At 64.7% G+C, this 57,671-nt stretch carries 35 protein-coding genes and 1 other RNA gene (1 of these 36 running past the window's edge); 21 read left to right on the top strand and 15 right to left on the bottom strand.

All coding sequences use genetic code 11. The features are described from left to right. The 4 genes in view from IG178_RS14355 to IG178_RS14340 are tightly spaced (at most 60 nt apart) and all read right to left on the bottom strand, a layout consistent with a single transcriptional unit that may run on beyond the window. Positions 1–381, bottom strand: partial view of a lysylphosphatidylglycerol synthase transmembrane domain-containing protein gene (locus IG178_RS14355; RefSeq protein ID WP_193213255.1) — the start only. It extends 624 nt beyond the left edge of the window; only the first 381 of its 1,005 coding nucleotides appear in the window; the start codon lies at positions 379–381; the stop codon falls past the left edge of the window. A 37-nt stretch (positions 382–418) separates the two neighbouring features. Beyond that, entirely contained in the window at positions 419–679 is a 261-nt protein-coding gene (locus tag IG178_RS14350; RefSeq protein WP_193213254.1) for an acyl carrier protein, read from the bottom strand. A 13-nt stretch (positions 680–692) separates the two neighbouring features. Then, positions 693–1,418 carry an SDR family oxidoreductase gene (locus IG178_RS14345; protein ID WP_193213253.1) on the bottom strand — a complete coding sequence of 242 codons (726 nt, stop codon included), beginning with the start codon at positions 1,416–1,418 and terminating at the stop codon, positions 693–695. 60 nt (positions 1,419–1,478) lie between these two features. Then, positions 1,479–1,946 carry a gluconokinase gene (locus IG178_RS14340; protein WP_193213252.1) on the bottom strand — a complete coding sequence of 156 codons (468 nt, stop codon included), beginning with the start codon at positions 1,944–1,946 and terminating at the stop codon, positions 1,479–1,481. A 174-nt stretch (positions 1,947–2,120) separates the two neighbouring features. Between IG178_RS14340 and IG178_RS14335 the strand changes: the two genes are divergently transcribed. Continuing rightward, positions 2,121–2,798, top strand: coding sequence for an FCD domain-containing protein (locus IG178_RS14335; protein ID WP_193213251.1), 678 nt, complete (start codon positions 2,121–2,123; stop codon positions 2,796–2,798). Positions 2,799–2,818: 20 nt separating this feature from the next. Here IG178_RS14335 and IG178_RS14330 read toward each other — a convergent pair whose 3' ends face one another. From IG178_RS14330 to IG178_RS14320, 3 genes are all read right to left on the bottom strand, one after another. Further along, positions 2,819–4,255, bottom strand: a complete 1,437-nt coding sequence (locus IG178_RS14330) for a FecR domain-containing protein (protein WP_193213250.1) — start codon at positions 4,253–4,255, stop codon at positions 2,819–2,821. Continuing rightward, positions 4,252–4,782 (bottom strand): sigma-70 family RNA polymerase sigma factor, encoded by a 531-nt coding sequence (locus tag IG178_RS14325; protein ID WP_193213249.1) that lies wholly within the window; start codon positions 4,780–4,782, stop codon positions 4,252–4,254. Before IG178_RS14325 ends, IG178_RS14330 begins: the two co-directional genes overlap by 4 nt. Before the next feature lie 72 nt (positions 4,783–4,854). Further along, the gene (locus IG178_RS14320) at positions 4,855–5,466 is read right to left on the bottom strand and encodes a hypothetical protein (protein WP_193213248.1); all 612 of its coding nucleotides are present in this window, start codon (positions 5,464–5,466) and stop codon (positions 4,855–4,857) included. Positions 5,467–5,593: 127 nt separating this feature from the next. On the opposite strand from IG178_RS14320, the gene IG178_RS14315 reads away from it, so the two are divergent. The 8 genes from IG178_RS14315 (at position 5,594) to IG178_RS14280 (ending at position 31,005) form a co-directional block, all read left to right on the top strand. After that, entirely contained in the window at positions 5,594–6,880 is a 1,287-nt protein-coding gene (locus tag IG178_RS14315) for a PGAP1-like alpha/beta domain-containing protein (RefSeq protein ID WP_193213247.1), read from the top strand. A 147-nt stretch (positions 6,881–7,027) separates the two neighbouring features. Then, positions 7,028–8,350, top strand: a complete 1,323-nt coding sequence (locus IG178_RS14310; RefSeq protein ID WP_193213246.1) for an alpha/beta hydrolase — start codon at positions 7,028–7,030, stop codon at positions 8,348–8,350. A gap of 180 nt (positions 8,351–8,530) precedes the next feature. Continuing rightward, positions 8,531–9,205 carry an ECF-type sigma factor gene (locus IG178_RS14305; protein WP_343225976.1) on the top strand — a complete coding sequence of 225 codons (675 nt, stop codon included), beginning with the start codon at positions 8,531–8,533 and terminating at the stop codon, positions 9,203–9,205. 72 nt (positions 9,206–9,277) lie between these two features. Further along, positions 9,278–12,202 (top strand): WD40 repeat domain-containing serine/threonine protein kinase, encoded by a 2,925-nt coding sequence (locus IG178_RS14300; protein WP_193213244.1) that lies wholly within the window; start codon positions 9,278–9,280, stop codon positions 12,200–12,202. 179 nt (positions 12,203–12,381) lie between these two features. Further along, positions 12,382–20,331 carry an immunoglobulin-like domain-containing protein gene (locus IG178_RS14295; protein ID WP_193213243.1) on the top strand — a complete coding sequence of 2,650 codons (7,950 nt, stop codon included), beginning with the start codon at positions 12,382–12,384 and terminating at the stop codon, positions 20,329–20,331. A gap of 233 nt (positions 20,332–20,564) precedes the next feature. Next, positions 20,565–21,125, top strand: coding sequence for a PEP-CTERM sorting domain-containing protein (locus tag IG178_RS14290; RefSeq protein ID WP_193213242.1), 561 nt, complete (start codon positions 20,565–20,567; stop codon positions 21,123–21,125). Between the two features lie 97 nt (positions 21,126–21,222). Next, positions 21,223–23,883: a right-handed parallel beta-helix repeat-containing protein gene (locus tag IG178_RS14285; protein WP_193213241.1), complete on the top strand. Its 2,661-nt coding sequence runs from the start codon at positions 21,223–21,225 to the stop codon at positions 23,881–23,883. 54 nt (positions 23,884–23,937) lie between these two features. Continuing rightward, the gene (locus tag IG178_RS14280) at positions 23,938–31,005 is read left to right on the top strand and encodes a beta strand repeat-containing protein (RefSeq protein ID WP_193213240.1); all 7,068 of its coding nucleotides are present in this window, start codon (positions 23,938–23,940) and stop codon (positions 31,003–31,005) included. A gap of 123 nt (positions 31,006–31,128) precedes the next feature. On the opposite strand, the gene IG178_RS14275 is transcribed toward IG178_RS14280, so the two are convergent. Beyond that, positions 31,129–32,382 (bottom strand): hypothetical protein, encoded by a 1,254-nt coding sequence (locus IG178_RS14275; RefSeq protein WP_193213239.1) that lies wholly within the window; start codon positions 32,380–32,382, stop codon positions 31,129–31,131. A gap of 212 nt (positions 32,383–32,594) precedes the next feature. On the opposite strand from IG178_RS14275, the gene IG178_RS14270 reads away from it, so the two are divergent. The 4 genes from IG178_RS14270 to IG178_RS14255 all read left to right on the top strand — a co-directional run bounded on the left by IG178_RS14270 (position 32,595) and on the right by IG178_RS14255 (position 43,853). Continuing rightward, the gene (locus tag IG178_RS14270; protein ID WP_193213238.1) at positions 32,595–33,350 is read left to right on the top strand and encodes an RNA polymerase sigma factor; all 756 of its coding nucleotides are present in this window, start codon (positions 32,595–32,597) and stop codon (positions 33,348–33,350) included. A gap of 61 nt (positions 33,351–33,411) precedes the next feature. Then, positions 33,412–38,799 carry a serine/threonine-protein kinase gene (locus tag IG178_RS14265; protein ID WP_193213237.1) on the top strand — a complete coding sequence of 1,796 codons (5,388 nt, stop codon included), beginning with the start codon at positions 33,412–33,414 and terminating at the stop codon, positions 38,797–38,799. A 193-nt stretch (positions 38,800–38,992) separates the two neighbouring features. Continuing rightward, on the top strand, positions 38,993–39,817 hold the full coding sequence (locus IG178_RS14260; RefSeq protein ID WP_193213236.1) for a response regulator transcription factor: 825 nt from the start codon (positions 38,993–38,995) through the stop codon (positions 39,815–39,817). 364 nt (positions 39,818–40,181) lie between these two features. After that, on the top strand, positions 40,182–43,853 hold the full coding sequence (locus IG178_RS14255) for an HYR domain-containing protein (protein WP_193213235.1): 3,672 nt from the start codon (positions 40,182–40,184) through the stop codon (positions 43,851–43,853). A gap of 226 nt (positions 43,854–44,079) precedes the next feature. Here IG178_RS14255 and ssrA read toward each other — a convergent pair. Then, positions 44,080–44,437: a transfer-messenger RNA gene (gene ssrA / locus IG178_RS14250) on the bottom strand. Positions 44,438–44,482: 45 nt separating this feature from the next. On the opposite strand from ssrA, the gene IG178_RS14245 reads away from it, so the two are divergent. Continuing rightward, a complete protein-coding gene (locus tag IG178_RS14245; RefSeq protein ID WP_193213234.1) occupies positions 44,483–45,046 on the top strand; it encodes a protein-tyrosine phosphatase family protein in 564 nt (187 codons plus the stop codon). A 41-nt stretch (positions 45,047–45,087) separates the two neighbouring features. Here the strand turns inward: IG178_RS14245 and IG178_RS14240 are convergent, their stop codons facing one another. Beyond that, positions 45,088–45,597: a hypothetical protein gene (locus tag IG178_RS14240; protein WP_193213233.1), complete on the bottom strand. Its 510-nt coding sequence runs from the start codon at positions 45,595–45,597 to the stop codon at positions 45,088–45,090. 142 nt (positions 45,598–45,739) lie between these two features. Between IG178_RS14240 and IG178_RS14235 the strand changes: the two genes are divergently transcribed. Together IG178_RS14235 and IG178_RS14230 are read left to right on the top strand one after the other, a co-directional pair. After that, complete coding sequence (locus IG178_RS14235) at positions 45,740–46,669, top strand: ABC transporter ATP-binding protein (protein ID WP_193213232.1); 930 nt, start codon at positions 45,740–45,742, stop codon at positions 46,667–46,669. Beyond that, complete coding sequence (locus IG178_RS14230) at positions 46,666–47,685, top strand: ABC transporter permease (RefSeq protein WP_193213231.1); 1,020 nt, start codon at positions 46,666–46,668, stop codon at positions 47,683–47,685. Before IG178_RS14235 ends, IG178_RS14230 begins: the two co-directional genes overlap by 4 nt. Before the next feature lie 68 nt (positions 47,686–47,753). On the opposite strand, the gene truB is transcribed toward IG178_RS14230, so the two are convergent. Both truB and IG178_RS14220 read right to left on the bottom strand, forming a co-directional pair. After that, positions 47,754–48,488, bottom strand: a complete 735-nt coding sequence (gene truB, locus IG178_RS14225; protein WP_193213230.1) for a tRNA pseudouridine(55) synthase TruB — start codon at positions 48,486–48,488, stop codon at positions 47,754–47,756. Positions 48,489–48,503: 15 nt separating this feature from the next. Then, positions 48,504–49,481 (bottom strand): DHH family phosphoesterase, encoded by a 978-nt coding sequence (locus IG178_RS14220; RefSeq protein ID WP_193213229.1) that lies wholly within the window; start codon positions 49,479–49,481, stop codon positions 48,504–48,506. Between the two features lie 144 nt (positions 49,482–49,625). Here IG178_RS14220 and IG178_RS14215 point away from each other — a divergent pair, with 144 nt between their 5' ends. Beyond that, positions 49,626–50,207, top strand: a complete 582-nt coding sequence (locus tag IG178_RS14215) for a L,D-transpeptidase (protein ID WP_193213228.1) — start codon at positions 49,626–49,628, stop codon at positions 50,205–50,207. Positions 50,208–50,212: 5 nt separating this feature from the next. On the opposite strand, the gene IG178_RS14210 is transcribed toward IG178_RS14215, so the two are convergent. Then, positions 50,213–51,421, bottom strand: coding sequence for a TCR/Tet family MFS transporter (locus IG178_RS14210; protein ID WP_193213227.1), 1,209 nt, complete (start codon positions 51,419–51,421; stop codon positions 50,213–50,215). 101 nt (positions 51,422–51,522) lie between these two features. On the opposite strand from IG178_RS14210, the gene IG178_RS14205 reads away from it, so the two are divergent. After that, a complete protein-coding gene (locus tag IG178_RS14205) occupies positions 51,523–52,134 on the top strand; it encodes a matrixin family metalloprotease (RefSeq protein ID WP_193213226.1) in 612 nt (203 codons plus the stop codon). A gap of 6 nt (positions 52,135–52,140) precedes the next feature. On the opposite strand, the gene IG178_RS14200 is transcribed toward IG178_RS14205, so the two are convergent. Continuing rightward, positions 52,141–53,775 (bottom strand): PQQ-dependent sugar dehydrogenase, encoded by a 1,635-nt coding sequence (locus IG178_RS14200; protein ID WP_193213225.1) that lies wholly within the window; start codon positions 53,773–53,775, stop codon positions 52,141–52,143. Positions 53,776–53,862: 87 nt separating this feature from the next. Next, positions 53,863–54,645, bottom strand: a complete 783-nt coding sequence (locus IG178_RS14195) for a 3-keto-disaccharide hydrolase (protein ID WP_226895445.1) — start codon at positions 54,643–54,645, stop codon at positions 53,863–53,865. Between the two features lie 79 nt (positions 54,646–54,724). Here IG178_RS14195 and IG178_RS14190 point away from each other — a divergent pair, with 79 nt between their 5' ends. The 3 genes from IG178_RS14190 to aroC all read left to right on the top strand — a co-directional run. Continuing rightward, positions 54,725–55,408 (top strand): zinc-dependent peptidase, encoded by a 684-nt coding sequence (locus IG178_RS14190; RefSeq protein ID WP_193213224.1) that lies wholly within the window; start codon positions 54,725–54,727, stop codon positions 55,406–55,408. 51 nt (positions 55,409–55,459) lie between these two features. Next, positions 55,460–56,701: a glycosyltransferase gene (locus tag IG178_RS14185; protein WP_193213223.1), complete on the top strand. Its 1,242-nt coding sequence runs from the start codon at positions 55,460–55,462 to the stop codon at positions 56,699–56,701. Between the two features lie 43 nt (positions 56,702–56,744). Continuing rightward, positions 56,745–57,671, top strand: a 927-nt coding sequence (aroC, locus tag IG178_RS14180; protein ID WP_193213222.1) for a chorismate synthase, incomplete at its 3' end; no start/stop codon positions are given.

Below are 57,671 nucleotides of genomic sequence, written 5' to 3'. Positions count from 1 at the left end.
CCCGACCAAATGATCCACCAGCACCGACATCGTCACCGCCAGCTTGCGGTCCCGGTGATCACGGATCAGCAGGAAGATCTTGGCCGCGTCGCCCGTCACGCTGCTCACGCCCATGAGGTTGAAAAGGCAACCGATCAAGGTCACCTGTACCGTCCGCCCGAGGCTGACCGGGATTCCTTGTGCCAACAGCAGGAACCACCAGCGCAGGGCGGAAAGGAAAACCGCAAGCCCTCCAAGGACCACGGCCGCCACCGCCCATCCCCATGCAGGATGATCCGGCCATGCCGCCCCGGCTTCATGAATGTCCTGCCCCGAAAACGCCCACCAAAGGCAGACGACGGTGAACACCAGCTTGGCCAGGAAGAGCAGCCACTTCTTCATCGTGCGCCCTGTGGTGCGGATCCCGGAAGTTTGCGGATCAAGCGTCCTTCTCGATCGCTTCGGCGATGGTGTTGACGTTCTGCAGCACGCCCTTGGCTTTTTCCGCGTCCGCGATCTTCAGGCCGAAGTGCTTCTCGATGGCCACCACCAGCTGCAAGGCATCGACGGAATCCAGGCCGAGCCCGCCGGCACCGAAAATCGCCGTTTCGTCGCCGATCTCCGACGCCTCGAAGTCGAGCATCAGTTCCTCGACCATAACTTCCTTGATTGATTGCCGGAGCTCCGCGCCTTGTGCCATGATTGTAAGCTTGTTAGAAAATGCCGCCGTCGATTTTCAGGGCGGAACCTGTGACGTAGCCCGCATCCTGGCAAGCGAGAAACCGCACCGCAACCGCCACTTCCGCCGGCGACCCGAAGCGCCGCATGGGGATCCCCGCTTTCGCGCGCTTGGCCGCCTCGTCGTCCATGTGGGACAGCGCCTCGGTCTGGATGTAGCCGGGAAGGAGCGCATTGACCGTGATCCCGGCGCGCGCGACCTCCTTGGCCAGGGTCTGCGTCAAGGCCACCACGCCCGCCTTCGCCGCGGCATAGTTGGTCTGGCCCAGCGGCGGCAGGATCGCGCTCAGCGAGGCGATGTTGATGATCCTGCCGAAGCGCCGCGTCATCATCGGCCGGATCACCGCCCGGCTGCCGAGGAAGACGGCATCCAGGTTGGTTGAAATCACCGACGACCAGGCCTCGTCGGGCATTGCCGCCAGCAGGTGGTCGCGGTGGAGTCCGGCATTGTTCACCAGCACGTCGATGCCACCGTCGGTTTCGACGATGGTGGCCACGGCGGTCTCCCAGCTTTCCCTCGACGTCACCTCGAGATCGACCAAGACACAGCGGCCGGGGAACTCTGCCGCCAGGGCCTCGGCATTGCCACGGTTCGCCCGGACCCCGAGCCAGACCTTGGCATCCTCCTCGTGGTCGAGAAAATACCGCCCGATACCCAGTCCAAGCCCGCCGTTCCCGCCGGTGATGAGAATGCTACGCACGGACCGAGCCTCGCGACCCGGAGACCCGAGCGCAACCCCCGATGGCGACTTCACCTGCCATCATCCCAGTTTGGCGACTATTGCCGCAGCGACCACCACCGGTTCCGCGGAATTCACGACCTCCGTCACGTCATCCCCGGATTCCAGGATCGCGAACTGCGAATCGAGCAAGCTCGCCGGCATGAAGTGGTCGCGCCCCGCCATCCTTCGGACGATCTCGTCGCGGTCCACGGTCAGCACGAAAAAGGACAGGGGCCCGGCCAATTCGCGGAGCCGGTCGCGATAGACCTTCTTGAGCGCCGAGCAGGCCAGCACCTGGTCGCCCCCGGCCGCGAGATGACGACCGATCGCCTCCAACCACCCCGCCCGATCGTCGTCGTCCAGCGGGATCCCGGCGCTCATTTTGGCAATGTTCGACGGCGGATGGAAGTCGTCCGCATCGGCGAATTCACAGCCAAGACGCTCCGCGACCAGCTTGCCGATCGTGCTCTTGCCGCTGCCGCTGACCCCTGCGATGACGAGCTTCATTCCGGATTCGATGCCATTGGTTTGCAGGTTCCCTGCCCGGAATCCCGCCCCCGGACAGCCGGCTCGACCCGCCGGAGGATGCCCCGATCATGCAGCCCCGCCCGTCCGCGTCATGCGGGAATCGCGTCAGGTTTCCACTGGATGAATCTTCTGACAACGTTCTAGCTTGCCGGCGTGCAACGACGCAGCGTCCAGATCGCCGGTGAACTCGAGCAGGAAATCCTCGACGGCAAGCTTCCGCCCGGAGAGCGGCTGCCCTCCGAGGAGAAGCTCTGCGAACGCTTCGGCGTCAGCCGGACGGTCATCCGCGAGGCCATCCAGCAGCTCCGCGGCCGCAGACTGCTGCGGACCATCAAGGGCTCCGGCACCTACATTTCGGACCCGAGCCTCGAATCCCTGGGCAGCGCCGTCGAGAGCTACTCGGTCCTCGCTGAGGAAAGCGACTTCCTCGAACTCATCGACTTCCGCATCCTGATCGAAACCGAGTGCGCCCGCCTGGCGGCGAAAAATGCCGGGGAACAGGTCATCCGCGACCTGCGCCGGATCCTCGACGCGATGGAGAAATCGCCGGTGTCGAAGGACAAATTCAGCAAGGCCGACATCGCCTTCCACCTCACCATCGCCCGCGGCTCGGGCAACGGCATCTACGCCATCCTGTTGGGGGCGCTCGAGAAGCGCTGCATCGCCTTTGCCCAGGCCAACCGTGGCGACGGCGACTGGGTCACCCCGGTGATTTCCGGCCACCGCGAGATCCTCGACGCCATCGAGGCCAGCCTTCCCGACAAGGCCGCGGACGCGATGAGGAAGCACCTGCTTTCGTCGCGCCGCCACTTCGTGGACCTCGATCGCTGAGACGTCCCGCGCCCGCGGCTTCACCGCTCCGACGGCAGCTTTTCCGCGTAGTTCACGAACTGGACGTCCAAACGGTTCAGCGCAAGATCGCCGCCGTCGTTGTTTTCGACGGTCAGGCAGGCCGCCTCAACGTCGCTGCCGGTCGACACCTCCGCCACGGACTCGGCCTGGGCGCTGGGACCCGCATGAAGGGTGATCTTCCCGGCCAAGGTGTCATAGCGGAGGGTCAGCTCATTGGTCTCGAGCGCCGAAAAGCGGGTCGGTTCGGACTCGCGGTTGCTCGCGTGGTCGCAGAGCCGCCAGCGGTGACCGTCCTTGGCCCTGGCCACCACCGAACAGATCGGCCGGCCATCGTGGTCCCACAGCGTGATGCTCTCCGTTCCGCCGGTGCGCTTCACCTTGTCGAAGAGGATCCGGGGCGGCGCGGTCGCGAAGGACATCAGCACCACCACCCGGCGCTTGTGGTTGAGGTCTTCCTCGATCTTGAAATTCGTCGTCAGGTTACGGAAGCCTCCGGAGGTATCCAGCTCGCCGGCACCAGCGGTGGTCGGATTCTTCTCACCCAGAACCCGCCAGGGTTCACCGATGTCGGGCTTCTTCCCTGAAATCCGGGTTCCCTTCGGCTCGCTGAAATCGTCGGAGAAGACCATCACCTCCGTCGGCATGCTTTGGTGGAAGTCCCGGAGGTCCGCCTCGACGACCTCCGTCAACTGATCGTTCATCCACACCGCCCCCTCGCCCGCCACCAGCTCCATCGGCGGATGGCCGTCGGCGCGGTCGATCTCGACGCTCCCCGAAGCCACATGCACCTCGCAGGAGCCGCGGTCGATGGCACGGATCCCGAACTCGGTTCCGATGTGCCGCACCGTCGCCCCGGCGACGCGGACCTTGAAGTCCGGGGCACCCGGCGCCACCCGGAAGAAGACCTTCCCCTCCTTCAACAGGACATCCCCGTCCTTGTTCAATTCAAGCCTCGCGGGACCGCTGACGAAAGCCTCGGTCTGCGGGTTCAAGCGGGCGAGGGTCACCCCGTTCCTGACCTCCAACTGCTGCCCCTGCTTCCAGACCTTTTCCTCGGGAGCCATCCCGTCGATCAGGAACCGGCAATCCGCCGAACGCGAAAGCACCACCGGCGGCAGCGGGGTCGAGATCATCCGCAGCACGCCGATGCCGAGCAGCAGGATGGCCGCCGCCGCGCCCAGCGACCACATCATCCCCCGTCCCCGCAGCCGTCTCGCCGTCCAGGAATCCCCGGCCGGCTCCACGTGCGAGGCCAGCAAGTCCGGGTGCTTGTAATTGTCGACCAGCAGCTGGTCCGTGGTGGTCAGGTGCAGGTAATCGCGGCGCGCCTCCGCGTCGTCGAGCAGCACCGCCTGCAACCGGTCGAAGTCCTCCTTGCTGATGGATCCGTCCACCATGTCGTGGATCAGCTCCTGGATTTCCTCGCGCGGGATCATGTTCTTTCCGGTTCGAGTTGGCTTTCAATGCAACGGCGGAGCGAGGCGCGGAGCTGGTGAAGGCGCGCCTTGAGCGTGCCGGCGCTGCGCTGGGTGCGTTCCGCCAGGACGTCAAGCGTGGCGTTCGACCAGTAGCGGTGACGCAACAGTTCCTCATCCTTCGCGGTCAGCTTGGTCAGGCAATTCGAAAGTGCCACACGACGTTCGGAAAGTTCTTCGCCCGCCTCGTGGAACTCGGAGGCCAGCAAATCCAGCAACTTCTCGTCGAAGGCAACCTGCCGCGAGCGCCGCTTGGCCCGCAGGAAATTCTTCACCTCGAGCTGGGCCACCTGGAACGACCAGTTCTTGAAGCTGGTGCCGCGCTGGAATTTCTCCCGCTTCTTCCACAGCACCATGTTCACCGACTGCCGGATGTCCATCGCGGCATGCATGTCCCCGGTCAGCGCGCGGATGAAGTAAAAGAGATCGACCTGAACGCGGGTCAATTCCGTCACGAACTCGTCGATATTGTCACCGTCATCCCCCATTCACGAAGACATACAGCCACCACCCGGTTTTCGTTTAGTGCCAAAGGCGGATTTTTCGCCCCGCCCCGCCCCCTACTCTTTCAGGCGAATCATCAGCTTCCCGCTCTCGACCGACATCTCCTCCACCCCGGCGATCCGCCCGCCCTTGCCCCCGCCGAGCACCTCGCCCAGCAATTCCTTGCCCTTCAGCTGGCCGAGCCAGTCGTTCGGCAGCGACACGCCCCACACCGTGAGGTCATCCAGAACCAGGCTGGGAACCCCTTCCGCGGTGTTGACCAGGAACCTGGCCCGGGCCTTGAGCTTCTTGCCGCCGACCACCGGCAGATCGGGGTCCAGGTCGGTTTCGAGGCGCGCGTGCACCGCACCGGTCGCCAGCTCGAATTTCAGCGAGTTGCCCAGCGTCGTGTGCTCGTTGAGCAAGCCGTTGAGCTCGCGCTCGGTCAACACGATCTCCCGCTTGCCCTTCTCATACTTCGGGTCGGCCGGGACCGCCTCGCCGCCTTGGATGGCCTCCACCTTCTCCTCGACCACGGCCTTCTCCTCGGCGCTGAGCTCGACCGGCTTGATCGGGCGATTGGTCCACCAGTAGACCCCGATGCCGACCACCAGCACCGCGATGATGCCGATCAACACGGGAACCAGACAGGACTTCTTGCGCGGCACGGGTGGCGGAACGTCGGACATAGCGAGCGAATCTAGGCCCCGGACCCGCTCCCGCGCAAACCAATTGCCCGGGCGGCGGCGAAGCTGGTAAAGCGCACAGGGCCGTGATAGCGCTTCGGCTCCGAATACCCCGATTCCGGAACCCCCGATGAAGCACCAACGCCTCCTCACCACCGCATTGGCAGCCACTTCGTTCCTCGCGTCCGGCTGCGCCAACTTCAGGCGACTTGCCGACGACCTCGACTTCCTCGACCGCACCTACACCGCGGCGGCATTGGTTGGCAACGTCCGCGACCACGGCGATGTAATGGGCTTCGTGATGGAGTGGGACGGAAAGAAAGTCACGTCGGGCGACTATGAAATCCTGCCCTCGCACGGCGTCTTCGGCTTCTTCGTCGAGCATCCGGAAAACCAGTACATGATGGCCTACGCGGACCGGAACCACAACCGGCGCTACGACCCGTCGGAACCCGCATGGATCCATTCCGACGACAAGGGCCGACCGGTTCCCCTCCACTTCGACGCGGACAGCCGGCGGACCCGGGTGACCGGCAATTTGTCGTCCTCGACCATCCTGCCTCCCGAACTCGTTGCCGCCGCCCGCGAGTTCGTCGCCGGCCGCAGCCCGGACGACGTCGCCACCGGGTGGTCGATCCCGGTCGACCTCGGCACCGTCGCCGATCTCGACGACCCCAGGTTCAGCTCCGAGCGCGGCGCCCGCGGCTATTGGGAGCCGGCCTCCTATCCGATGGAGACCGGCATGGGCATCTACTTCCTCGAGCCCTACGACCCGCAACGCATTCCCGTGCTCTTCGTCTACGGGGCGGCAGGTTCCCCCCAGGACTGGCGGACCATCTTCTCGAAGCTTGACCGCAAGAAGTATCAGGCCTGGTTCGTCCACTATCCGACCGGCCGGTCCCTCGCCCAACTCGGCTCCGGCCTCAACGATGCGGTCGAGCTTCTCCGCACCTTCTACGGATTCCCCGAGATCCATGTGGTCGCCCACTCGATGGGCGGCCTGGTCAGCCGGGACTTCATCCTCAAGAACCTCGACGACGGCCACCGTTACATCGGGCGCTACGTCACCATCTCCACCCCGTGGGGCGGCCAGGAATTCGCCGCGTCCGGCGTCAAGCGCGCGCCGTCGGTGATCCCGTCGTGGCGGGACCTGGTCCCGGGAAGCGACTTCCAAGACGAGGTCTTCCGCCACAAGCTGCGGGGCCGGGTCGACCACCTGCTGCTCTACGGCCACCACTCCAAGCGTTCCATGACCTTGCCGAAGGAAAACGACGGCACGGTGAGCGTGAAAAGTGAAACCGACCCCCGCGCGGTCAAGGATGCGGTAGAAGTGGTCGGCTTCGACGAGGACCACGTCTCGATCCTGTCCAACGACGAGGTGATCGCCCGCACCTTCCGGCATCTGGACGGAAACTAGGCGGATCAAGGCGCGATCTGCACTGACCCGCCATCCGCTTCCAGGCGGGTGAAAATCTTGCGGAAGGCCCGCGAGTACGAATCATCGGCGACGTTCGGCTGAAGCAGAGCTTCCAGGACGGCCGGATTTCTCCAAGGGAAACGCCTCATGATTCAGGTCAACTCGTCGACTCTCCGCGCCCTGCTCGCCGCCGGTCTCGCCGCGCTCTTCGCTTCATGTGGTTCCGACCCGGGCGTCCTCCATCTCATGCAGGCACCTGCCGCCTTCACCGACACCGGACTACCGATCGCGGACCGTGCCTTGGCCCAGCGGGTCGGCAGAAGCGGGATCGAGCCGGTCTTCTTCGCCACCGACCGCGCACCCGCCGGCCCCGGCGCACCGGCCATGCGGCCCTACGACAGCAACCGCGGCGGGGCGCTGCGGGTGGGCACGGGAACGATCGTCCCCGGCCGTGACGACCTGACCTGGGCCGACGCCCGCAAAATCGCGCTCCTCAAGCATTCCAGCGAAAACTTCCCGATCAAGGTCGAGTCGGTGAACGAATACGGCATCCTGCCGGGTTCGGTCACCGCGTTCTCCAATCTCGGCGAGTCCGAGCGCCAGGCAGCGGACTCCGCGTCCAGGCGGTATCTTCGGGAGATCAACAACAAGCTGGCGAGGTCACAAACGAACGACATCAACCTCTACATCCACGGCTACAACACCTCCTTCGAGAACCCGATCCTCACCGCCGCCGAGCTCTGGCACTACATGGGGAACGACGGCGTCTTCATCGCCTACTCGTGGCCCGCCACCCCGAAAGCCCTCGCCTATTTCTCCGACGCGGAAACCGCCGATGTCTCGGCGCGGAACTTGCGCTATTTCCTCCGCTATTTGAGCGAAAACACGCGGGCGCGGAAGATCAACGTCCTCGCCTACAGCGCCGGCACCCGGGTCTTCGCCCGCACCCTCGGCGACCTCGCCCTGTCGGACCACGGGCGCAGGACCCGGATCGGCACCGCGGTGCTCCTCGCCAGCGACGTCGACCGCGGGATCCTCGCCGGCCATTTGAGCGACGGCCTGCTCGACGTGGTCGACCGGCTGACGATCTATCAAAGCGATGGAGACATGGCACTGAAGTTCTCCCGTTTCCTGACGAACTCGTTCCGCACCGGCCAACCGCTCGACGCCGGGCGGCTGACGCCCGGCACGTTGGAATTCCTGCGCCGGAATCCCAAGCTGACCCTGGTGGACGTGAGCAAGGTCGATTCCGCCCGCAAGGGCAATGGCCACGGCTACCTGCGCAGCAGCCCGTGGGTCAGCAGCGATCTCCTGATGAGCTTCGCCTATCAACTCGGCCCCGCGGAACGGGGCCTGGTGCGGCGGGACGGCGACTTCCCGGTGTGGGAGTTTCCTCTCGACTACACCACGCGGCTCCGGTCCGCCCTCATCCGCCAGCGTCCGGATCTTGCCGAGGGCCTGCAACGGTAGTTTCGGTAGATCTCCTCGGTATGGTTGTTCCTCTTGCCACCTCGGGTGGGACCGCGAAGTACGGCTCAGGCATCGCGCACCATCTTCGTTCACGAGTCATCGAATGCGATGGCAGTAGGCCAGCGAGACGGTGCCGAACGACTTCCGCTCTGACTTGATCCCTCCGCAACCGGGGGCTGGATGGGTATCTCACTGCGACCCATTTGTCCGTTCCATCGGCGCGCGGGTCGGATCGGGCATCAGGGGACGGGCGCGAGAAACTTGCCGGACGGCCGCGTGATCTCTAGCCTCCGCACGAGCATGCCGGAAACGCGATCAACCGAGGACGGGGAACGGGATCGGTCGACCGACTCCCTGATGCCCCAGCTTTACGATGATCTCTGCCGTTTGGCGCGCGCGAGGATGCGCAACGAGGCTCCGGGGCAGACGATCTCGGGCACGGCCCTGGTGCACGAGGCCTACCTGCGGCTGAACGCCGAGGGCGACGGTCCGCGCTGGAAGAACGAGCGGCAGTTCTTCAGTGCCGCCGCGGAAATGATCCGCCGCATTCTCATCGACCGCATCCGCGCCAAGCGGCGGCTCAAGCGGGGACAGGATCCGGAAAGGGTCGAGCTCGACGAGGAGATCCTGCCCAGCGGTCACGACGACGAGGAAATCCTGTCGGTCCACGAGGTCCTCGATGAGTTGGCCGCCGAGGACCCGGAGTCGGCCGAGCTGGTGCGCCTGCGTTTCTTCGTCGGACTGACGGTCCAGGAACTGTCCGAAGTGACCGGCATCCCGGTGCGCAGCCTGAACCGTCAGTGGGCCTATGCACGGGCCTGGCTGGCGCGCCGATTGTCCGAGCCGGGAAGATGAGCAGGAATGGTGGCACATTTCCCGGACGCCTGACGCGCTACGATCGACAACCTTATCCGCAAACCCTCCACCATGCCTCCCTTCCGGGAAAAGGAACTCTTCCTCCAGGCCCTCGACATCGACGATCCCGCCGGCCGGGAAGCGTTCCTGGCGGAGTCATGCGAAGATGACCCTCAACTCAGGGAGAGTGTCGGCAAGCTGCTCGCCGCCCTGGAGGAGTCACCGGATCGATTCGAACCGGAGAACTACCCAACGCTGGGAAGCGAACGCTCCTCCGTGAGGACGCTGGTTTCGGGTGATGCACGCTTTCTCGATCAACTCGCCGACGCGGGCGGGTCACTCGGAAACTACGAGCTGCTGGAGGAACTGGGCCGTGGGGCGATGGGCATCGTCTTCCGCGCCCGCCAGGCCGGCCTCGATCGCGAGGTCGCGCTGAAGATTATCCTCAATGCCGGCCTCGCCTCCCCGGACGAGCGCCAGCGCTTCCGCCATGAGGCGGCGGCCGCGGCCCGGCTTCATCACCCGAACATCGTACCGATCCACGAAATCGGGACCGCGGACGAGCATGACTACTACAGCATGGCGCTCGTCACGGGCGGCACCCTGGGCAGCCTGCTCAAGGACGGCGGACGGATCACTCCGCGCGATGCCGTTGGATTGATCCTGCCAGTCGTGGATGCGGTGGAAAGTGCACACGAACACGGCATCATCCACCGCGACCTGAAGCCCGACAACATCCTGCTCACGCCGGAGCGCGAGCCCATGGTCGCGGACTTCGGCCTGGCACGGCTGGTGGAAGCGGAGGACGGCCTGACGCTGAGCGGCCAGATCCTCGGCACCCCCCGCTACATGGCCCCGGAAGTCGCCGTCAGCGCGGCAGCGGCCTCCACCCGCAGCGACATCTATGCCCTGGGCGCGATCCTTTACGAGATGCTCGTCGGCGATCCCTTGTTCGAGGGCGGCTCGGTCCTGACGACCCTCCGCATGGTTCATGAGCAGGCACCGGTTCGCCCGCGAGTGAAGGTGCCGGAGGTCGAACTCGACCTCGAAACCATCGTCCTCAAGTGCCTGGAGAAGTCCCCCGCCGACCGCTACGCCACGGCCCGGGCGCTCGCGGAAGATCTTGAGGCGTTTCTCGACCACCGGCCGATCGCCGCGAGGCCGCCCGGCCCGGTCGAACGGATCGCGAAATGGACGCGCCGCCGTCCGGTCCATGCCACCTTGGCCGGGCTCGCCACAATCGTCGTCTTGTCCCTCGGGATCGGCGGCCCGATGGTCGCGGTCCGGCAGGGCAAACTCCGCGGTGCCGCGGAGTCCGCATCCCGCGAGGCGGAGTCCGCGCGCCAAAGCGCCGAGCTCGCGGCAGCCGAGGCCCGCCACCAGGCCGAGACCAACCGCCGGCTCGCCTACAGCGCCAACCAGCGCTACATCCAGCTGTCCCACGAGTTGCAGGGCGATTCCTCGCTGGCCTCGGAAACCATGATCGGCAACTGGATCCCTGAAGCAGGGGCCCGTGATTTCCGTGGCTGGGAATGGTACTATAACTATAGCAGGATCCACAGCGACGAGAAGACCTTCCACATCGAGGGGGCGGTGGCCCACATCGACTTCGATTTCAGCGGGGAATGGGTCGCGGTCAGCGGGACCCGGGGAACCGAGATCCGCAACACCCTGAGCGGGGCACTGGTCCGTCATTTGCCGACGCCTGGGGGACACCGGAAGTGCTTCTGGAGCACCGATGGGCAAAAACTCCTCACCCTGAGCACGGGAGGAGACCTCGAGCTTTGGGATCCACGGAATGGAGACCGCCATTCGGCGCCCGGACTTCCCGGCGGGATCGTTGATGCCGACTGGAAACATGATACCCTGGTCACCCTCGACACCAATGGCATCCGAATCTGGCGTTTTGACCTCCGTGGCAGCGCGGAAGCGATCGGGGTTGTGGCAACGGGTGAAGCATCGTGGCGTCGAATCGCCCTCAATCCGGGCGGCACCTTCGTTGCCACCACGGATGCCACCGCGACACTCCGCCTCTGGAACCTCTCGGCGCTCGACCAGCCTCCGCTCAAGTTCGATGGCGCGGCCTCGCCGCTGGCCGCCATCGACTGGAAACCGGACGGCCACTGGATCGCCGCTTCGACCGAGCAGGGAGCGATCCGGATTTGGGAGGTCCCCGGCGGCCAGAGGGTGGCGAAGATCCAGTTCAAGGGCGGGGCTCCCGTCCGCGATCTCGCTTGGAATCCGGCGGGCGACCAGATTGCCCTGCTGCAACCTTTGGGGGATCAGGTGGACGTCTTCGACCTTGTCGCCTCCAAGGGGAAGGCGCTCCGCGGATTCGGCAGCGGGCAACGGCCGCTGACCCTTGCCTGGAGCCCGGATGCCCACACCATCGCCATCGGAGCCGATTCCGGTCTGGTGGCGTTGGTCCGTCACGGCCTTCCCGCCGCGACCGTCGAGTTGTTCCATCACAGCGAACCCATCGTGTCCCTGCGCTGGAGCGAGGACGGTGAATCCATCTCCTGCCTCGCGGGCGACCACCGATCGTTTCGAATCGACACCACCACCCGGAAGGTTTCGGAGCCACCCGGCGCGGACCGATCCGATTCGCCGGCCCCGCCTGCCGTAAAACCGGATTCCGAGATTCGAGTCGACTCGCCTGACGGCCAGCACTTCGCCACCGGCGATGGCGACGGCAGCATCACCCTGTGGAAAGCTGGGGAGAAGCTCCCCATCCGACGGATCAAGGCTCACCGAGATCCGGTCCTCGCCCTCACCTGGCACCCGCGCGGCGATCGTTTTGCCAGTGCCGGCACCGATGGATCGGTCCGGATCTGGGATCCCGAAACCGGCGAACCGCTTCTGACCCTGAGCGGCCACAAAGGTCCTGTGCACGACATCGCGTGGGACGCCGACGGCCGCCGCCTCGCCTCCTGCGGGGAGGATGGGACGGTCTGGATCTGGGACGCCCGCGCCGGCTACCTGCTTGCCACCGAGTGATCCGCCCCCCGGGGATTTGGGCTCCAGTGCCGGAAAAATGACCGGCCGGGAACTTTTTTGGCCCGAACCGGATTCGTCCGGCGCGTGATCCAGCAGCCACTGATCTCCAGGAAATCGCATCTCGCATCCTTGGTATCCGCATTGCAAATTGCCCGCCCCCTCCACTCCTGAATCACGCCATGAAGAGACAAAGCCTCCTCCGGTCATTCATTGCGACCACCGCCGGATTTCTATCAGCGCTGCAGACTCATGCCGCCACCGTCACGTGGGACGCCGAGTTGAACACCGGCGAATGGAACACGATCGACACGTCCTCGGGCACCAAGAGCAACTGGTCGACCCATGGCATCCCGGGGGCCTCCGACGAGGCCCGGTTCGACGACGCGAGCCTGCTGAACACGATCCGCGCCATCGATCTCCAGACGAGCCAAGTCGTATCCAGCCTCAGCTTCAACTCCGCAGGCTCCGGCTACACACTCGACACGGCTACGCTCCGGCGCGCGCTGACGCTGAACTCCGGGGCCATCACGGTCACGGATGGTGACCACACGATCGAAAGCAACCTCACGCTCGGCAGCGCCGGGGTCTGGTCAGTCGGCACCGGCGACAGCCTCACGATCGGAGGAGGGCTTTCGGGAGCGTTCGATGTGACCAAGACCGGCGAAGGCACGCTTGTCCTGAGCGGTGCCTCGAAGAGCCACTCGGGCCTCTTGTCCATCGCCGGGGGAACCCTGCGGATCGGGGCCAGTGATCGCTTGCAATCGGCTTCACAACTGGCGCTCGAAGGCACCCTCGACCTCAACGGGTGGCAACACTCCATGAGCAACCTCTCGGGAACGGGAACCGTGAACCTGAATGACGGCGTGCTCCGGATTCTCGACTTTGTCGACATCGATTCCGTCTTTGACGGCCAGATCGATGTCGGCGGGAGCGGAAGCTCGATGATCCGTTTGGCCGCCGGCGCCGTCTTCACCCACCGGAACGTCGGCAGCGGAGCGGACAACGACATCGCCGGCATGCAGGCGGAGACCGAGAATCTGAACTTCGTCACCTTTGGAGATGCGCATGCCGTGATCGAGGTGCCCATCAGCACGGCCCAGGGGAACGGCGGCTTGATCGTGGACGGCACCGGCACGGTCAGCCTGCTCAGTGATGCGAGTGGATACCGTGGTGCCACCGTCGTTAACCGCGGCAACCTGATCATCACATCGGTGACCGATGCCGTGGCGGACAACACCAGCAGCATCGGCAACGGGGCCCATGACAACCGCCTTGTGCTGAGTGGTCGCTCGTTTGGGACCACGACACTCGCCTTGCTCGAGTTTGCGGGCACCACCGCCAGCGGCTCCACCAACCGCCCCGTGCAGGTGGGCAGCGTCGGGGCCGAGATCAAGGTGACGCAGGCCTCCGAAACCTTGTCACTCACCGGGGTCATCTCCGACGAAACCAGTGCCGGCAAACTGACCAAGTCGGGCCCGGGAACCCTCAGCCTCAGCGCCGCCAACACCTACAGCGGCCGCACCACCATCACCGAGGGCACACTCCTGGCAAGCAACGTGACCGGATCGGCCACCGGAACCAGCCCGGTTACGGTGTCCGGCAGTGGCATTCTGGCTGGAAACGGCTCGATCGGCGGGACGGTGACCTTGGCCAGCGGCGGCACCCTCACCGGAAGCCCCTCCATCAGCAGTGCGGTGACCGCCGAGACGGGCTCGGTGATTGCCCCGGGAACTTCCGTCGACACCCTCACGCTCGGGTCCGACCTCACCCTTGCCGGCACTTATGCCTGCGAGATCGACGGAGCCACCAGCGACCAGATCGTGGTCGGGGGAGCGTTGAACCTCTCCGGCGCGACGATCGATTTCAACGAACTGAGCCCGCCGACGGGATCGGCCTACACCCTCATCAGCGCTACCAGCGTCTCGGGCACCTTTGCCACCGGCCTCAATCTTCCTGCGACCTATCTGATGTCCTACACCGCCACCAGCGTCGAACTCGTGCCCAATCCGGACCTCGATGGCGACGGCGTTCCCAACGAGATCGACCGCGATCCCAACAGCATTCCCGATCCGTCCATCGTCGACGCCTACGGCCGGCTCCTGCGGGTGGCGCGATTTGACGCGGATGGCGATGGCGACTTCGACATGAGCGACTACGACCTCCTCGACGGTGCGGCCCGCGATGTCGATGGCGACGGGGACAACGACCTCTACGATATCGTCTCCCTCCTCCACGGCTCACGCGGCGTCGATCAGGCCGCCGACCCGGCCTACCTTCAGGACCTTCGCCTGTTCAAGGCGCACACGTTCGGTGAGGACGACATTCCGCTGTCCACCCCGCCCCTGGTGACCAGCAGCCTGTCTTCCTACGACAACTGCAACGCACTGTGTGCCGCCATCTACGGCACGCAGCTCGCCTCGATCGACAAGACGCTGACCACCACCACGCTCACCCAACAGGAGCAGATCGACCAGCTCCACGAGGTCGTTGCTGCGAGCGGTTCCCCAATCAGTTGGATCGGGCTGAGGTGGGTCCCGGGCGATGAGCAGTTCATGTGGGAAAACGGCCAGGTCTTCACGCCGGACACCGACTCCGTGAGCGCGTGGGCGGACTCGCCGATTCCCGACAGCGGCTACTTCGTCGGCGGGCAGGACGACTACTACGTGGCCGCCTTCGACACCGTGGCCGAGGCGGGTGCCGGCACCGGCACGGCAGCCGACTACCGCTGGCTCAATGCCGACGGCCTCGTTGGCGAGATCGGGAACCTCGGCACCGGAGCCACCCCGATTGGTTTCGTCGCCCAACTGCCCGCGAACACCGTGACGCCCGCGGCCACGGCCACCACCGAGAGCGTGACCCTCACCCTGGACTCGTCCCTCGACGGGCAGGAGGTCCTCCCGGGCGATACGATCGACTGGACGATCTCCTTCACGGTCTCGTCCGGTGACAACTCCGGTCTCGCCCTGCTGGTCACCGACCTCGCCCATGACGCCGACAACCCGGCCACCTTTGAGATTCCCTCCGGCGATGCCGCTCCGGCGGCGATGCAGAACTTCAACGCGCCGCTCGGGTTCACCGGTCCCGCCGGATACGGTGGCCAGTCTTCCGGCACCTTCGGCGAGCGCCACCTCGTCCAGATCGGCGGTGCCCAAAACACCCTCGGCGGCGCCTCCAGCGACACCACCCAAGGCCAGGCCACCGCGGTCGTCACCGGCATCGGCCAGGGCGGCACCACGGTGCTCGCCACCGGCAGCTTCCCCGCGCCGGACGCGCCGGGCAACTATTCCTTCAACCTCGCCAACACCCTCGCCAGCTTGCTCAAGACGGTCGGCGGCGCGGGTGACGGAGCCGAGATCGTCCCTGCCACCGTCGCGCTGGCCCAGGGCAGCTTCTCCATCGAGGTTTTCAACGTCGATTTCCGCGACTGCGACGCCGACGGCATCGATGACCGGGAACAGCTGGAGGAGGATCGGGTCCTCTCCGTCTTCGGATGGGAAGCCGACAGCGTTTACCATGATCGCATCGAGGGCACCCCCGAGGTCGATGGCATCACGGTCGCCGCCCCGGCGGCACCGTCCTACAGTGACGTTACTCTCCGCCTCCAGCCCAGCATGGAAGGCTGGGTGAGAGCCTGGGATCCGGCCCACTACCTGTTGGTGTATGTCAACGGCACCTTCATCGGCCGGGTCATGGAGAATCCGGGGGAAAACACTTTGGTGATTCCGCAGGCCACCTGGGAGGCGCTGCGCGCAGGGGCGGAAACCATCGACATCACCGTGGAGTTCAGCGCGGCGATGACTCCTCCGAACGGCCTTCTCGCTTACTCCACCGGGGGTATGTGGCTCAGCTACATGCTCGACCGCGACGTCAACGACAACGGCTGGCTCGACGATTGCATTCCTGATGGCGATCCGAATGGGCCGGACACCGACGGCGACGGTGTTTCCGACGAAATCGACCGCAGCCCCAACACCATCGCCGACCCCTCGCTGGTGGACATCTTCGGTCAACTGCTGCGGGTGGCGCGCTTCGATGCCGACGAGGACGGAGACGTGGACGTGAATGACTTCGACCTCCTCGATGCCGCGGCTCGCGATGTCGATGGCGACGGCGACATCGACCTGCATGATATGGCCTCCATCCTGCACGGCGCACGCGGTCCCGGAATCGCCGCCGATCCCGCCTTCCTGCAGGAGTTGCAACTCTTCAAGGCGCACACCTTCGGACCGGAGGACCTGGACATCAAACCTTGGTACAAGGCCATGCCGATCGATTACACCCACTGGTACAGCGGTCCCGAATTGGGAGACTGGGGAACCAATGGCGCTGACCCTTACCCGCGCTACAATGGCACCTATGCGGATCCCCGGCATTTCATCTACGCCAGTGAACTCGCCTGGCGCATCTACGGAACGCACCTCGCCTCGATCGACACGCTCGAGACACAAGGCGTCCCCCAGCTCCGGCAAATCCGGCAGCTCCAGGAGGTGACGGCCGCGAGTGGTTCCAATTTGAGCTGGATCGGGCTGATGTGGTGGCGCTCGGACACCGCGTTCAAATGGCAGAATGGCCAGTTTTTCAAAGGTTCCGAAGGCTCCCTGAGCGGTTGGGATCCCGGCGGGCAAATTCCGGGAAGTGGCTTCTTCACCCCGGGACAGGATGACTACTTCGTATTCATCTTCAACAGTTCCGCCATCGGAGGCGGACCGCCAGGCACGGCAAACGACTACCATTGGCTGAATGGCGGTGTCATCGGTAGTCTTGGACCACAAGTGGTGGAGGGCTTCGTCGCCCAACTTCCCACGAATACCGTGCCCGCCGCGCCGACGGCCACCACCGAGACGGTCACCCTGACCCTCGACTCATCCCACGACGGACAGAGTGTGGCCCCCGGGCAGGTGATCGACTGGACGATCTCCTTTGACGTTTCCACGGGCGACAACTCCGGCCTTGCCCTGCTGGTCACCGACCTCGCGCAGGACCCGGGCAACCCGGACACCCTCGATCTGCCCGCAGGCAACGCCGCACCGGCCTCGATGGCAAACTTCGCCGGCCCCCTTGGTTTCACCGGCCCTGGCGGTTTCAGCGGCCAGCAGTCCGGGAACCCCGGCGCGCTGAACCTCGTCCAGATCGGCGGCGCCCAGAACACCCTCGGCAGCGCCCCCGCGGATGCCACGCAGGGCCAAGGCACCACGGTCGTGACCGGCATCGGCCAAGGCGGCGGCACCATCCTCGCCTCCGGCACTTTCACCGCACCAACCACGCCCGGCACCTACACCTTCAACCTCGCCAACACCCTCGCCAGCGTGCTCAAGACCGTCGGTGGTGCGGGCGAAGGCTCGGAGATCGTCCCGGCCAACCTCACTCTGGCCCAAAGCTCGATCTCCATTGACGTGAACTACCCGCCGGTGATCAGCCTGCTCGGCAACAACCCGGCCACCCACGAGGCCGCCACGCCCTATACCGACGCCGGTGCCACCGCTAGCGATGTCGAGGACGGCAACCTCACCAGCTCCATCGTGGCGGTCAATGGGGTCAATCCCAACGCGCTCGGCAGCTACTCGGTGACCTACAACGTGACCGATTCGCTCGGCACCGCGGCATCCGAGGTCACGCGCACCGTGAACGTGGTCGATACCACCCCACCGGTGATCACGCGGCTGGGCAACAACCCGGTAACCATCGAGGTGGATGACCTCTACACGGACGCCGGTGCCACCGCAGCGGACAGCCTTGAGGGAGATCTATCGGGCTCGGTGGTGATGAGCGGCAGTATCGACAACCAGACGCCTGGAACCTACGTGCTGACCTACCATGTATCGGACAGCTCGGGCAACGCCGCCACGCCCGTGACCCGCACGGTGATTGTGGACGAGAATGATCCGCCCGCGTTTGCCGCGGCAACGGTTTCCCTCACGGTCAATGAAAGGACCACGGGCATCGTGTACCAAGCGGTCGCCAACGACACGGACGACACCGTGCTGGCCTACAGCCTGGGCACCTCGGGCGACGAGTCGTTTTTCAGCATCCATCCGGTCACCGGGCAGATCAGCTTGAACACGGTCCTCCGCTTCGAGACTCCGCAGGATGCGAATGGAAACAACGTGTATGTGGTCCAGGTCATCGCCTCCGACTCCGAGGGCCTCAATGACTCGCAGGTCGTACAGATCACCATCAACAACAGCAACATCGGCCCGGTGATCGCCGGCACCTTGGTCGATCCCATCCCGGAGAACACGGGCCTCGACGTCTACAACTTCACCGTGGCGGATGCCGATACCCCACCCGCCTCCCTCATCATGTCGGTCGATGACAGCCGCTTCGACATCTCCCCGAACGGCTCGGGCGGCTACCGCGTGCACCGCAAGACCGCGCACAAGTTCAACTACGAAGGGAATCCCAACTACGCCTTCAACCTGATGGTCTCCGACGGCGTGGAGTCTGACACGGTCCCCATCGCCTTCACCCTGACCAACGAGAACGACAGCCCGCCCGTGACCATCTTCACCAGCGCGGGTCCGGTGACCGAAAACGACCCCGGCGCGGTCGTCGGCACGATCGCCATCACCGATGCGGATGGTCCCACCACGTTCTACTTCGACATCGACCTGCGCCTCGAGCTGGCGCCTGACGGGGTCACCGTGAAGCTCAAGGACGGCGTCTCGCTCGACTATGAGGTGGCGGCCTCGTTCGAGACGGGCATGATCGTCTCGGACGAGCCCTTCGATTCCGGATCTGGCAACTGGACCGAGGTGCGGCTCCCCATCACCGTGCTCGACGTCAACGACGTCGCCCCGAGCAACATCCAACTCTCAGCCAGCCAGGTCGCCGAGAACGACCCCGGCGCCGTGGTAGGAAATCTCAGCGCGTCTGATGCGGACGGACCAAGCTTGAGCTTCTCGGTTTCGGACGCCCGCTTTGAAGTCGATGGCACCACCCTCAAGCTGGTCGATGGACTCTCTCTCGACTGCGAGGCCACGCCATCGATCCCGATCACGGTCACCGCCAGCGACGGCACGTTCCAAACCCCGAAGGCCTTCACCATCACCGTGCTCAATGTCGATGAAGGCGGTCCCGCAAACCTCGCCCTCAGCAACCCCAGCATCCCGGAGAACACCACCGGCGTGATCGGCACGCTCAGCGCCACGGACATCGACGGCGACACCATAACCTTCACGGAGAATGACAGCCGCTTCGCGATTTCGGGCACCACGCTTTCCCTCACAACTGCCATCAACCACGAGAGCCTCGCTGACGGCATCATCTCGGTGGACATCACCGCTACCGCCAGCGGAGTATCGGTCACCGAGACCTTCGTCATCACCATCGAGAACGTCAACGAGGCGCCGATCCTCACCATGACCCTCGGCGATATCACCGACCTGACCGGATCCTACACCAACCTGCCAACACTGGAAAATGTTCGCCAAGCCACCGTATTCTTCCCCGACAATCCGCTTTATCCGATCTCGTTGGTCCCCAGCGACGTGGACGGCGATTCGCTGACCTACGTGCTGGGCGGCGCGGACGCCGCGGCCTTCACCGTGGACCCCGCGACCGGCGCGCTGAACTTCGTTTCACCCGCCGACTTCGAGTCGCCGAACGACGCGAATGCCGACCGCACCTACAACGTCACCGTCACGGTCACCGACGGCCAACTGAACAGCAACACGATCACGCTGGGACTGGATCTGATCGACACTGCCGACGAACCATTCGACCTATGGATCGATACGTTCTACCCCGATGAAACCAATCCCGCCATCATCGGGCCTGACGCGATCTCAGCCGGCGGCCTGAGCAACGCGCTTTGCTTCGCGTTCAACCTCAGTCCGCTGGATCCGTCGCCGGCTCCGCTCGCCGTGGTCTCGATCGACAACACCACCTTGGCCTTTGAGTTCGCCCATCGCCGGGACGCCAACTACTTCCTCCCCTCCATCGGATATTCGACGGACCTCGGCGAATTCACACCCGCCGACATCCCGACGACGACCACCACCATTGCTCCTGGCATCGAGATCGTGGTGTCCACCGACGGCGTCGCCGCGGGCATCGACCAGGTATCCTTGCGGGTCGACAGCACCCTTTTCCCACGCTTCTTTGCCCGGCTCGGCGTGCGGATTCCGTAGGCACGGGCGTTGCCCCGTAGATCCCGCTCAAGGTCCTATTCCCATGGCAGATGTCGACGCCGGCATACCCCTCTCCGCCGAGTAACTCGGCCTTCCGCACGGTTGGCTATTTGCTGCGCGCAACCTCCGGTTTTCCGGCCGCCCGAAACTTTTTTTGGCACACTTCCGGGAAGACCGACGCGTGATCGGCCGGACCCACTCGATTCCAGAACCAACCACCGATACCACAAACGATGAAAGCACTTACCTGTCTCTTCGCCCTTGGCATGCTCACCGTTTCCGCATCGGCGGCACAAATCGTCTACGTGTGGGAGGGCTCGCTCAGCGGCTCGCTGGGTGGCAGCAGCTTCACCAGCGAGTCCTTCGTCCTCACCGTGACGGCCGACACCGTGAACATCGCGCCCTATTCCGATGGTGTCTTCGTGCCCAATGACACGGCAACCATCGATCTGCTGGGGCAGACGCTAACGATCACCACGCCCACGACCACCAATCTAAACGATACCTTCGACGGGGTGACTTTCGGCAACGATCTCGTGCAGTTCGACATTCTGCTGATGTTCAACGGCGCGCTGGACGGCTACGACCTCGCCTCGCCGTTCGGGCCGCTGGTCGTGGCTCCGCCGGACACCTTCGTGTCTCAAGCCGGGAATCCGCTGGCAACAAGCGGAGGCGCGCTGCTGATTTCGGACAGTGCCGGAACCACGCTGACCTTCTCCGCGATCCCCGAACCGACCACGCTGGCCCTGCTGGGCCTGGGCGGGCTTACCCTTGGCCGGCGACGCTCACGTTGAGACGCGCTCGGAAAAAACTGATGCGATCGGATCGGGCGGAGATCGCCGATTCATCGCACGAACCGACTCCACCTCCATGAACCCATCCAATCGAGATATGGCCCTGTCCCATTCCCTCCCTCGCCGCACCGCGTGGGTCCCCGCGCTGGCAGTTCTCCTCGGGTTTCAGTTTCTTGCCACCCCGGTTTGCGAAGGCGCTCTCTACCGCTGGACGGCGGACGAAAACAGCAATCTGTGGAACGCCCAGTCGAGTGGAGGCTCCTCCACCTCCTCCAACTGGACCGGCTCCGTCATTCCCGGAGCCGGCGACGGGGTCGTATTCACCGACTCCTACCTGAGTCATCCGATCCGCACGATCCACCTGAACGGAAACCGGGCGGTGGACAGTGCCGGCTTTCAAGATGGAGATTCGTTCACCCTTGGCACCACGGTTGGTGGCGAGACCCTGACGATTGGTCAGGGGACCGAGCTTTTCGGATACGGCATATTTTCCGCCTCATCCGACTCGAGCGCCCGATCGAATGTCATCAACTGCAACGTCGCGATGAACGACAACTCCGGCGACAACACCTTCGGGGTCTACATCGCCACCGGCACCGACGTCACAGTTCATGGCGTCGTGAGCGGCAGCAACGTGCTTCGCAAGGAGCATAGCGGAACGCTGATCCTCACGAATGCGAACACCTACGGCGGAGGAACCACCATCACGGGGTTCGGGACACTCCGGGTGTCCAATACCTCCGGTTCCGCGACCGGGACCGGCCCGGTCACTGTCAATTCGCCAGCCACCCTCGCCGGTGGCGGCCGCGTCGGCGGGGCGATCACCGTCGATGCCGGCGGCTTCATCGCTCCCGGAGCCTCCATCGGCACGCTCACGGCCCTTTCCGGCGTAACGCTCAACGGCACCTACGCCTGCGAGCTCGACGGAGCCTCCGCCGACCAACTGGCGGTGACCGGAACGCTGGATGTCCGGAATGGCACCCTGGACCTGAGGGAGCTCGGCCTCCCGACAGGCACCAGCTTCACCATCGCCACGGCCACGCAGGTGCAGGGACCCTTCGCCTCGGTGACCGGCCTGCGCGCGGGCTTCTGGATCACCTACAACAGTGACTCCATCGTCATCGAGCGGACGACGGTCCTGCATGTGGACGGGGACGCGGCTCCCGGAGGAACCGGGGCGGGTTGGGGAAACGCGCTCGACTCACTGGACCTCGCCCTGTCCGGTGCCGTCCCTGGTGATGAGATCTGGGTGAAGGAGGGCATCTACGTCCCCGGCCATCTCCCCATCAGCCCGGATTCGACCTTCAACGTGCCCGATGGCGTCTCGCTTCTCGGTGGCTTCGACGGCACCGAAGCGGCGTCCAGCCAGCGCGACCCGATGGCCAACCTGACGGTGCTGAGCGGCGACCTGCAGAGCAACGACACCGGCAAGGTCAACGGCATCACGACCACTCCCGCCAACATCGCGGGTACCAACGCTTACAACGTGGTGTCGGTTTCCTTCGCGGCACCGGTCATCGACGGCTTCACCATCACCGGCGGCAGCGCCCTGGTCGCCCCGATCGTCGGCCAGGGTCTCGACTCGCGCGGCGGCGGGATCATCGTCGATACCGACTTCGCACGCATCCCGACTCTTTCGAACTGCCGCATCATCGGCAACACCGCGGTCCAGGGCGGCGGCATCTTCGTCCACAGCAACGGCGGTTGCGACATCGAAAGCTGCGATTTCCGCGCCAACAGCTCCACCGGCCGTGGCGGTGCCGGCTACTTCTGGTGGAGCAACGTCACCACCACGAACTGCAACTTCTCGGGCAACTATGCGGGGGACGACGGAGGGGCGATTTACGACGACCCGCAGGACAAAGGTTCGACGTTGTTTGTGAACTGCACCATCACCGGCAACCGAGCCGTCGATGCCGGCGGGGGCATCAGTGCCAACACCACGGGCTCCAGCTCCTCCCGGATGACCAACACGCTCATCTGGAACAACGCCGCCGCCAGAGGAGTCTCACTCACCAACGTGATCTGGTATGAGTTCTCCAACTGCCTTTTGGAGGGCTTTGCACTGACACCTGAAGGTCCCGGCAACCTCGATGGCCTCGGTGGTGCCAACAACCCCGGGTTCTTCTATCCCCTCGACCCGGCGCTCGCGCCCTCCATCGAAGGCGAATTCCGCCCGGCGCACGACACGGCGGTGCTCAATGCCGGGGACAACACCGCGATCGCCGGCATCTCCCAGGACGTCTCCGGCGAGGCCCGCATCCTCGGCGGAACCGTGGACATCGGCGCCTACGAGGGACCGCTGCACACCCTCTACGAATTCTGGATGAGCGGCTTCTTCCCCGGCGAAACCGACCCCGCGATCATCGGGCCTGCCGCTGACCCGAGCGGCAATGGCATGAACAACGCCCTGTCCTTCGTCACCAACACCAGCCCGCTTTCCACCGAACCGTTGCAGCCGGTCACGATGGAGATTGTCGAGCCCTCCGGCGAATGCCGCTTCCTCGTGCCGGAGGTGAACCAGGGCTGGGAACAGTTCGGCACCTACCTCGAGTATTCCTTCGACCTGGACTTCTGGTGGCGGATGCACCTGAGCAGCGCCGACGGCAGCGGGGAACCCACCCCCGGTCACCCGGGCATCCTCTTCTACCGCGTCGAAGGCACCTATCCCGACTCCGATCTGGAGCGAGTCTTCCTGGATGTCGACAAGGCCAGCCATCCCAAGATCTTCGTCCGGGTCGGCGTCTTCCCGCCTTGAGTGAAGTACGTTGAATCACCAGATCTCCCATCCACAACCCAAGGATCTCCAGTTATGCGAATCACCGCCTCCCACCGGCCCCAATCCGCCACTCAGTCCCGTCGCCGGGCTCCCTGGGGGCTTCTCGGCCTGCTTCTTGCGGCACCGTCGGCCCATGCCGCCACCATCACCTGGGACGCCGAACTCAACAACGGCCTATGGGATGGCTCGCAGATTGTTCCCAGCATCAGAACCAACTGGTCGAACCAGACTGTTCCGGGAACCGCGGACGTGGCCCGCTTCGACGATGCCAGCCTCATCCAAACGATTCGCGCCATCGATCTCCAGGGCAACCAGACCGTGTCCTCCCTGGCGTTCAAATCGGCGACATCCGGCTACACCCTCGACACGGCTGTCTCCAAGTATCAGCTGACGCTCAACTCTGGCGCCATCGGCATCGAGGACGGGAATCACACCATCCACAGCGATGTCGTTCTCGGTGCGAACGGAGTGTGGTCGGTCAACAGCGGTGACAGCCTCGCGGTGAATGGGGTGGTGTCCGGCAGCGCGAACCTGTCCAAAACCGGCGGCGGCACGCTCGGGCTCGGCGGAACAAACATCTACACGGGAGTGACCAGCATCTCCGGTGGAACGCTGCGACTCGATGCGGACAACGTCATTCCAGACACCTCGGTGCTCGTGGTCGGGGGGACGCTCAACATGAATGGCCATGCAGATTCCGTGCTCGGCCTTTCGGGAACAGGATCGGTCAATCTGAACGGCGGCGACCTCACCATTCTCGACTCCTGCGCCTTCGGTGGCCGCGTTTTCGTGACCGGACCGGGAGACTCCAGCATCATCGTGCCCGGCGGCGTCACCTACACCCACGAGATCGATGGTGCACCCGTCACCAGCGACATCGCGAGCCTGACCCCGAGCACGGTCAGCCTCACTTTCGATGTCGATGGCACCGCCAATATCGAGGTGCCGATCAACACAGGCCAAGGCACTGGCAACCTCATCAAGACCGGCACGGGCACGCTCAGCCTCCTCAGTGATGCCAGCGGCTACCAGGGCTCCACCGTTGTGGAAAATGGCATGCTGGTCATCTCGTCGGTCACCCATGCCGTGTCGGGAAACACCAGCAGCATCGGCAACGGAGCGACCACGAACCTTCTCCAGATCGGAGATTCCTCGACCTCCGCCACTCTGGAATTCACCGGCTCCACCGCCAACGGGTCGACCAACCGCGCCATCCAATTAGGCGACAGCGGCGCCACCATCAAGGTCACCCAAGCGGCCGAGACACTCGCCCTGTCGGGGGTGATCTCCGATCATCAAACTTCCGGCGCGCTCACCAAGACAGGTCCGGGCACCCTCGCACTTTCCGGAGCCAGCACCTACAGCGGCGGCACGACGGTCAGTGACGGGACGCTCGCGGTGACCAATGCCTCCGGATCGGGAACGGGCAGCGGTCAAGTGGTGGTTGCCACCGGGGGGACATTAACTGGCCCCGGTTCCATCGATGGAGAGCTGGTGGTGACCGCCACTGGTAAGATTTCACCCGGGACCTCCACCGGCACGCTGACCGTCAATAACGCCTCGGAGGTGCATGGCATCTATGACTGCGAGATCGACGGTGCAACCGCCGATCGCATCACCGCCAGCGGTGCCCTCGACCTCAGCGGATGCATCATCGAGTTCGACGCCGTCAATCCTCCAACCGAGCCCGTTTACGTTCTCGCGTCCGGGTCGAGCATCTCCAATCCGCATGGAAGTGCCACTGCGATCCCCTCAGGCTATGTTCTGACGTATGTCGGCAACGAGCTCCTCCTCATGCAGCCGCTGCCGGTCTATGGTGGCTCCAGCTACCCATTGTCACCCGATTCCGACACTCAGCAGACGGACCTCTGGGATCTCTCGGCGATCATTCCGGGATCGACCTCCTGGACGCTCCTGTCGAACTCCAACACAGGCCTGGTCACGCCCTTGATCGATCCGGCCACCGGAAAGGTGACGCTCAACTTCACCTCCACTCTGACGAATGCTTCCGCCACGCTGGTCTTCCGAGGCTCCAATGCCGCGGGGCAATACGGCGACTGGACGATCACGATCACGACCCGCAGCCCGATCTACGTCGACCTCGCCGCCACCGGCGGCAACGACGGCTCCAGTTGGACCAACGCCTACACCGATCTGCAATCGGCGCTGTCGACGGCGGTCACCGGCGACCACATCTGGGTGTCCCGTGGCCGCTACCTGCCCGGTGCCACACGGGACTCCACCTTCCAACTGGTCAATGACGTCAAGACCTACGGCGGCTTCTCCGGGGTCGAGTTCCATGCCAGCCAGCGGGATCCGGTGGCGAATCCAACCATCCTCAGCGGTGACGTGGACAACAACGACACCGGCACCGACGGCATCGCCCGCACCCCGGCCCAGATCGCGGGCGGCAATGCCTACCATGTGGTCACGGCGGGAGCCGGATTGCTGCTCAACACCGTGCTGGACGGATTCATCGTCACCGCCGGCCAGGCGGATGGCATTGGCGGCCCCTCGCAGGTATCCGGCGGCGGCTTCTATGCTGTTTCGAGCCGCGTCCTCGTGGCCAACTGCCGCTTCATGGGAAATCAGGCCCTCAATCAAGGTGGGGCGATCTATTTGGGAGGCGCGGCGAACGGCCCCGTCATGATCAATTGCACGGTCTCCGGCAATACCGCCACCGAAGGAGGGGGCATTGCCGTGATTGGCGCCTACACGAGCTTCGTGAACTGCGCCATCTATGGCAACCTGGCCACCATCAGCGGAGGCGGCGTGTTGCTTTCCTCCGGCGGCATCTGCGGGCTCTACTCCTGCACGGTCTCCGGCAACCACGGCCAGTCATCCGGCGGAGGGATCACCAACAACAGCTCCACCCTCGATACGATCAACACCATCGTCTGGGGCAATCAGGGCGCCCCTCCAACCGCGCTCGCCGAATTCGGCAGCACCACTCACAATGCATCCTCCTCGCTCCTCGAAGGGATCACGCTCGGCGGCACCAACTTCGACGGCGCGACCAACCCCGGCTTTGTCAGTCCGGTCAACCCGGCCACGCTGCCGACCTCGGAGGGAGATTTGCGCCTCACGACCGGCTCACCCCTGATCGGTCTGGGTGACGTCAATGAACTCAGAGGCGATGACGCGGATCTCGACCAGGATCGTTACACCGCTGAAACACACCCCCGAGACCTCCTCCTCCTGCCGCGCGTGATGGGCGGCGTGCTCGAACCCGGGGCCTACGAGACCCGCCCCGTGCTCTACGTGGATGCCAACGTGAGCGGCGGCACCGGCGACGGCTCCAGCTGGGCCAACGCCTTTCCCTTCCTGCAGGACGCGCTCGATGCGGCCACCGCCGCAGCCGGCGCGGAGATCCGCGTGGCGGGCGGCACCTACCATCCCGATGACGGCGCCTCCGTCACCGCCAACGATCCGGCCGCCGTTTTCCGCATGGCCAATGATGTCGCCCTCTACGGCGGCTACGCCGGTGGCGGCATGCCCGCGCCGGACCTGCGCGACCCCGACACTTGGCCCAGCATCCTCAGCGGCGACCTCGCCGATGACGATGGCGCGCTCCCCGTCGGCACCAATTCCTCCCACGTCGTCGCGGCGGAGACCGTGGACAAGACTGCCATCCTCGACGGCTTCACCGTCACCGGCGGCGTGAACTACCTCGGCAGCGCCCTGGTCTGCTTCTTCGACAGCGCGCCGCGCATCTCGAACTGCCGCTTCACCGGCAACCACGCGACCGAAGCCGTCAATCTGTCCGACCCGCTTTTCGCCAACCAAGGTTCATTCCCTACGGCCGACACAGGCTTCTACGACGGCCTCGGAGGCTGCGTCGTCAGCATCCACAACTTCGGAGATGCTCTCGGTAGTGAAACCTACCCGCCTGGGCTGGTAGGCCCGCTCATCACCGACTGCGTCGTTTCTGGGAACTCCGCCCAGATCGCCGCGGGATATTGGGCTCCGCTGGGCATCGGACTCGCGGTCACCACAGTGGATGGTTGTGACATTTCGGACAACGACGCCACCCTTGCGCCGGAAGGCGGGGTGGGAGGCATCGGATTGCTGCTCAGCAACACGAACATTCTCCGCTGCCGGATCTCCGGAAATGCCGGTGGCACTGGCGGTGTTTACGTCGTTGAAAATGGCCCCAGCGTCATCGCCAACACCCTGATCTCGGGAAACACTGGATGGGCCGGCGGGATCCTTTTTGAAAGCGGCGAGCCGCTACGACTGATCAACTGCACGGTGACCGGCAACAACGGGACCGCCACGGGAGGCATCGCCGCCGCGCTCAATTCTGCCGACCAACTCGTGCTGGACAACTGTCTGGTCTGGAACAACGGCCTGAATGGTTCCGTGACTGCCCCTGGAGCTTCGCTCAATCTGGAGAACTCCACCAATCCCACGCTCAATCATACGATCATCGAAGGAGTGCTCGGCGGACCCTTCACCGCGGCAGACTTCTTTGTCGCGCCCGTCGCCCCCGCCACCGCCCCGACCACCGGTGGCGACTACCGCCTGAAGGCAGGCTCCCTCGTCATCGACAACGGCGACAGCTCACTCCTCTCGCTGCCCGACGGCCGCTTTCTCGGTGCGGCGACCAATGCCTCCGGCGCGCTCGACCTGAGCGGCGCCACCGATCTTTTCGGTGCTGCGCGTCTCTACGGCAGCGACATCGACATCGGCGCCTACGAGTGGACCGCCCTATCCGTCACCGGCATCTCCCCGGCCCTGGCCGGACCCACCAACGCCGGCTCGCTCGACTTCACAGTCACCTTCAACCAGCCGGTGATCGGGTTCGATGCCTTCGGCGACCTGACCCTTGTCACCACCGGAACCGCCACCGCCACCGGCGCCACCTTCTCGGGATCGGGCCACACCTACACCGTCACCCTCACCGGCGTGAGCGGCGACGGCACCCTCGCCCTGAAAGTGAACACCGCGAGCGATGTGACCGCCACCGACGGCCACGCCCTCGCGTCCAGCCCGACCAGCGCCGCCGTGGCGATCGACCACACCGCGCCGACCGTGGTCTCCATCACCCCGAACGTCACCAGCCCCACCAACGCCACCAATATCGAGTTCACGATCACGTTCAGTGAAGTGGTGACGAACGTGAGTGGCCACGATATGATTTTTGAACTCGCGATTCCATCCTACCAGGACGCGATTCTCACGGGATCCGGAGACACTTACATAGTGTCTGTCACTGGCATATCCGGGGATGGCACCATTACGCTTGGGGTGCGCCCCACGGGCACCGATGTGGTTGATGCAGCAGGCAATCTGCTCACTACCGGTCACAGCGGCGTTACCACCACCTTCGATCACACCGCGCCGACGGTGACGACGGTTTTCTCGGACAACGTCGGACCTACAAAAGCCACTGATCAGCTTTTCGCCATCCTTTTCAGCGAGCCGGTGACGGGCTTCGATGCCTCCGATCTGAGCTTCGTGCTGACGGGCGACGTCAATTACACCTCGACGACCCTCACGGGATCCGGGAGCTCCTACTCGCTGGTTGTCGACGGCATCAGCGGCACCGGCACGATGGCTCTGGAGGTGCTCACCACGGGCAACGATGTGGCCGATGCCGCGGGCAACCTGCTCTCTTCCGGTGCCACCAGCGCGCCCTCGACGATCGACAACACCGGCCCCTCCGCCATCTCGATCACACCGCTTTCCTACTCCGTGTTCACCGTGGTGTTTGATGAACCTGTCAGCGGTTTCAATGCCTTCGCCGATTTGGTTCTGATCACCACGGGCGACTCCAGGGCGACCCATGCCAGCATCTCCGGTTCGGGCGACACCTACACCGTGACCCTTGAGGGTGTAAGCGGGGAAGGCACCCTTGCCCTGAGAGTCAGCACCACCAGCAATGTGACCGACCTCGCCACCAATCCGCTCGCCTCCAGTGTGACCAGCGCTGCCGTCGAGATCGGCGACATCGTCCGGCCCTTCGTGCTCTCCATCGTTCCCACCACGCCCAATCCGGTCCTCGGCACCTCCGCCGACTACCTGGTGACCTTCAGCGAACCGGTCGTGAACTTCAATGACAGCAACGACCTTCTCATCCAGACCCTCGGAACCGTCAGCTACACAGGCGTGACCTTCTCGGGCTCGGGTGCCCAATACACGGTCACCATTAACGGCCTCACCGGTGATGGTATTTTGCGGATGCGGACGCAAGTTTCCGATATTGAGGATCTTTCCGGCAACTCCTTGGATACCCGGATCCCCTACGGCAACCAATACGAGATCGGCTCGCCGACCGGGCCGCGCGTCGTCAGCATCACGCCCGCCACCACTGGCCCCGTGACATCCGGCACCTACGTCCAATTTTCGGTCGTCTTCTCGGAAGCCGTCACCGGATTCGATAGCAATGCGGACATGGAACTCTCCCTCTCGAACATCGGCAGGCACAACTTCCATAGTTTTGCCACCACCGACGGGATCACCCACACGTTTCAAGCGACCTGCTACCTTCAGGACGGCTTTACCAGTGGGACGCTCGCGCTCGGCCTCACTGGCATCGAAGGCATCCAGGGGCTCGATGGCAGCCCGTTGCTCAACGGTGCGACCTCGCCGACCGTCAACTTCACGGCGACGCCCTACCAGATCTGGGGGATTGCCAACGGCCTCACCGCCGGCGTGGACTTCGAATACGGTTTGGACGGGGATCTCGACGGACTCCCGAATGGCGTCGAGTTTATTCGCAACCTCAACCCGAAGGTGGCGGACGCCAACCAGACGCGCCAGATGTTCCACCTCGTGGAGATCGGCGGCCAGAAATACGGCGTCCTGACCCTCGCCTGCCGCACCGACGCCCCCTACGAAGTGCTCGCCGACGGCTGGCTCCGGGCCCAGCATTACCCGATCTCGGATATCGGCTCCGAAGACCACATCGAGGCCTCAACCGACCTCCAGTTCGGCGGCGCCGGCAAGCCCGCCATCATCCAGGACCTCACCTTGCCAACGCCAGCCGGCCTGCCCACCCTCGACTCCGGCTACGCCTGGTATCACTTCCGCTTCGTCGATCCCGTCTCCACCCTCGGCCGCGGCTTCATGCAGTGGCACTATGAGGACAATGATTGAGTACATAATCGGCCCCCACAATCCCAAGAGTCGGGCGAGACCAGTCGAGACCAACTTCAATCGAGCACGAAGAGCCCGCAACACCCCGGAGCTGCGGGCTTTTCGACGGCGCCATGGATCAGATCAGGGAGCGACCGGTGTCGGACGCATAACGAAGGCCCGGCACACGCCCTCGAACATCTTGAATCCAGCGATCCATCCGTATCCCGTTGAATTGGCATCGCTGATCGAGTGCGAGTTCATGTACCAGGTGCTAATGCCACCCGTCGCGGTCCAGCGATCCAGGTCGTCCGCCTCTCCGCTGGAACCAAGCAGGTCATCCATCCAAAGGAATCCTCCTGCAGGCGAGTAGGTGAAGTAGCGGGAATCCACCTGTCCGAAGGTCTGCAGGGCGTCATTGATCATCCAGACCGAGCCACTGTAGGTCGGCGAGGCAAGTTCTTCCCACCCTGCGCCGGGCGTCCAGATGCCGGGATGCTGGCCGGAGAAGCGCCGTTTGACGAATCCCCCAACGACCGTTCCGTTGTCCGAGATGTCTTTCGCATAGAAGGACTCAAACCGCGTTCCCAGTCCCACCACGGTGATTCCTCCGCCCGGTTCGGCGATGTAGGAGTCCTGGCCCTGATCGGCGTCTTCCGACCAGCAGATCTGCCCCGCATTGTTCACGCTGAGACTCCAGACCGCGCCATTGAGCAAGGTCACCATCTCGGTGACTTCGGGAGTGGTGCGCGGCGACCAGCAATGGATCTCGTCAGGACTGCCGCTGCGGGTCACCTCGGCGACGAAATAGTCGCCGCTCTCGGAGGCATCCTCCAGAAGCACCGCTACGGCTCCAACCGGCACCGGAAAGATCTCGAACCACGCCACGCTCACGCTGATGCCATCATCGACGAGTTGAGCCGCAAAACACCCACAGTTGTAGTCGCTGCCCGGGCTTGGGATGAGATCGCCGCCGACCAGCAGGCTGTTGCTGATCTTGGTGACGGCGTTCAGCTTCCAGCCATCCGGCAGGACATCGCCCTCATGGGTCCCACTCCGGACAAGCTCCTCGAGATTGATCAGGGGGCGCCCGGGAAAGGACACCACGCCATAGCGATCCTCAGCGGATCCACCGGGACGTACCTGTCCCACGGCTACCCCGCTCGGGTCAACATCCCAGAGCCGCGTGTCATCCGGAGAGTCCGCCGGCGTCAACCAGCGGATCTCATAGTGAATCGGCGGCTCGGCCGGAGGCGGGGGAGGAGGATCCTCGCCTCCCGGATTCCCGCCTTTCTTGGCGTGAAGGGGCAAGGCAAGCGCGAAGATCGCACCCATTCCCAATCGCAGGACACGCTCCGACGCCTGCACCAACTCGATCATCTTCCATTTCGTTTTCATGATTTCTGGCCGGGAAAAGTTGTTCCGGTTCAACCTGAGAAACCTTTCCGGAAGATGCCGTGACGTTTGCCGCGGATGATTTCACAAACTTCACGGCCCGCGACGCTTTCCGAATGATCGACCCGTCTCGCGGAGCACGGGTCAATCAAGCTTGAGCCCGCGGCGAAACTTCCTAACGTGCTATCGCACTTTGAATCATGATCCGGCGAATCATGCCCAACCCGATTCTCGAAACCTGCCATTCGAGGGCCGAGATGCCGACCACCCGCTGGTCCATCGTGCAAGCGCTTGGCGGTGACTCCGAGCCGCGGCAGGTGGCTCTCGAGATGTTTGCCCGCAACTACTGGCCGGCCGTTTACGGCTTCATCCGGCGCAAGGGACACAACTCCGCCGAAGCCGAAGATCTCACCCAGGACTTCCTGCTGGCCCTCATCGCCCGGGACGCCTTCGAAGACCTCACCGCCCACAAGGGGCGCTTCCGCAGCTGGTTGCTGGCGTCGCTCACCAACTTTCTCCGCAACGACTGGCGGGACCGCAATCGCCTCAAGCGGGGCGGAGGGGTCCCCCATCTGTCGATCGACCGTGACCTCGGGGAAGCCTGGCTGGAGGCGTCTTCCCACGATTCGGCCAGCCCCGACGTGGTCTTTGACCGGAGCTGGGCCTGCGGCATCCTCGAACGCGCCATGGCGCAATTGACCGCGGAATACCAGGAAAACGGCCGGCCCGAAGTGGTCCGGGTGCTTGCTCCCATGATCGCCGGACACGCACCCCGGATCAGCTTTGCCGAGGCCGGCCGGTTGTTGGGTCTCACCGAGGATGCCGCCCGGCGGGCCGGCTTCCGGATGCGTCAGAAACTGCGCGTCCTGATCCGCAGCGAGGTCTCGGCCACGGTGGCGGACTCGGAGGACATCGATGCCGAAATCGACGAACTCTTCGCAATCTTCGAAACCCCGGCGCCAATGTCCTAGCCATTCCGTCACGTTCGCGGCCGATCGGGTTTCTCTCCCTCAAGAGACCCTTGTTTGCGCCATGCCCCATGCCCCCTCCCCCGATACCACCACCCGCTGCGAGACTTGTGGCAAGGTGGTGGCCCGCTCCACCTCGCTTCTCCTCCCGCTCTGTCCCGCCTGCCTGCTACAAGCAGGACGAACGCCATCCGGCAATCGCGGCAAGCGCCCCGTCGCCGGGACCACCGTCGCCGGGACCACCTGGGCGGAGGTCTTTCCCCAATGGCGGCTCGAAGACCGGCTTCACGAGAGCGACCAGGAAGCCACCTTCGCCGTTTCCGTCCCCGATGGCGAACGCGAGGAGCAGGCCATCCTGCAGGTGTTGACCGGCACAGCGCTCGAACGGGCGGGAGGCGCGGCGGCGCTTGAGGACCGGGCACGCCGTTTCGCGACTGCCGGCATGGATGGCGTGGCAAGCATCCTCGAGTTCGGGGATCTCTGTGGCGCCTTCTATTTCCTTACCGTCCGCCCCGAGCACCCGACCCTCCGGGAGGCCCTCGCCGCCCACGGCCCGACAAACTTCCCCGAACGCCTTTCAATCATCATGACGTCCACCGCCGGCGTGATGGAGCGTGCCCATGCGGAAGGCTTGTCCCTGAGCGTCACGCCCGGAACGACCTTCATCGATCTCGAGACCGGCGAAGTCACCCTCACCCCCTCCCTCATTCCCCCGGGATCGGGGTCCCGCACGAACGCGTCCTTGAACCCGGCGGTTACTTTGGAGCCGGGCACCCGCCTCGGGGCATTCGAACTCCTCGAACGCTGCGGCGAGGGCGGCTTCGGGGAAGTATGGAAAGGGCACCAGCATCGTCCCGTCCAGCGGGACGCCGCGATCAAGGTCCTCAAGTCCGGGCTTTTCTCCCCGCGGGCCCGGGCGCGGTTCGAACTCGAACAGCAGGCCCTGGCCCGCCTCGATCATCCGCACATCGCCCGTTTCTTCGATGGCGGGGCCACGCGCGACGGTCGCCCGTATTTCGCGATGGAATGGATCGAAGGCAGCTCCCTGGCCGAGTTCTGCACCGCGGCACGACCCTCCCTCGACAAGCGTCTCCAGCTCTTTCGCCAGATCGCCACCGCCATCCACCATGCTCACCTGAAGGGCTTCATTCACCGGGACCTCAAGCCGTCGAACGTCATGGTCGTCAAAAGCGGCGACATGGTAACGGCCAAGGTGATCGATTTCGGCATTGCCCGTGTCCTGGACGAATCCGATCACACCCTCCTGACACGGGGCGAGGAGATCGTCGGCACCCCGGCCTCGATGAGCCCCGAGCAGGCCGCCGGTGCCGGGGAGGGCGAACTTGATGCCCGCAGCGATGTCTACGGTCTCGGGGTCCTGCTCTACGAATTGCTCGCCGGCCGCCTCCCCTTCGATCCCAAGCTGCCCTTCGACGAACTGCGCCGCCACATCCGCGAGATCGATCCCCCCAAGCCCTCCTCTCTCGTCAAGGATTCGGAGGAGCATCGCCACATCCGCGGCGAGCTCGACTGGATCACCCTCCGTTGCCTCGAGAAGGATCCCGCCCGGCGCTACCCCTCGGTCTCGTCGCTCTTGCAGGACCTCGATCGGCGGGCCAACGAAGAACCCGTCGAAGCCGGCCCGCCGGAGCTTGCCTATCGGATGCGGAAATTCGCCAAACGCCGCAAGGGCCCTCTGGCCGCCGCGACGATGGTGGTCGCGGCACTGGTCACCGCCACCTTGGTGAGCCTCGCCCAGCTGAAGGTCGCCCGGGCGGAAAGCCACGCCGCCCGTGAGGCCGAGCGCATTGCCGACCAGCAGCGGAATGAAGCCGTGACAGCGAAGGACAACGCCAAGCAGATTTCCGATTTCCTCATTGACCTGCTGAGGAGCCCCACGCCGTGGGAGCAGGGGGAGGACGTCAAGGTGATCGACCTCCTCGACAAGGCGCTTGTCGATCTGAGGGCGAACGAAACGATGCCACCCGAGCGGAAAGTCGTGCTGCTCCGCACCCTCAGCGACTCCTTTCAAAAACTCGGGAGGTACCTGGGGGCCGCCGAAGTGGAGGAGGATGCCTTCGCGCTCGACGAACAGGCCCATCGGTCCGACGGGGCACGGCGTGATGCCACTTGGCGTCTCATCAACTCTTACACCCATGCCGGTCGCTTCGAGGAGCGCGCGAGCTTGGCTCGGAGCTTCATGGAACGCGGTCTCAAGGAGGGCGGCCCGCGGAGCCACGACGCGCTTCTGGGTCGCTTCTGGCTGGCCACCGGCGATTTGATGAGCGGGCGATACCAACGGGCCTATGCCGAGCTCTCCGAGCTGCACTCGCAGATCGGCGAGACGGAGTCCTCCGGAGATCGGGCCGGCCTCGCGCGAGCCATCCGCTGGCAGCTGGGAATGGCGTGTTTCCGCACCAAGCGCCACTGGATGGCTCGCCAACATCTCGACGCCGTCCTTGCCTCTTACGATTCGTCGGAGGAACGCTGGTCCGGATCACACTTTGGTTGCGTGCGGGATTACGTTGGCGTTCTGGCAGAAGGGGTAGACCCGAAGCGAGCTGCAGACATCGCGCGACATATGCTCGAGAACGCCGGCATTTGGAAGTTGGACGTCATGCAAACGAGCTTTGTCGAGGGAGATTTGGCCACTGCCCTGCAAGCCTCGGGGGAGATCGAACAGGCTCGCGTGTTGGAGAGAAAATTGTTAGCGGACACCGGCGGCCGCGCCAGCTCCGGCCATTACCTGAGCCTGAGTTTGCACCAGCGTCTCGCCCTCCGCGAATCCGGCGACGCCGCTGAGGGAATCGCCAGGTCCAAAGCCCTCCTCGCGAAGGCCTTGGCGGCTGCGGGAAACCACTATGCCCCGAAGTCGCGCGAAGTGGTCGACATCCGAAAGAACCTGATGAGTCACGCCTTGAAGCACGGGGACGACCCCACCTTCGTCGCAGCTTGCCGGGATTTCCTCGATGCCTTCGTTCACGCCCCCACGGAAAACCCGAGTTCCCCCGCTTCCAGCCCGGAGGATCGGCATCTCCTCGGCCGGATGAATTTCGCCGCGGTCCAGTCAATGCCCGAGATCGCTGCTTCCGCATCGGTTCCTCTCGCTCTGATTCCCACCTTGGACGACTCGTTCACCGCCATTCATCACCGGCTCATCGATCTTCGCGAATATGATCTGGCAACACCGTTCGCGGAGACCCTTGCCGCCAAGGCCCGGGAGATGCTCGGGGAAGCATCGGACGACTACATTGGAAGATGCAAGGACCTCGCGAACACCTATGAAGCAGCCGGAAGGATGGACGATGCCCGAGTCATCAAGATGCATATCCGCAAGCTCGTCACGAGGCTACTCCCCGAAGGCCACCTCGTAAGCCTATTTTCGGAAATCGATGCGGCCGATGAGTTCATTCGGCAAGGCAACCCCGCGGAGGGGATCCTGATGTTGGAATCTCTCATCCCGCGCTTGGATGAGCACATCCCTCGCGGCGGTCCGACCTATTTCGCATTGAGCATGCTGGCCGGGGTCCATGCCAATATCGGACGCTTCGAGGACTTCGCTCTCTGCAGCGAACGACGCTTGGAGTGGCTGCGGCAACACCGTCCCGACGACCCCCGATCCCAGACGATTCAAGCCGACGCCGCCAACGGTTTCCTCCGGGCCGGTCGCTATCGACGGGCCCTCGACCATTTTGAAGAGCTCCTCGACCGGCTGGAGAACACCACCGTCGAGTTGCCGCTCCCATTCAAGGGCGATGTCACGGCCCGGATCGGATACGCGCTGATGCATCTGGGCGACTATGAACGGGGTGCCTCCCGGCTCGAGGAAGGCATTGAACTGGTGAAGCCGCATCTGGGCGCAAGGGAATTCAACAACCCGTTCAACTATCATGGCAGTCTCGCAAGGTGCTATCGTGAGCTGGGAAAACCGCGGCGGGCGATCGAAGTTTCAAAGGACATCCTGAACGACTGCCGCGAGGTTCTCGACGGAAATGACGGATGGTTGCTCTTTCGTAAGTATCAACTCGTCGAGGCGCTCCAACAGGCAGGTGCGCAGTCCGAGGCGGCCGTCCTGCTGGAGTCCATGCTTGTGCGTCTCCCCGATCGCATTCCACTGCCCGATCGTGCCAGCGTCCTGGCCCGGTTGGCGCTCGCCTACCGCGCCCTGGACCGGCCGGCAGATGCCACCAGGGTACAGGCGGCACGTCACGACTACGAACTCGAGCTCTTGGCCGGGCTCTATCGGAATGCGCTGGAGGACACCGCGGACCATCCTGAGGTCCTGATCGCCCCCGACTCGAGGTGGCGGTGGTTCCGGGCTGAAAACGGATCGGACCCCAGCCCTGACGATCCCGGATTCTTCACCACCTTCATGATGCCCGACTTCGACGACTCCGGTTGGGAGAATGATCGCGACTCGGTGCTGGGTGGATTCGGCTACGAGGACTTCGAGGGTCAATGGACCGGTGAAGTCGACATCCGCCGCGCCCAGGACAAGAGCGCCCCTCAGCTCGCCTTCTTCCGGCACCGTTTCACCAGCACCCGGCCTTTCAACCGCCTGGAGCTCCAGCTACAAGCCGACGACGGCGTCGTCATCTTCCTCGACGGCAAGGAAGTCGGCCGCGACAACCTCCCATCCGACCCGCTGGATGCATCCCTCCAGCCCTCGAAATGTCGCGGCTTGTCGGCCGGGAGCCTCAGCCGCATCAAGCTCACGGCTGCATTGGACGCCGGAGAGCATGTGCTGGCTCTGTCCCTGCACGACTACAACTGCTGGAACGAGGACCTGCGGCTCGCGGGGGTGCGGCTGCTGGCATGGAACGAGCCGGATGCGGACAAGCCGCCGATCGAAGCTCATGATGAGCCCACCCAAAGCTTCCAACGACCTTCGATGGAGGAGCATGCCCGGGAAGCGCTCGACCGACGGGATCCCGTGGTCATCCGACAATCCGCCTTGATCCTGGCCGCCCGCAAGGACCCCGCCGCTTTCCTCGAGTTCTGCAAACTACTGCCCCCCTATCTGCAACAGGACCCGACGCCGAACGACCTCCGGATGATCGGATACCTCCTGCTCTACCCGACCGCACGCCGGAACCCCGGCCTCGTGGAAGAAGGGTGCCGCGCCCTCCGGCAGGGCCTGGCATTCCAAGGAAGCGAGAGGTCGAAGACGATCTCCTATGCCCTGATCGCCTACCGGGAGGGCAACTTCGATGAAGCATGGAAGCTGCTCTCGCCGCCCCTCGAAGTCGTCCACGAGTTGGACCGTTGCATGATTTTCTTTCTGCGGGGAATGGCCGCCGCCCGGCTGGGCAAGCCCGCCGAGGCGAAGCGGGACATCGCGAGGGGGAGACAATTGCTTTATGATCCGAAGTACGACGCGCGAGCGGGCGACAACCTGGATGATGCCTACCTGTTCCTCCGGGAGGCGGAGGAACTGTTGGAAAAGAACTGAGCCGGAAGTCCCCGCATGAACGGATCACCTTGGAGCCGCCCACCGGAAGCCGTGTCCATCGCCCGCCATCCAGCGAGGCACGCCACATCGGGCGAATGTCCGACCTCCCGAATGATCGATGCCTTCCATTCGCGGCGGCCGCTTGCTTGCCGCCAGAAGCACGCCCCGAGCCCACCGCTTTCCTGCTGATCCCATGAACCCGCTCACTGCTCCGCAGCCCGAATCATTGCCACTTGAGGACGTCGGACGGATCGTGCGCTTGCTCGGCGAGATCGCGGTCGCCGGCGGCACGATGGCCGAAAAGCGAACGTCGTTGCTCCAGGGCCTCGCGAGACTGATTGACTCGGATGCCTGGATCTGGGGAGTCTCCCAGCATTCCGAAAGCGGCCGCCAGCCGGAGTATGCCTGCATCGTGAGGGGCGGATTTTCGGACGAGCAGTTCACCAGCGCCCTGCAGGCCAACGAGCATCCCGACATGCAACGGCTTTGCGCCCCGATTTTCGCGGACTTTGCGGCGGACAAGCGGCCTCTGACACGGCGTCGCGAACAGATCATTCCCGATGCCGTCTACGATGCCTCCGAAGTGGCCTCGATCTGGAAGGAGGCCGGCGTGGGACCGGTGATCCTGAGCTTTCACCCGCTCAATCACGGGGGCGCCAGCGCCGTGGCGTTGTACCGCCGTTTCGGCCGGCCCGCCTTCTCGCCGCGGGAATCGCGGATTGCCCACGTCGTGCTACTGGAAGTCCCGTGGCTGCACTTTGACATCCCGGGAATCGATACACCGCCACTGCGGATGGGGCCCCGTCTCCGGCAGGTGCTGAACCTCCTGATCCAGGGCGCGTCCCGGAAGGAGATTGCCTCCCACCTGGGGATCTCGATCCACACGGTTTCCGGCTACTGCAAGGAGCTCTACGCGAAATTCAAGGTAAACTCCCATGCCGAACTCGTCAGCCGGTTCTCACACGGCGACGGCGGCGATCGCGCCCAGGAGAACGGCGGGACGGGTTCCGTCGGCTGAGACCGCTCACCCGGTCCATCGAAACACGGAAGCTGACCCCTAAACAGGGGGGTATTCGTAATGCGGGCCATCCGCCATATTGCCACGCGTGCCCCCCGGAATTCCAGCAAGCCCATGGGGCAACGCGACCCTCTGCCTTTCGCCGACGAGCGTCGCTCGGCCCAAGCCTCCCCATCGCAAGGCACCATCCGATGCACGGAGCGAAAGATACCTCCCTCTTGTTTGGACAAGTTTAGCTCCACCGCACTCTTCATCAATCACCTCACTTTCATGAGACGCCCCTGGAGTCCGCCCACCTAACAGATCACCAGGACAAACAGAAACACGACTCGCCCCTCCCCAACAGCCCCCACCCCCATCAGCCATGACCCTCCCCGACATCCCCTCCCCCTCGCCGGGCTCGCGCGCCCGGATCATCGCTCTGGCCGTCCTTTCCACGGCCACCGCAGCCAGTGCCGCCCCCCCGGCTTTCGAAGGGCTGGGGCATCTTTCTACCCACTCGAGTGGTGCCCGCTATGCCCAGGTCAGCGGCCTCTCCGCGGATGGGAGCGCCGTGGCCGGATATTCCCAGGTCTATTCGGGATCGACCTATCTGGGCTACGAAGCCTTCCGCTGGACCGAAACCGGCGGCATGCAGAGCCTCGGCGCTCTCTCCACTGACTCGAATGGCTACGGCTATGCCATCACCAGAGGCATTTCCGCGGATGGAAGCAACGTGGCCGGAGATTCCCAGATTTTTTCGGGATCGACCTATCAAGGTTACGAAGCGTTCCGCTGGACTGAAACCGGCGGCTTGCAGAGCCTCGGCTCTCTCTCCACCGGCTCGGCCGGCTTCCGCTTTGCCGTCACCAGTGGCATCTCCGCGGATGGAAGCGCCGTCGCCGGATCTTCCTACGCCTATTCGGGATTGACCTACCAGGGAACCGAAGCCTTCCGCTGGACCGAAACCGGCGGCATGCAGAGCCTCGGCGCACTTTCTACCCGCTCGGATGGATATCGTGATTCCCATACCAGGGGCATCTCCGCGGATGGATTAATTGTGGCCGGAGATTCCGTTATCTTCTCCGGTTTGGCCGCTGTGGGCCGCGAGGCCTTCCGCTGGACCGAAACCAGCGGCATGCAGAGCCTCGGTGCACTCTCCACCCGATCGGATGGATACCGCTATGCCTACACCATCGGCCTCTCCGCGGATGGAAGCACCGTGGCTGGCTATTCCGAGATCTATTCGGGATCGGTCGGGAAGGGCACCGAAGCCTTCCGCTGGACCGAAACCGGCGGCATGCAGAGCCTCGGCGCGCTTTCCACTAGATCAGATGGCTTCCGCTATGCCATCGCCAGTGGCATCTCCGCGGATGGCAGCACCGTTACCGGATATTCCAACCTCTATTCGGGATCGACCTATCAGGGCCGCGAAGTCTTCCGCTGGACCGAAACCGGCGGCTTGCAGAGCCTCGGCGCGCTTTCCACTGGATCAGATGGCTTCCGCAATTCCATCGCACGCGGCATCTCCGCGGATGGCGGAGTGGTCGTCGGCTTGTCCAATCTCTACTCCGGGACGAGCGTCATCGGACAGAAGGCATTCGCGTGGACCGAAGCCGGCGGCATGCGGAACATCGAAGAAATCCTCACCAGCGACTTCGGAGTCGATCTGTCCGATTGGGAACTTCGCGATGCCCTCTCCCTTTCTGCCGATGGCACAATCGTGGCGGGACAGGGCATCCACTGGATCGATGGCCGCGCCTATCAGGAACCCTGGATCGCCCGCATCGGAGCCGGCAACTCGGCGCCCACCCTCACCTGCCCGGCACCGGAGCATGAGTTCGAGTGCTCCTGCCAGACGACCGATGACGGCGGACCCGGCGTGCTGGCCGAGCTTGCGACCACGGTCGAGGATGCCGATGGCGACCTACTCACCGTCGTGTGGAAGGTGGACGGTGTCGTGCGGCAGACCACCACGGATGTCGCCAGCGGCACCCACGTTCACTTTTCCTACAGCTACCCCTACGGCGAGAGCACGGTGGAAGTCAGCGTGGACGACGGCACGGTGACCGAAAGCTGCAGCACGATCGTCACCGTGGTCGATACGATCGCCGCCGTGCTGGTCTGCCAGCCCCCCGTGGAGGTGAATACCGATCCCGGCCAAAGCGTTGCTACCGGCGTGACCCTGGTGGCCCCGGAGATTTCCGAAAACTGCGAGGTTGCCTCCGTGACCAACGACGCACCGGCCGCATTTCCCCTCGGTGAAACGATCGTCACCTGGACGGTCACCGACATCGGCGGCAACGTCTCGACCTGCGAACAGCTCGTGACCGTGGTCGACCGCGAAGCGCCCACCATGACTTGCCCGCCCGACCTGGTGGTCGCCCACGATCCCGGCTCGACCCGGGCAACCGGTGTCGTCATCGGCACGCCCACCGGTGTGGCGGACAACACCGATCCCACCGGTGCCACCGTCACGGTGGAAGCGCTGGAACCCGCCAACTACGAGCTCGGCGAGAACGAAGTCATCTGGACCGCCCGGGATGCCGCTGGCAACACGCTGGTCTGCACCCAGAACGTCACCGTGATCAACCACGCGCCCGTGGCGGACGTGCCGGACCCCGTGACCGTGGAGTGTCACGATCACGCGGACGGCACGGTGGAAACCATGGTGACCCTGGCGGCCGGCACTGCCGACGCGGATGCCGACCCGCTCGCCGTGACCTGGCTTGTCAACGGCGAGTCCGTGGCCACCGAGGAAAGCGTGGTGGCAGGCACCCCGGTCACGCTGACGAAACACTTCGAATTCGGTGAGAGCACGGTCGAGCTGATCCTTCACGACGGCATCGAGGAGACCCGCACCGAAACCAAGGTGACGGTGGTCGACACCATCGCCCCGGTGGCCGTGGCCAGCGCGGACGTGACGGTGGGCACCGACGATGGCACCTGCGAGGCGTCCGGAGTCGTGCTCGCCCTGCCCACGGTCTCCGACAACTGCGAGGTCGTTTCCATTGCCAACGACGCCCCCGCGGTGTTCCCACTGGGCGCCACCGTGGTGACTTGGACCGTCACCGACATCGGCGGCAACACCGCGACCTGTACCCAGCTCGTGACCGTGGTCGATGACGAGGCTCCGGTGATCATCGGGCCCGCCGACGTCACGGTCCCGCACGACGCGAATGTCTGCGAAGCCGCCGGCATCGCCCTCGGCCTCCCGTCCTCCGTCAGCGATAACTGCGGCGTTGTCTCGGTGACCCACAACGCCCCTGGGCGCTTCCCGGTCGGCACCACCGTGGTCGTGTGGACCGCCCTCGATGCCGCTGGAAACGCCGGCACCGCCACCCAGACGGTCACCGTCACCAACGCCCCTCCCCTCGCCGACGCGGGTGCCGACGTTTCCCTCGAATGTGATTCACACGAGGGCACGGTGGTCCGGCTCGACGGCACCGCGTCGGGCGACCCCGAAGGCGACGACCTGCAGTTCCTGTGGGTGGCGGACAGCATCGACTTCGACGACCCCACCAGCCCCGCGCCTTCCGCCCGTTTCCCCCTGGGATCGACGCGCGTCACCCTGACCGTCACCGACGGATGCGGTGCGATGGATTCCGCCAACGTCGTGGTGTTGATCGTCGATACCGAGTCGCCCGTCATCCAGATCACCGATGCGAGCCACGACATGCTGTGGCCGCCGAATCACGAAATGGTTCCGGTGTTGGTGCGCCTCGTCATTTCCGACGAGTGCTCGACCCCGGGGGACCTGCTTGTCAGCTGCACCGCCACGAGTGACGAAGCCGACGACTCGACCGGTGACGGCAATTTCACCGGCGACATCGACGGCCAGGACGGCCATGGTGCTCCGGTGCCCGTGACCATGGGCTACGATGCCGAAACCGGATTCTGGGAAGGCGAGATTCCGCTGCGCAGCGAGCGCATCGGCAGCGGGGACGGCCGCAAGTACACGATCCGATGTGTGGTTGCCGACGGATCGGGGAACGCCACGCATGCCAGCGTATGCGTGGTGGTTCCGAAGGGCAGCACCAACCGGAAGCAGAAGTAAGTTTCGCCCGGGTCCGGTGGTCGGCCTGGAACCTCCCCAGCACCAGGCGGGCCCGGCCCCGGGCGTGTCATCTCGACTGCATCGGACTGTTGACGCGGCCTCTTCTAATTCCGCGAAAGTCAGAATCACGGCGAACTGCCCCGCACCGATGAGAAAGCGATCTCGGTTCAGAGATGGGAGATCCCGGAAAACAGGAGGCCCCCGGCAGCTTCTGCCGGGGGCCATTTGGTGGAGGCGAGGGGAGTCGAACCCCTGTCCGGAACGTCATCCACGCGGGTATCTACACGTTTAGCCGGCGATCTGGTGTTTCGGAAGGCCTGTGCTCACCGGCGGCGGTAACCTTCCTAGGATCCTGTTGAGTCTCGCCAAGGTGCCCGGTTCCCCGGCGCCTCGGCCAGTCCGCTAAGTTTGCGCCTTCCCCCCTAGCGGACGTCGGGGTTCTGACGATGCTGTCAATTAAGCAGCAAGTGCGAGCTCGTTAGAGTCTGCATTTATTTGTTTTGAGCGGCTTTTTAGGAGGCCAGCCGATCAACCTCCACGTGCAACCAGCATTTTGAACATCCCGTCGAAACCAGAACGCCCCCAATTGCTGACGGCCGGAACATGACCGCGATGACCCGCCTGAGCAAATGGAATTTCCATCCTGCTTTTCCACCGCCATGGTGCCGGCCATGAAGGTCCACCACTACCCGGTCCAACCGGGACTGCTTGCCGGCGAGTATCCCGGTCACGCCCAACCCGAAGTCGCCCTCGTCCGCCTGCAACAACTGGTCGACAAGGACGTCCGGACCTTCATCGACCTGACCCACGAAATCGACGACCTCGCTCCCTACGAACCGCTCTTTACCGGGATCGACGACGCCGGTTCCCTTGGTCTCAAGCGCTACTCCTTCCAGATCCAGGACATGAAAATCCCCACGGAGCCCTCGGTGATGCAGCGGGCCCTCGACCGGATCCGCTCCGAAATCGCCAAGGATCGTGCCTGTTACGTCCACTGCTGGGGCGGCATCGGCCGCACTGGCACGGTCATCGGATGCTGGTTGCGCGAAAGCGGAATGGACGGAGGCCCGGCCCTCGCCGAAGTGCAACGTCTCTACGCATCCCACATGCCTCCGGCCAAGCTTGCCCGCTACCCCCACTCGCCCCAGCAGGCTGCCCAGATCCGCTACGTCAGGGAGTGGCCGGACGTTTGACACCCGCGTTCCCGGATTCGCGGCACCCCCCTGCCCGGTCCTCATTGCCGGGAAAGCCAAGCGATCATGGCGGCCTCGAGCAATAGCGCGATCACCAGCACCCGCTTCAAGGTGGTACCGACCCGCCACTTCACCCCGGGGGTCCGCGCGACGATCTCCCGGTATTCGCCGGAAAGGATCCGGTGGCCTCGGGGACAACACAGGACACCGATCCCGTATCCGCCGAGCAGCGTGCCGATCGGCACCAACAGCATGCCGACGAAAAGGAAAAGTATCGCGGAGGGAAGCGCCCAGGACTCCAAGCGCCTCAATCCCACGCCAGTCACGTAGGGCAACGACGCCCCGGCAAAGCCAATGAGCAACTTGAACGTGGCGCCCGGAGAGGAATGCAAGATCACGCCCTCCAACCCGATGATCACCGTCAACGCGAAGATGAGAATGCCGCCCGTGCACAACAACCACCCCAAGGCCCGGACGGCCGTCTCGTGTTCGAGATGCTCCCGGCGTACCTCCAAGGGGTCCGCGGACTCCGACCCATCGTCATCGGCCACGGGTAACAATGGATCGGAATAATACTCCACCTCTGAAGGGTGGAGCATCGCGAAGGCACCGGCAAGCACTCCCGTCGGCCTGCCCGGCCGTTTCTGCAATCTCCTTGGCAAGTCCGGGAGCGGCGGGTGAAGTGTCAGGCAGATGAGGGAGCGGCCGGCGGTGGAGATCGAGTTCCTGAAGAAGCGCTACGGCAAGTTCGTGGCGCTCGACGGGGTGGCATTGAGCGTGCCGAGGGGCACCGTGTTCGGGCTGTTAGGCCCGAACGGCGCGGGCAAGAGCACGCTGGTGAAGTCGCTGTTGACCATCATCCGGCCGACCGAGTGCCGCGGCAGCCTCCTGGACAAGAGTATCGGCGACCGCAAGACGTTGGCGAGGGTCGGCTACCTGCCGGAGCACGCCCGCTTTCCGGATTATCTTACCGGCCGGGAGGTGATCCGCTATTCCGCCGGACTCGCGGGAGTTCCCGGCCGGATCGCGAAGGAGCGGGCGGAAGCACTGGTCGGCACCGTGGGAATGGGCGACTGGGGTGACAAGAAGGTCGGCACCTACTCCAAGGGCATGAAGCAGCGGATCGGACTGGCCCAGGCCTTGGTCAACGAACCGGAAATCGTGTTCCTCGACGAGCCGACCGACGGCGTCGACCCCGAAGGCCGCATCGAGATCCGCAAGCTGATCGAGGCCATGCGGGAACAAGGCCGGACGGTCTTCGTCAACAGCCACCTCCTCGGCGAGGTCGAACAGGTGGCGGACGAGGTGGCGATCCTTTCCCGCGGCAAGGTGATCCGGTCCGGCAAGGTCCGGGATCTAACGGCCGGGTCGCGAATGTTCGAAATCCGCAGCCTCGGCCCGGTTCCGCCGGAGATCCGCGGCAAGCTCGAAACCGCCGGCCTGGAGGTGGCCGGCGACCGGATCACCGTCCCCGCGGCGGATGCCGGTGAGGTCCAGGGCGTGATCGATGCCCTGCGCGCGGCCGGCGTGGTGATCCGGGAGTTGAAGGAGGTCCGGCAGTCGCTAGAAGAGCTGTTCCTTTCCGCAGTGAGCAGTGCCCGGCAGGAAGGAGGCAAACCATGAGGGCGGCCCTGGCGATCTTGTGGGACTCGTTCCGGCTGCTGCAGGCAAGGAAGCTCTTCTGGTTTGCCCTCGGGATCTCGGTGCTGGTGGCGCTGTTCTATGCCTCGATCGGTTTCAACGCCAAGGGCATGACCTTGTTCTTCGGCGCGAAGACGATGGAGAACCCGCTCCTGCAGGAGGGCAAGCCGGAGGCCGCGGCGTTTTACGTGATGATTTTCACCGACGTGATCGTGAAGCTCTGGCTGGCCTGGGTCGCGGTGGTGCTGGCACTGCTGTCGACGGCGAGCATCTTCCCCGATTTCATCTCCGAGGGCTCGATCGGCATTGCGCTGTCCAAACCGGTCGGACGACTGCGTCTGTTCCTGTTGAAGTACTTCGGTGGTCTCATGTTCGTGGCGCTGCAGGTGACGGTCTTCACCACGATCGTTTTCGTCGCGCTGGGCATGCGGGTCGGGGAATGGAACCTGACCGTCTTCTGGGCGGTTCCGGTGATCACCTTCGTGTTCAGCCTGCTCTACTGCATGGCCGTCTGGATCGGGATCTGGACCCGCTCGACCTTGTTCGCACTGCTGGGGGCATTCATGATGTGGGGCACGGCGCTGCTCGTTCAATGGGGCGAGGAAGGCCTCTACGAAATCAGCCATTTCAACCCGGAAGCCGGGGTGACCGTGGACTTCCGGAGCGGAACCCGGTCCGAGGGAGAATCCCGCGAAAAGGACCCCGAGATGGTCGCGATGCACCGCAACATCGAAAGGGCCGTGCTGCCGCTCCCGAAGACCCGGGACGCGACGAACTATCTCAAGCGGCTGGTCCGGATGAAGGAGCGGGATTCGCTGCTGTCCGGCGTGACCTTGGACGACTTGCTGAAAGGCGAGCTGCCCGACCCCAAAAAGGCGGCAGCCATGAAGCGCCTCGAGAACCGCCACTCGGCGGCCTATGTCTTCGGCACCTCGGCGCTGTTCGAGGTCGTGATCCTGTCGCTTGCGGCGTGGATTTTCTGCCGCCGCGACTACTGAAAGGCAGGCACGAAAAAGCCCGGCAACCGGTGCCGGGCTTTCGCAGGAGCGGGCAGAACCGGACAGGCTCAGGCGCCGCGCATCAGCGAGATCTCGGCGAGACTCACCAACGACTTCCAGAGCTCCTCGCGGGGCATCTCCTTCAGCTGGTCCACAGTGATCGCACGGTCGAGCGTGAAACGGCCGGAACGGGTGCGGCGGAGGTTGCTGAGATGCGCCCCGCAGCCGAGTTTCGCCCCGATGTCGTGGGCGTAGGTGCGGACGTAGAAGCCCTTCGAGCAGTTCACGACGAAGTCGATCTCGGGCAGCTCGACGCGGGTGATCTTGTAGTCGAGCACCTTCACCGGCCGCGGTTCGCGGACGACCTCCTGTCCCTTGCGGGCCAGCTTGTAGAGTGGCACGCCGTCCTTCTTGATCGCGGACACCATCGGCGGGATCTGTTCGAAGTCGCCGGTGAAAGCGGCGAAGGCCTCGTCGAGTTGTTCCGTGGTGAAGGCCGGCACTTCCTTTTCCTCGAGCACCTCTCCCTGGCGGTCCTGGGTCGAGGTCGTTTTGCCGAGCGTGAGGGTGCCGTGATACTCCTTGTCCTCGCTCATGAGCAGGTCCTGGATCTTGGTGGCGCGCTCGACCACCAGCATGAGCAACCCGGTGGCCATCGGATCCAGCGTGCCGCAATGCCCGATTTTCTTGGTTCCGAGGGAACGGCGGGCGATGGCGACCACGTCGTGCGAGGTCATGTCAGGCGACTTGTCCATCAGCAGCACGCCGCTGGGGACGATGGGTCCGGGGTTCGGTCGGTTCATTTTGGGAAAACGGTGTCAGTTCGCGGGGAGGGCGCGGGAAATCGCGGCAAGCACCTGCTGTTTCGCGTCGGCCAGCGGACCGGCCATGCGGATTCCGGCGGCCAGCGCGTGGCCGCCGCCGCCGAACTCGGCGCAGACATTGCAGGCGTCGACGCGCGGATCCTTGGAGCGCATCGACACGCGGATCTTGCCGTCGGGAAGCTCTTCGAAGAACACCGCGACGATCACGCCCTGGATGCCACGGATCATGTCGATGAGGCCCTCGCTGTCCTCGGCCTTCACGCCCAGCGCCTGGCGGGTCGCCATGGTGAGCTCCCAGTGGGCGACGCGGCCTTCGCCGGTGATCTCGAGCGTGTTGAGCAGAGCACGGGTGAGCTCGATCCGGCGCAGCGGGTGGCTGTCGTAGGTGAGCGAGTTGATTTCACCGACGTTCAGCCCGCGGCGGATGAGATCGGCGGCCATCAGGTAGGTCTCCTCGGTGGTCGACGGATACTGGAAGGAACCGGTGTCGGTGGAAACGGCCACGTAGATGGCGTCGCGGGTCGCGTCGGGCATCGGCAGCCCGAGGGTGGTGATCAGCTTGTAAAGGATCTGGCCGGTCGCGGGGCTGCCGGAGTCGATGTGGTTCACATCGCCGTAGCCGGGGTTCGACTTGTGGTGGTCGATGTTGACCCACAGCTTCGCCGCCGAGGCGGCGTTCAGGGCGGCGTCGCCGAGGCGCGGCTTGGTCGCGGTGTCGAGGGCGATGGCCACCTCGACTTCCAGCGGCTCGGCCGGCGGCAGCTCGATCCGGTCCGCCCCGTCGAGGAAGGCGAGGTTGTCGGGAAGCCCGTCCTCGTTGATCAGTCGGACCTTCTTGCCCGCGGCCTCGAGCGCGAGGCCCAGGGAGATCTGCGAGCCGATGGCATCGGCGTCCGGGCGCACGTGGCTGATCAGCACGAAGGACTCGTGCCGGGCGAAAACGTCACCGATTTCCTGGAAGGTCGCGTTCATAGAGTCCCGCCGCGGGGGCGGGGATTTTCCCGATGAGCCCGGAACAGGCAAGGACAAAGCCCGCGCCGGCCGATCCGGCGGGAGCCCGGCGAATATGCAGGAGATTCCAGGGAAAATCGATTGTTTGGCGACACAACGACCCGAATGTCACCGAGCCTTCGCCTCCCCTGCCTTTTCGCCGCGCTCCTGGCTTCTTGCAACCTTTTCGACCCCGGCCCGCCGCCGAAGGCGTCCTATGTCATGTATGAATGGGAGGATGACGGCGGCCCCGGCGAGGTTTCCGTCGAGGTCGACCTGTCCGCCCAAGTCGCGACCTACCGCCGTGGCGACCGCCAGATCGGCTGGTCCTACGTCTCCACCGGCAAGGAAGGCCACTCGACCTCGCCCGGGAACTACCGGATCACCGAGAAGATGGAGGTGAAATACTCCGACCGCTACGGCTGGATCACCGATGCCGCGGGCAATGTCACCAACGGCGACGCCAAGCCGACCACGCCCGTTCCACCCGGCGAAATCTACCATCCGGCGCCGATGCTCCACTGGATGCGGATCACCTCCTACGGGATCGGCCTCCACGCCGGTGAGATCCCCCGCCCCGGCGAACCGGCATCGCACGGCTGCATCCGCCTGCCCAAGGACTTCGTGCCGAAACTCTACGAGGTGACCAAGGTCGGCACCCCGGTGAAGCTGGTGAAAACCGGCGCGCTGGAAAAACCACGGCCCTGACTCCTTCACGCCGCGCGCCGGAATGCCCGCCACGCCAGCCCGGCAGCCGCAAGCGCCACGAGACCCGCCCCGAAGAAGGGCAGTCCCGGCACCTCCGGGGACCGTTCCGGCGCGATGGCCCAGGAAAACAGCGCGGTCCACAGCAAGGGCGCCGCGATCCCGGCGACGCTGGTGATGCTGTTGAGTGCGCCCTGCACCGCCCCCTGCTCGTCGGCAGGCACGGACTGGGAGATCATCGATTGGGTCGCGGGCGAACCGATGCCGGCGATCGACCCGATCAGGATGATGCCGTAGATCATCCAGCCCTCGGTCGCCGCCCCGTAGCAGGCCATGGCCACGGTCATGGCGAGCAGGCCGAGATAAATCCCGCGGCGCTCACCGATCACCCGGATCACCCGGCCGGCCAGCCCGCCCTGGACGATCGCCGCCATCACGCCGACCAGCGCCAGCGACAGGCCGACCTGCTTGCTGTTCCAGCCGTAGCGGTGCCCGGTGTAGAGCACCCACAGGCAGGGGTAGATATTCCCCGCGAGGATGCTCAGGAAATGCGTCCCGGCCAATCCGAACACCAGCGGCCAGCGCCGCAGCGCGCTCAGGGTCTTGATCGGGTGGGCACTCGCCCAGGTGAAGGGCCGGCGGTTTTCCGGAGCCAGCGATTCGGGCAAAACGAAGGCACCGTAGAGCCAATTCAACAGCGTGATCCCGGCCGCAACCAGGAATGGCACGCGCAACCCGAATCCGCCGAGCAGCCCGCCGATGGCAGGCCCGGCGATGAAGCCCAGCCCGAAGGCCGCGCCGATGATGCCGAATCCCGCCGCACGCTTCTCGGCCGGCGTGACATCGGCGATGTAGGCGCTCGCCGCCGAGAAATTGGCCGCCGTGATGCCGGAAACGATCCGCGCCAGGTAGAGCCAGCCGATCGTCGGCGCCCACGCCAGCACCAGGTAGTCGATGCCCGATCCCAGCAATGAAAACAGGATCACCGGCCGCCGCCCGAAGCGGTCCGACAAGCTGCCAAGCACCGGCGAGAAGATGAATTGCATCAAGGCATACAAGGCCCCGAGCCAGCCCACCGCGTGCGCCGCGGCCTGGACATCGCCCCCTTGCAGCTCCTCGACCAGCTTCGGCAGCACCGGCACGATCACTCCGATCCCGAAGATATCGAGGAACAGCGTGATGAAGATGAAAACAATCGCGGGCTTCGGCCGGGCCATGCGCGAGCTTACCCGCCGCGGCCCCGGCTCAAGCGCCAATCCGCGACATGCCGAGATTACGGGATCGCCCCGCACGACCACCGTCCCCAAGACTGCTTCCGATGATCCGATTCCTCATTGCGCTCGTCCTGCTCCTCGCCTGCCCGGGTTTTGCGGGGGCCGACGGGGCATCGATTTCAATCCAGCCGCTGGGCACCGTCGACCGGCACCGGATCGAAGTGATGAAGACCGGACTTGAGCAGGCCTATGGGAAGAAAGTGCTCGTGCTGAAACCCGTCCCTCTCCCCGAGTCCGCTTGGTATGCCCCGCGGGGTCGTTATCGGGCGGAGAAAATCCTGGATCACCTCGGCCGTGAGCCGGATCCCAAGCAACCCGTGCTGATCGCGATCACGGCAAAGGATATCTCGACAACGAAAGGAGACCGTGAGGACTTCGGCATCTACGGACTGGGTGAGTTGGACGGACGCGTCTGCGTGGTATCGACTTTCCGGATGGGAGCCGGAGGTGTCGATGAAGCGACGCAGCTCGAGCGCTTGCGGAAAATCGCGATCCACGAGATCGGCCATGTTGCCGGCCTCCTCCACTGCAAGGCGCCCGGCTGCGTGATGCAGGACATCGAAGCCAGCATCCGCAAGGTGGATCGGGAATCCGGCGCCATGTGCCCCGGATGCAAAGAGGCTGCGCTCAATGCAATCGCCGCGAAAGCCCGGTGACGCCAGTCAGTCCGCTGGACGCGGGTCCACGTCGTCCAGCATCAGGCGGTAGATCCGGCCGTCGTCGAAGCAGGTCACGACGACTTCCCCTTCCCCGTCCGGCGTGAACGCCGTGATCCGGGACGGCGCCCGGGCGATCTCGACGACCGATTGGAACTTCCCGCCGTCCTGCCGGAGCGCCCAGATACGACGGCTCTCGTAGTCACCGAACAGGTAGCTGCCCTGGAGCAATGGCTGCCTCGATCCGCGGTAGACCAGCCCGCCGGTGACCGAGACGCCGTGGTTGCGCCCGTAGCTCATGATCGGGGCGACGTAGCTTTCGCCGTCGCGGCGATATTGATCGGAGAAGGCATCGAAGCCTTCGTAGACGTTCCAGCCGTAGTTGCCGCCGCGGCGGACGATGTCGATCTCCTCGAACTTGTTCTGCCCGACATCCGCCAGCCACAGGTCGCCGGTCACGAGATCCCAGCTGAACCGGTAGGGATTGCGGAAACCGCTGGCCCAGATTTCCGGCCGCACGCCCTCGACGCCGACGTAGGGATTGTCCGCGGGAATGCCGTAGCCGAGGCCACCGTCGCGCTTGTCGACATCGATGCGCAGCATTTTCCCCAGCAGCAGCCCCATCTCCTGGGCGTGTCCCTGGGGATCCCGGTGCGGCCCGGTGTCGCCCATGCCGAAATACAGGTATCCGTCCCTCCCGAACCGGATGTCCCCGCCGCAGTGGTCCAGCGTCGCGGCGCGGATCTTGATGACCTCGCGGGCCGCTTGACCGGAATCCTCGACCTGCCCCGCCTTCATCGTCCGTTCCTCGATGATCGTGTAGGTCGTCCCCTCCTCCATGACCTGGTACTGGAGGTAGTAGCGGCGGTTCTTCTCAAAAAATGGATGGAAGGCCAACCCCATCAATCCCGTGGCCCCGCTGGGCTTCACCTTCGAGCTAAGATCGAGGAACGGCGTGCTCTCCGCAGAGCTGCCGATGCCTTCGACCGCCCGGATCCGCCCGGCATGCTCCAGCACCAGGGCGGAGCGCTCCCGGGTTTCGGGAACCCACCCGAACAGCGTCGGGTGATCGAATTTCAGATCGAACAGCGGCTCGAGCCGCGCCTGGCCGCGACTCATCGGGATAACCGCCGGGCTCGCATCGTTCCCCTCCTTGACCTCGGCACGCAGCGATTCCAGATAAGCGATCAGGTCGGCGAAGCCCTGCGGCTCCATGCCAAGATGCAGGCCCGGCGGCATCAGAGAGACATCGTTCGTTTCGCGCGATGCGACCTCTTCGGAGGAGATCTTCGAGATCGCCCCGTCCACCCCGATCAGATCGATCCCTTTGTCGGAAATCGCCCGGATCACCCCGACCCGGCTGCCGCCGGACTTCAACGTCACCGTCGTGGTGGCAAATCCCACCGCCACCTCGGCCCCCGGCTCGATCACCGCGCGGATCAGGTCCTTCTTGCCGAACTTGTCGCCGACCGCGGAAAGATCCGGCCCGACCTTGGTGCCGCTGCCATCGACGGTGTGGCAAGCCGCGCACATCGAGCCCTGCGCATTGAAGACCACGCGCCCGGCCGCCACGTCCCCTTGCTGGGTCATCGCATAGGTGGCGAAATCAACCGGAGCCGCTGCCCGGACGGCCGTTGCCATCAGAATCATCGCGGCCGAAGCCACCACCCCATGCATCGCGTTCGACATGTCCGAACCGGACCACGCGGACCACCGCGGCACAAGCCATCAGTCTTCCAGCGACTTCAACTCGATGTTCCGGAACCACACCGGCTGGCCCTCCGCCTGCAAGGCGATGTAGCCGAACTCGAGCTGAACCGGCGCCCCGGCCTGGAGCAGCCCCGCGGCGGAAACGATCCTCCCTTCGGGATCGAGCTGCGGCTTTTGGTAGCGCAGGACTTCCTTGCCGTTGACCCTGTGGATGACCTCGTCGTTGCCACGGACCTCGATCTCGATCTTGACCCACTCGTCGGCGGGGAAGGTCGGCGCGCTCGACTCGACGATGTGTTGCGTCACCAGCTTGCCGTCGATTTCCAGGTTCGTGCCCGGGGTGCAGACATTGCCCGTCGACCGCTTGCCCTTGCCCTCGTCCGCCAGGAACTGGAACTCCAGGCTCACCGGGAAACCCTGGTCGAGCGCCATGCTCTGCGGCGACTGTGAGTGGATCATCACCCCGCTGTTGAGGTTCACGTAGGAAGGTGCGTCCGCCATCATCGTGCCGGTGAAGCGGTATTCCATCCGCAGGAGATAGCGCGAGTAGGCGATGTTGGTGAAGAGGTGCCCGTACTGCTGGTCGAACTTCCCGTAGCCTTCGTAGGAAACCTTGATGATGCCATCGTCGACCTTGAACGTGTCGTGGGGATTCTCCCCGCACGCATGCCCCGCCACCTTCGGCGTCCAACCGTCGAGGTTCTTGCCGTTGAAAAGGCTCACCCACGGGTGATCGGCGGCAGGCGACACGGCGGAAACGGCCACCAGCATGGCACCGCAAAGGACGACGGGTGATTTCATGCCGCCAGCGATACCGGGCGGGCCGTGGCATTCCAAGCGGAAGCTGAACGATCTTCTCCGGAGTCGCCGTTAGGAGTTCATGCTGCTCCGCCGCCTGCTGCTCGCCCTGACCCTGTGCCCCGCAATCTCGATGGCCGGCCTCACCGCCGACGACTACGAGACCGCATCGATCGCCGGCTGGACCGTCCACATCGAAAAGTCCCTGGCGGACCATCCGCGGCGGCAGGCGGCCCTGGATCTGTTGGAAACCAAGCTCAAGGAAGTCGCCGGCCTGGTGCCCGGTGCCGCCCTGCCGAAACTGCGGCAGGTGCCGATCTGGCTCAGCCGCAACGCGGACCAAGGCGCGTGCTATCACCCGTCGGTCGACTGGCTGCGGAACAACGGCCGGGTGGTCGAGATGGCGCGCTCGATCGAACTCCAGAACATCGATCATTTCATCGACTGGGCGCCCACCCAGCCGCTGATGGTGCTCCACGAACTGGCCCACGCCTGGCACGACCGCGTGCTGCCGGACGGCTACGCGAACGCGGAGATCCGCAAGGCTTTCGACCGCGCGGTGGCGACGAAGGACTACGAGAACGTGAAGCGCGCCAACGGCAAGCTGGTCCGCCACTACGCGCTGAGCAACGAAAAGGAATACTTCGCCGAATGCAGCGAGGCCTATTTCGGCAGGAACGACTTCCAGCCCTTCGAGCGGGAGGAGCTGAAAAGCTTCGACCCGTCCGGTTACGCGCTGGTCGAGAAGATGTGGGGCCTGCGCTAACAGCCGCGCCGCTTGCCAAGTTGCCGCCGATCCGCCACCAAGAGGTCACCGATGCGGATCCTGATCTACGCCATGGGCAGCGCCGGCGATGTCCACCCCTTCGTCGGCGTGGGCAAGGCGCTGCAGGCGCGCGGCCACGAGGTCATCCTGCTCACCAGCGCCATGTTCGACGGCATGGTGCGACGGGCCGGCCTTGAGATGCGTGCCATGGGCACGGTGGAGGATTTCGAACGGATCCAGGCCGACCCCGACCTCTGGCATCCGCGCCGGGCCCTCTCCGCGGTGATCCGCAACGCGGTCGATCCGAGCTACCAGCGGATCCTCGACGCCACCCGCGATCTCCATCAACCGGGCAACACGGTCATCCTCGCCAGCTCGCTGGCCTGGGCCACGCTGACCGTCCGCGAGCTCCTAGACATCCCGGTGATCACCGTCCACCTCGCGCCCTCGCTGTTCATCAGCAGTTACCGCCAGCCGGTGCTCCCCGGGGCGCCGGTGGGACAGAACGCGCCCCGCTGGATGAAGCGGATCCAGTGGTGGTGCGCCGGAAAGGTCGTGGACCATCACGCCCTGCCCGCCCTCAACCGATTCCGCGCGGAGCACGGCCTGACGCCGTCGAAGGACCTGCTGACCGGTTGGCATTCCCCCGACCGCGTCATCGCGCTGTTCCCGGACTGGTTCGGCCCGCCCCAGCCCGACTGGCCGGCCCAGGTCCGCCAGACCGGCTTCCCCTTGTTCGATGAAAAGGGCCAGCACGAGCTGCCGCCCGATCTCGACCACTTCCTCGACGACGGCGATCCGACGGTGGTCTTCACGCCTGGCAGCGCGATGGACCGCGGCCACGAATTCTTCGCCGAGGCGGTCAAGGCGCTCCGGATGCTCGGCAAGCGCGGCATCCTCCTGAGCCGATTTTCCAAGACGATCCCCGCGGATCTTCCCGCCGGGGTCCGGCATTTCACTTACCTCCCGTTCAGCGAGGTCCTGCCCCGGGCCGGGGCGCTCGGCTACCATGGCGGGGTCGGCACCTGCGCCCAGACCCTGCAGGCCGGCATTCCCCATCTCGTCCAGCCGATGGCCCACGACCAGCTCGACACGCTCAGCCGCGTCCGCGACCTCGGGGTCGGGGACGGCCTGGTGCCGCGGCATTTCACCGCCAAAAACATCGCGGGAGTGCTGGACCGCCTGCTCCACGATCCGGCCATGAAACAGCGCGCCCGTGCCATCGCGGAGCGCTTCGATCCCGCCGGCTGGATGACCGGGACCTGCGATCTGGTGGAACAGATAAAGCCCTGAAACCGCTCTTGGCGGGCGGCGCGGGATTCCTACACTCCCGCGCATGTCATCGACTTTCGGCCACGCGTTCCGCATCCACACCTTCGGCGAATCCCACGGTGGCGGGGTCGGCGTGATCATCGACGGCGTCCCGCCACGCGTCCCGTTGTCGGTGGAAGACATTCAGCATGAACTGGATCGGCGCCGCCCGGGACAGAGCGAGATCGTCACCCCGCGCAAGGAAGCCGACAAGGCGGAGATCCTTTCCGGCCTCATCGACGGCAGCACCCTCGGCACCCCGATTGCCGTGGTCGTCCGCAACGAGGACCAGCGGCCCGGCGCCTACGACGAGATGGCGGTGAAATACCGGCCGTCCCACGCCGACTACACCTACGATGCCAAGTTCGGCATCCGCGCGCTGTCCGGCGGCGGCCGCGCTTCGGCCCGCGAGACCATCGGCCGGGTGGCCGCGGCCGCGGTGGCCAAGAAGGTGCTCGATCACCTCGCGCCGGGCATGGAGGTGCTCGCCTGGGTGAAGTCGATCCACGACCTCAATGCCACTGTCGATCCCGAGACGGTCACTTCCGCGGACATCGAGGGCAACATCGTCCGCACCGGCGATCCGGCAATGGTCGAGCCGATGATCGAGCGCATCAAGGAGGTCCGCGGCGAGGGCAACTCGGTCGGCGGCGTGGTCGAGTGCGTCATCCGCAACTGCCCGCCCGGCCTCGGCGAGCCGGTCTTCGACAAGCTCGAGGCCGAACTTGCCAAAGCCATGCTTTCCTTGCCCGCGACCAAGGGCTTCGAGATCGGCTCGGGCTTCGCCGGCACCCTGCTCAAGGGCAGCGAGCACAATGACCCCTTCCGCATGGTCGATGGCAAGGTCCGCACCACCAGCAATCGCTCCGGCGGGATCCAAGGGGGCATCTCCAACGGCGAGAACATCGTCTTCCGGGTCGCCTTCAAGCCGACCGCCACGATCATGACCTCG

This window comes from Neoluteolibacter marinus, from assembly GCF_014904755.1.
Classification (GTDB): domain Bacteria; phylum Verrucomicrobiota; class Verrucomicrobiia; order Verrucomicrobiales; family Akkermansiaceae; genus Haloferula; species Haloferula marina.
Note: the sequence above shows the minus strand (reverse complement) of the source record. Positions and strands in the feature narration are given on the sequence as shown.

Excerpts from the sequence above, each read along its gene's own strand:
- IG178_RS14275 (WP_193213239.1), bottom strand. The coding sequence starts at position 32,382 with ATGAAAACGAAATGGAAGATGATCGAGTTGGTGCAGGCGTCGGAGCGT.
- IG178_RS14315 (WP_193213247.1), top strand. The coding sequence starts at position 5,594 with ATGAAGCACCAACGCCTCCTCACCACCGCATTGGCAGCCACTTCGTTC.
- IG178_RS14235 (WP_193213232.1), top strand. The coding sequence starts at position 45,740 with ATGAGGGAGCGGCCGGCGGTGGAGATCGAGTTCCTGAAGAAGCGCTAC.
- IG178_RS14310 (WP_193213246.1), top strand. The coding sequence starts at position 7,028 with ATGATTCAGGTCAACTCGTCGACTCTCCGCGCCCTGCTCGCCGCCGGT.
- IG178_RS14350 (WP_193213254.1), bottom strand. The coding sequence starts at position 679 with ATGGCACAAGGCGCGGAGCTCCGGCAATCAATCAAGGAAGTTATGGTC.
- IG178_RS14280 (WP_193213240.1), top strand. The coding sequence starts at position 23,938 with ATGCGAATCACCGCCTCCCACCGGCCCCAATCCGCCACTCAGTCCCGT.
- IG178_RS14245 (WP_193213234.1), top strand. The coding sequence starts at position 44,483 with ATGGAATTTCCATCCTGCTTTTCCACCGCCATGGTGCCGGCCATGAAG.
- IG178_RS14200 (WP_193213225.1), bottom strand. The coding sequence starts at position 53,775 with ATGGCAACGGCCGTCCGGGCAGCGGCTCCGGTTGATTTCGCCACCTAT.
- IG178_RS14220 (WP_193213229.1), bottom strand. The coding sequence starts at position 49,481 with ATGAACGCGACCTTCCAGGAAATCGGTGACGTTTTCGCCCGGCACGAG.
- IG178_RS14295 (WP_193213243.1), top strand. The coding sequence starts at position 12,382 with ATGAAGAGACAAAGCCTCCTCCGGTCATTCATTGCGACCACCGCCGGA.
- IG178_RS14325 (WP_193213249.1), bottom strand. The coding sequence starts at position 4,782 with ATGGGGGATGACGGTGACAATATCGACGAGTTCGTGACGGAATTGACC.
- IG178_RS14195 (WP_226895445.1), bottom strand. The coding sequence starts at position 54,645 with ATGAAATCACCCGTCGTCCTTTGCGGTGCCATGCTGGTGGCCGTTTCC.
- IG178_RS14190 (WP_193213224.1), top strand. The coding sequence starts at position 54,725 with ATGCTGCTCCGCCGCCTGCTGCTCGCCCTGACCCTGTGCCCCGCAATC.
- IG178_RS14340 (WP_193213252.1), bottom strand. The coding sequence starts at position 1,946 with ATGAAGCTCGTCATCGCAGGGGTCAGCGGCAGCGGCAAGAGCACGATC.
- IG178_RS14210 (WP_193213227.1), bottom strand. The coding sequence starts at position 51,421 with ATGGCCCGGCCGAAGCCCGCGATTGTTTTCATCTTCATCACGCTGTTC.
- IG178_RS14270 (WP_193213238.1), top strand. The coding sequence starts at position 32,595 with ATGCCCAACCCGATTCTCGAAACCTGCCATTCGAGGGCCGAGATGCCG.
- IG178_RS14330 (WP_193213250.1), bottom strand. The coding sequence starts at position 4,255 with ATGATCCCGCGCGAGGAAATCCAGGAGCTGATCCACGACATGGTGGAC.
- truB (WP_193213230.1), bottom strand. The coding sequence starts at position 48,488 with ATGAACCGACCGAACCCCGGACCCATCGTCCCCAGCGGCGTGCTGCTG.
- IG178_RS14230 (WP_193213231.1), top strand. The coding sequence starts at position 46,666 with ATGAGGGCGGCCCTGGCGATCTTGTGGGACTCGTTCCGGCTGCTGCAG.
- IG178_RS14215 (WP_193213228.1), top strand. The coding sequence starts at position 49,626 with ATGTCACCGAGCCTTCGCCTCCCCTGCCTTTTCGCCGCGCTCCTGGCT.
- IG178_RS14300 (WP_193213244.1), top strand. The coding sequence starts at position 9,278 with ATGCCTCCCTTCCGGGAAAAGGAACTCTTCCTCCAGGCCCTCGACATC.
- IG178_RS14320 (WP_193213248.1), bottom strand. The coding sequence starts at position 5,466 with ATGTCCGACGTTCCGCCACCCGTGCCGCGCAAGAAGTCCTGTCTGGTT.
- IG178_RS14305 (WP_343225976.1), top strand. The coding sequence starts at position 8,531 with ATGGGTATCTCACTGCGACCCATTTGTCCGTTCCATCGGCGCGCGGGT.
- IG178_RS14290 (WP_193213242.1), top strand. The coding sequence starts at position 20,565 with ATGAAAGCACTTACCTGTCTCTTCGCCCTTGGCATGCTCACCGTTTCC.
- IG178_RS14205 (WP_193213226.1), top strand. The coding sequence starts at position 51,523 with ATGATCCGATTCCTCATTGCGCTCGTCCTGCTCCTCGCCTGCCCGGGT.
- IG178_RS14285 (WP_193213241.1), top strand. The coding sequence starts at position 21,223 with ATGGCCCTGTCCCATTCCCTCCCTCGCCGCACCGCGTGGGTCCCCGCG.
- IG178_RS14185 (WP_193213223.1), top strand. The coding sequence starts at position 55,460 with ATGCGGATCCTGATCTACGCCATGGGCAGCGCCGGCGATGTCCACCCC.
- IG178_RS14260 (WP_193213236.1), top strand. The coding sequence starts at position 38,993 with ATGAACCCGCTCACTGCTCCGCAGCCCGAATCATTGCCACTTGAGGAC.
- IG178_RS14255 (WP_193213235.1), top strand. The coding sequence starts at position 40,182 with ATGACCCTCCCCGACATCCCCTCCCCCTCGCCGGGCTCGCGCGCCCGG.
- IG178_RS14265 (WP_193213237.1), top strand. The coding sequence starts at position 33,412 with ATGCCCCATGCCCCCTCCCCCGATACCACCACCCGCTGCGAGACTTGT.